The organism is Streptomyces sp. P9-A4, assembly GCF_036634195.1.
In the GTDB taxonomy this organism is placed as follows: domain Bacteria; phylum Actinomycetota; class Actinomycetes; order Streptomycetales; family Streptomycetaceae; genus Streptomyces.
The window spans coordinates 3,106,377-3,161,486 of record NZ_JAZIFY010000001.1 but is presented as its reverse complement, the minus strand read 5'-3'; the positions used below and the strand labels follow the sequence as shown (position 1 = coordinate 3,161,486).

The 55,110-nt window shown below is 72.0% G+C and carries 54 protein-coding genes (1 of these 54 cut by a window edge); 31 read left to right on the top strand and 23 right to left on the bottom strand.

Going from position 1 to position 55,110, the window contains the following annotated elements; genetic code table 11:
- Positions 1–56: 56 nt before the first annotated feature.
- The gene (locus V4Y03_RS14115) at positions 57–509 is read right to left on the bottom strand and encodes a nucleoside deaminase (protein ID WP_332435153.1); all 453 of its coding nucleotides are present in this window, start codon (positions 507–509) and stop codon (positions 57–59) included.
- Positions 510–646: 137 nt separating this feature from the next.
- On the opposite strand from V4Y03_RS14115, the gene V4Y03_RS14110 reads away from it, so the two are divergent.
- The gene (locus V4Y03_RS14110; protein ID WP_317875428.1) at positions 647–997 is read left to right on the top strand and encodes a hypothetical protein; all 351 of its coding nucleotides are present in this window, start codon (positions 647–649) and stop codon (positions 995–997) included.
- A gap of 131 nt (positions 998–1,128) precedes the next feature.
- Here V4Y03_RS14110 and V4Y03_RS14105 read toward each other — a convergent pair whose 3' ends face one another.
- Entirely contained in the window at positions 1,129–1,743 is a 615-nt protein-coding gene (locus V4Y03_RS14105; RefSeq protein WP_332435152.1) for a flavodoxin family protein, read from the bottom strand.
- A gap of 150 nt (positions 1,744–1,893) precedes the next feature.
- Between V4Y03_RS14105 and V4Y03_RS14100 the strand changes: the two genes are divergently transcribed.
- Positions 1,894–2,886 (top strand): DMT family transporter, encoded by a 993-nt coding sequence (locus V4Y03_RS14100; protein WP_332435151.1) that lies wholly within the window; start codon positions 1,894–1,896, stop codon positions 2,884–2,886.
- Here the strand turns inward: V4Y03_RS14100 and V4Y03_RS14095 are convergent.
- Positions 2,783–3,673 carry a LysR family transcriptional regulator gene (locus V4Y03_RS14095; protein ID WP_317875431.1) on the bottom strand — a complete coding sequence of 297 codons (891 nt, stop codon included), beginning with the start codon at positions 3,671–3,673 and terminating at the stop codon, positions 2,783–2,785. The genes V4Y03_RS14100 and V4Y03_RS14095 overlap by 104 nt on opposite strands.
- A gap of 73 nt (positions 3,674–3,746) precedes the next feature.
- Positions 3,747–4,136, bottom strand: coding sequence for a PLD nuclease N-terminal domain-containing protein (locus tag V4Y03_RS14090; RefSeq protein WP_317875432.1), 390 nt, complete (start codon positions 4,134–4,136; stop codon positions 3,747–3,749).
- A gap of 89 nt (positions 4,137–4,225) precedes the next feature.
- Here V4Y03_RS14090 and V4Y03_RS14085 point away from each other — a divergent pair, with 89 nt between their 5' ends.
- From V4Y03_RS14085 to V4Y03_RS14075, 3 genes are read left to right on the top strand one after another with little or no spacing between them, the layout of a single operon-like run.
- Entirely contained in the window at positions 4,226–5,683 is a 1,458-nt protein-coding gene (locus V4Y03_RS14085; RefSeq protein ID WP_317875433.1) for a menaquinone biosynthesis decarboxylase, read from the top strand.
- On the top strand, positions 5,680–6,582 hold the full coding sequence (gene mqnP, locus V4Y03_RS14080; protein WP_317875434.1) for a menaquinone biosynthesis prenyltransferase MqnP: 903 nt from the start codon (positions 5,680–5,682) through the stop codon (positions 6,580–6,582). The genes V4Y03_RS14085 and mqnP overlap by 4 nt, the downstream gene beginning before the upstream one ends.
- A 32-nt stretch (positions 6,583–6,614) precedes the next feature.
- Positions 6,615–7,292 (top strand): UbiX family flavin prenyltransferase, encoded by a 678-nt coding sequence (locus tag V4Y03_RS14075; protein WP_332435150.1) that lies wholly within the window; start codon positions 6,615–6,617, stop codon positions 7,290–7,292.
- Here the strand turns inward: V4Y03_RS14075 and V4Y03_RS14070 are convergent.
- Positions 7,289–7,426: a hypothetical protein gene (locus V4Y03_RS14070; protein WP_199863461.1), complete on the bottom strand. Its 138-nt coding sequence runs from the start codon at positions 7,424–7,426 to the stop codon at positions 7,289–7,291. The genes V4Y03_RS14075 and V4Y03_RS14070 overlap by 4 nt on opposite strands.
- Positions 7,427–7,538: 112 nt before the next feature.
- On the opposite strand from V4Y03_RS14070, the gene V4Y03_RS14065 reads away from it, so the two are divergent.
- Both V4Y03_RS14065 and mqnE read left to right on the top strand, forming a co-directional pair.
- Positions 7,539–7,994, top strand: a complete 456-nt coding sequence (locus V4Y03_RS14065) for an Lrp/AsnC family transcriptional regulator (protein ID WP_266893047.1) — start codon at positions 7,539–7,541, stop codon at positions 7,992–7,994.
- A gap of 88 nt (positions 7,995–8,082) precedes the next feature.
- Entirely contained in the window at positions 8,083–9,246 is a 1,164-nt protein-coding gene (mqnE, locus tag V4Y03_RS14060; RefSeq protein WP_317875436.1) for an aminofutalosine synthase MqnE, read from the top strand.
- Between the two features lie 121 nt (positions 9,247–9,367).
- Here mqnE and V4Y03_RS14055 read toward each other — a convergent pair whose 3' ends face one another.
- Positions 9,368–10,234, bottom strand: coding sequence for an AraC family transcriptional regulator (locus tag V4Y03_RS14055; RefSeq protein WP_332435149.1), 867 nt, complete (start codon positions 10,232–10,234; stop codon positions 9,368–9,370).
- Between the two features lie 104 nt (positions 10,235–10,338).
- Positions 10,339–10,872, bottom strand: a complete 534-nt coding sequence (locus tag V4Y03_RS14050) for a GNAT family N-acetyltransferase (protein WP_332435148.1) — start codon at positions 10,870–10,872, stop codon at positions 10,339–10,341.
- Between the two features lie 248 nt (positions 10,873–11,120).
- On the opposite strand from V4Y03_RS14050, the gene V4Y03_RS14045 reads away from it, so the two are divergent.
- The 5 genes from V4Y03_RS14045 (at position 11,121) to V4Y03_RS14025 (ending at position 16,625) form a co-directional block, all read left to right on the top strand.
- Positions 11,121–11,681, top strand: a complete 561-nt coding sequence (locus V4Y03_RS14045) for a hypothetical protein (protein ID WP_332435147.1) — start codon at positions 11,121–11,123, stop codon at positions 11,679–11,681.
- A gap of 172 nt (positions 11,682–11,853) precedes the next feature.
- The gene (locus V4Y03_RS14040; RefSeq protein WP_317875440.1) at positions 11,854–12,120 is read left to right on the top strand and encodes a DUF4229 domain-containing protein; all 267 of its coding nucleotides are present in this window, start codon (positions 11,854–11,856) and stop codon (positions 12,118–12,120) included.
- A 368-nt stretch (positions 12,121–12,488) separates the two neighbouring features.
- On the top strand, positions 12,489–13,805 hold the full coding sequence (locus V4Y03_RS14035; RefSeq protein WP_332435146.1) for a dicarboxylate/amino acid:cation symporter: 1,317 nt from the start codon (positions 12,489–12,491) through the stop codon (positions 13,803–13,805).
- 192 nt (positions 13,806–13,997) lie between these two features.
- Complete coding sequence (locus tag V4Y03_RS14030; RefSeq protein WP_317875443.1) at positions 13,998–14,642, top strand: TetR/AcrR family transcriptional regulator; 645 nt, start codon at positions 13,998–14,000, stop codon at positions 14,640–14,642.
- 99 nt (positions 14,643–14,741) lie between these two features.
- Positions 14,742–16,625, top strand: coding sequence for an AMP-dependent synthetase/ligase (locus tag V4Y03_RS14025; protein WP_332435145.1), 1,884 nt, complete (start codon positions 14,742–14,744; stop codon positions 16,623–16,625).
- Between the two features lie 42 nt (positions 16,626–16,667).
- Here the strand turns inward: V4Y03_RS14025 and V4Y03_RS14020 are convergent, their stop codons facing one another.
- The 4 genes from V4Y03_RS14020 to V4Y03_RS14005 form a co-directional block, all read right to left on the bottom strand.
- Positions 16,668–16,916, bottom strand: a complete 249-nt coding sequence (locus V4Y03_RS14020) for an SCO4226 family nickel-binding protein (protein WP_317878278.1) — start codon at positions 16,914–16,916, stop codon at positions 16,668–16,670.
- A gap of 30 nt (positions 16,917–16,946) precedes the next feature.
- On the bottom strand, positions 16,947–17,609 hold the full coding sequence (locus V4Y03_RS14015) for a pyridoxine/pyridoxamine 5'-phosphate oxidase (RefSeq protein WP_317878277.1): 663 nt from the start codon (positions 17,607–17,609) through the stop codon (positions 16,947–16,949).
- Entirely contained in the window at positions 17,606–18,937 is a 1,332-nt protein-coding gene (locus tag V4Y03_RS14010) for an FAD-dependent monooxygenase (protein WP_332435144.1), read from the bottom strand. Before V4Y03_RS14010 ends, V4Y03_RS14015 begins: the two co-directional genes overlap by 4 nt.
- Before the next feature lie 104 nt (positions 18,938–19,041).
- Positions 19,042–20,223, bottom strand: coding sequence for a thiolase C-terminal domain-containing protein (locus V4Y03_RS14005; protein WP_332435143.1), 1,182 nt, complete (start codon positions 20,221–20,223; stop codon positions 19,042–19,044).
- 105 nt (positions 20,224–20,328) lie between these two features.
- On the opposite strand from V4Y03_RS14005, the gene V4Y03_RS14000 reads away from it, so the two are divergent.
- Positions 20,329–21,564 carry an acyl-CoA dehydrogenase family protein gene (locus V4Y03_RS14000; RefSeq protein WP_332435142.1) on the top strand — a complete coding sequence of 412 codons (1,236 nt, stop codon included), beginning with the start codon at positions 20,329–20,331 and terminating at the stop codon, positions 21,562–21,564.
- Entirely contained in the window at positions 21,565–22,062 is a 498-nt protein-coding gene (locus tag V4Y03_RS13995) for a nitroreductase family deazaflavin-dependent oxidoreductase (protein WP_317877482.1), read from the top strand.
- A gap of 38 nt (positions 22,063–22,100) precedes the next feature.
- Here V4Y03_RS13995 and V4Y03_RS13990 read toward each other — a convergent pair whose 3' ends face one another.
- Positions 22,101–22,940, bottom strand: a complete 840-nt coding sequence (locus V4Y03_RS13990; RefSeq protein ID WP_443079784.1) for a helix-turn-helix domain-containing protein — start codon at positions 22,938–22,940, stop codon at positions 22,101–22,103.
- Between the two features lie 222 nt (positions 22,941–23,162).
- Here V4Y03_RS13990 and V4Y03_RS13985 point away from each other — a divergent pair, with 222 nt between their 5' ends.
- The 3 genes from V4Y03_RS13985 to V4Y03_RS13975 are packed head-to-tail and all read left to right on the top strand — an operon-like array spanning position 23,163 to position 25,622.
- Positions 23,163–23,834 carry a DUF4097 family beta strand repeat-containing protein gene (locus tag V4Y03_RS13985; protein WP_332435141.1) on the top strand — a complete coding sequence of 224 codons (672 nt, stop codon included), beginning with the start codon at positions 23,163–23,165 and terminating at the stop codon, positions 23,832–23,834.
- A 37-nt stretch (positions 23,835–23,871) separates the two neighbouring features.
- Complete coding sequence (locus tag V4Y03_RS13980; protein WP_317877479.1) at positions 23,872–24,834, top strand: ATP-binding cassette domain-containing protein; 963 nt, start codon at positions 23,872–23,874, stop codon at positions 24,832–24,834.
- Complete coding sequence (locus V4Y03_RS13975; RefSeq protein WP_317877478.1) at positions 24,831–25,622, top strand: ABC transporter permease; 792 nt, start codon at positions 24,831–24,833, stop codon at positions 25,620–25,622. The genes V4Y03_RS13980 and V4Y03_RS13975 overlap by 4 nt, the downstream gene beginning before the upstream one ends.
- A gap of 273 nt (positions 25,623–25,895) precedes the next feature.
- Here the strand turns inward: V4Y03_RS13975 and V4Y03_RS13970 are convergent, their stop codons facing one another.
- A complete protein-coding gene (locus V4Y03_RS13970; RefSeq protein ID WP_332435140.1) occupies positions 25,896–26,543 on the bottom strand; it encodes a TetR family transcriptional regulator in 648 nt (215 codons plus the stop codon).
- Between the two features lie 319 nt (positions 26,544–26,862).
- Here V4Y03_RS13970 and V4Y03_RS13965 point away from each other — a divergent pair, with 319 nt between their 5' ends.
- Together V4Y03_RS13965 and V4Y03_RS13960 are read left to right on the top strand one after the other, a co-directional pair.
- On the top strand, positions 26,863–27,648 hold the full coding sequence (locus V4Y03_RS13965; protein WP_332435139.1) for a VOC family protein: 786 nt from the start codon (positions 26,863–26,865) through the stop codon (positions 27,646–27,648).
- 160 nt (positions 27,649–27,808) lie between these two features.
- On the top strand, positions 27,809–30,241 hold the full coding sequence (locus tag V4Y03_RS13960) for an outer membrane protein assembly factor BamB family protein (RefSeq protein ID WP_332435138.1): 2,433 nt from the start codon (positions 27,809–27,811) through the stop codon (positions 30,239–30,241).
- A 29-nt stretch (positions 30,242–30,270) separates the two neighbouring features.
- On the opposite strand, the gene V4Y03_RS13955 is transcribed toward V4Y03_RS13960, so the two are convergent.
- Positions 30,271–30,921: a hypothetical protein gene (locus V4Y03_RS13955; protein WP_332435137.1), complete on the bottom strand. Its 651-nt coding sequence runs from the start codon at positions 30,919–30,921 to the stop codon at positions 30,271–30,273.
- 126 nt (positions 30,922–31,047) lie between these two features.
- On the opposite strand from V4Y03_RS13955, the gene V4Y03_RS13950 reads away from it, so the two are divergent.
- Complete coding sequence (locus V4Y03_RS13950) at positions 31,048–31,605, top strand: hypothetical protein (RefSeq protein WP_332435136.1); 558 nt, start codon at positions 31,048–31,050, stop codon at positions 31,603–31,605.
- Between the two features lie 15 nt (positions 31,606–31,620).
- Here V4Y03_RS13950 and V4Y03_RS13945 read toward each other — a convergent pair whose 3' ends face one another.
- The 3 genes from V4Y03_RS13945 to V4Y03_RS13935 are packed head-to-tail and all read right to left on the bottom strand — an operon-like array spanning position 31,621 to position 33,968.
- The gene (locus tag V4Y03_RS13945) at positions 31,621–32,397 is read right to left on the bottom strand and encodes an enoyl-CoA hydratase/isomerase family protein (RefSeq protein WP_332435135.1); all 777 of its coding nucleotides are present in this window, start codon (positions 32,395–32,397) and stop codon (positions 31,621–31,623) included.
- Positions 32,394–32,819 carry a Zn-ribbon domain-containing OB-fold protein gene (locus V4Y03_RS13940; protein WP_317874529.1) on the bottom strand — a complete coding sequence of 142 codons (426 nt, stop codon included), beginning with the start codon at positions 32,817–32,819 and terminating at the stop codon, positions 32,394–32,396. The genes V4Y03_RS13945 and V4Y03_RS13940 overlap by 4 nt, the downstream gene beginning before the upstream one ends.
- Positions 32,820–32,825: 6 nt before the next feature.
- Positions 32,826–33,968, bottom strand: a complete 1,143-nt coding sequence (locus tag V4Y03_RS13935; protein WP_332435134.1) for a lipid-transfer protein — start codon at positions 33,966–33,968, stop codon at positions 32,826–32,828.
- A gap of 89 nt (positions 33,969–34,057) precedes the next feature.
- Between V4Y03_RS13935 and V4Y03_RS13930 the strand changes: the two genes are divergently transcribed.
- Complete coding sequence (locus tag V4Y03_RS13930) at positions 34,058–35,626, top strand: FadD3 family acyl-CoA ligase (RefSeq protein WP_332435133.1); 1,569 nt, start codon at positions 34,058–34,060, stop codon at positions 35,624–35,626.
- A gap of 220 nt (positions 35,627–35,846) precedes the next feature.
- Here the strand turns inward: V4Y03_RS13930 and V4Y03_RS13925 are convergent, their stop codons facing one another.
- Together V4Y03_RS13925 and V4Y03_RS13920 are read right to left on the bottom strand one after the other, a co-directional pair.
- On the bottom strand, positions 35,847–36,074 hold the full coding sequence (locus tag V4Y03_RS13925) for a hypothetical protein (protein ID WP_317874532.1): 228 nt from the start codon (positions 36,072–36,074) through the stop codon (positions 35,847–35,849).
- A gap of 223 nt (positions 36,075–36,297) precedes the next feature.
- Positions 36,298–39,234: an AfsR/SARP family transcriptional regulator gene (locus V4Y03_RS13920; RefSeq protein WP_332437174.1), complete on the bottom strand. Its 2,937-nt coding sequence runs from the start codon at positions 39,232–39,234 to the stop codon at positions 36,298–36,300.
- A gap of 270 nt (positions 39,235–39,504) precedes the next feature.
- Between V4Y03_RS13920 and V4Y03_RS13915 the strand changes: the two genes are divergently transcribed.
- The 7 genes from V4Y03_RS13915 (at position 39,505) to V4Y03_RS13885 (ending at position 49,057) form a co-directional block, all read left to right on the top strand.
- Entirely contained in the window at positions 39,505–40,749 is a 1,245-nt protein-coding gene (locus V4Y03_RS13915; RefSeq protein ID WP_317874533.1) for an amidohydrolase family protein, read from the top strand.
- 117 nt (positions 40,750–40,866) lie between these two features.
- A complete protein-coding gene (locus tag V4Y03_RS13910; RefSeq protein WP_332435132.1) occupies positions 40,867–41,784 on the top strand; it encodes an LLM class F420-dependent oxidoreductase in 918 nt (305 codons plus the stop codon).
- An 11-nt stretch (positions 41,785–41,795) separates the two neighbouring features.
- On the top strand, positions 41,796–42,557 hold the full coding sequence (locus V4Y03_RS13905) for an SDR family NAD(P)-dependent oxidoreductase (protein WP_332435131.1): 762 nt from the start codon (positions 41,796–41,798) through the stop codon (positions 42,555–42,557).
- Positions 42,558–42,704: 147 nt separating this feature from the next.
- Positions 42,705–43,829 carry an LLM class flavin-dependent oxidoreductase gene (locus V4Y03_RS13900; RefSeq protein WP_317874536.1) on the top strand — a complete coding sequence of 375 codons (1,125 nt, stop codon included), beginning with the start codon at positions 42,705–42,707 and terminating at the stop codon, positions 43,827–43,829.
- 200 nt (positions 43,830–44,029) lie between these two features.
- On the top strand, positions 44,030–45,769 hold the full coding sequence (locus V4Y03_RS13895; protein WP_332435130.1) for an N-acyl-D-amino-acid deacylase family protein: 1,740 nt from the start codon (positions 44,030–44,032) through the stop codon (positions 45,767–45,769).
- Positions 45,766–47,232 carry an aldehyde dehydrogenase family protein gene (locus V4Y03_RS13890; RefSeq protein WP_317874538.1) on the top strand — a complete coding sequence of 489 codons (1,467 nt, stop codon included), beginning with the start codon at positions 45,766–45,768 and terminating at the stop codon, positions 47,230–47,232. The genes V4Y03_RS13895 and V4Y03_RS13890 overlap by 4 nt, the downstream gene beginning before the upstream one ends.
- Before the next feature lie 259 nt (positions 47,233–47,491).
- Positions 47,492–49,057 (top strand): APC family permease, encoded by a 1,566-nt coding sequence (locus tag V4Y03_RS13885; protein WP_332435129.1) that lies wholly within the window; start codon positions 47,492–47,494, stop codon positions 49,055–49,057.
- Positions 49,058–49,149: 92 nt separating this feature from the next.
- Here V4Y03_RS13885 and V4Y03_RS13880 read toward each other — a convergent pair whose 3' ends face one another.
- On the bottom strand, positions 49,150–49,365 hold the full coding sequence (locus tag V4Y03_RS13880) for a hypothetical protein (protein WP_332435128.1): 216 nt from the start codon (positions 49,363–49,365) through the stop codon (positions 49,150–49,152).
- A gap of 109 nt (positions 49,366–49,474) precedes the next feature.
- On the opposite strand from V4Y03_RS13880, the gene V4Y03_RS13875 reads away from it, so the two are divergent.
- The gene (locus V4Y03_RS13875; protein ID WP_332435127.1) at positions 49,475–49,981 is read left to right on the top strand and encodes a GNAT family N-acetyltransferase; all 507 of its coding nucleotides are present in this window, start codon (positions 49,475–49,477) and stop codon (positions 49,979–49,981) included.
- Here V4Y03_RS13875 and V4Y03_RS13870 read toward each other — a convergent pair.
- The 3 genes from V4Y03_RS13870 to V4Y03_RS13860 form a co-directional block, all read right to left on the bottom strand.
- Positions 49,947–50,414 carry a carboxymuconolactone decarboxylase family protein gene (locus V4Y03_RS13870; protein WP_317874542.1) on the bottom strand — a complete coding sequence of 156 codons (468 nt, stop codon included), beginning with the start codon at positions 50,412–50,414 and terminating at the stop codon, positions 49,947–49,949. The genes V4Y03_RS13875 and V4Y03_RS13870 overlap by 35 nt on opposite strands.
- Positions 50,415–50,513: 99 nt before the next feature.
- Positions 50,514–51,566, bottom strand: coding sequence for a HEAT repeat domain-containing protein (locus tag V4Y03_RS13865; RefSeq protein WP_332435126.1), 1,053 nt, complete (start codon positions 51,564–51,566; stop codon positions 50,514–50,516).
- Positions 51,567–51,569: 3 nt separating this feature from the next.
- Positions 51,570–52,241 carry a HEAT repeat domain-containing protein gene (locus tag V4Y03_RS13860; RefSeq protein ID WP_332435125.1) on the bottom strand — a complete coding sequence of 224 codons (672 nt, stop codon included), beginning with the start codon at positions 52,239–52,241 and terminating at the stop codon, positions 51,570–51,572.
- A 159-nt stretch (positions 52,242–52,400) separates the two neighbouring features.
- Between V4Y03_RS13860 and V4Y03_RS13855 the strand changes: the two genes are divergently transcribed.
- Together V4Y03_RS13855 and V4Y03_RS13850 are read left to right on the top strand one after the other, a co-directional pair.
- Positions 52,401–53,231, top strand: coding sequence for a TIGR03619 family F420-dependent LLM class oxidoreductase (locus V4Y03_RS13855; RefSeq protein ID WP_332435124.1), 831 nt, complete (start codon positions 52,401–52,403; stop codon positions 53,229–53,231).
- Positions 53,232–53,305: 74 nt separating this feature from the next.
- Positions 53,306–55,110, top strand: the 5' portion of a protein-coding gene (locus tag V4Y03_RS13850) for a bifunctional FO biosynthesis protein CofGH (RefSeq protein WP_332435123.1). The gene runs 805 nt beyond the window's last position; only the first 1,805 of its 2,610 coding nucleotides appear in the window; its start codon is at positions 53,306–53,308; its stop codon lies beyond the right edge, outside the window.

Below are 55,110 nucleotides of genomic sequence, written 5' to 3'. Positions count from 1 at the left end.
CGGCCGGCAGCTGCGGGGCGGGGTCGCGGGCGAGGTCATTCATCGGCAGGCTCGCTTCACTCATCGCCGATGTCCTCGTTCCACAGGGCCGGGTGGGCGGCGATGAACTCCCGCATCAGGGACACGCATTCGGGATCGTCGAGCACGATCACCTCGACCCCGTGCCCGGCCAGCCAGTCCTGCCCGCCGCGGAAGGTCTCGGCCTCCCCGACGACCACCCGGGAGATGCCGAACTGCCGCACGAGCCCGGAGCAGTACCAGCAGGGCGAGAGGGTGGTCACCATCGTCGTACCCCGGTACGAGCGCTGCCGTCCGGCGGCCCGAAAGGCCTCGGTCTCGGCATGCGCGGACGGGTCCCCGTCCTGCACCCGCCGGTTGCGCCCGCGCCCGAGCAGGACGCCGTCGGGGCCGTAGAGGGCGGCGCCGATCGGAATCCCACCCTCGGCGAGCCCGGCACGGGCTTCGGAAAGAGCGATGGCGAGCCACCGCCGGGCTTGATCCTGGTCCATGGACGTGACTCTTCCCCGGCGGAGCGTCGGTATCACGCCTGCTCGGCTCCGCGCGTGGCGCTTCACGGTCGGTGTGCGACCGGCACAGGTCTCGCTCCGGCTGGATACGCTGGCTGGGGCACCCCTTGGAGGACATGGTGACGACACAGCCTGACCACACCGGAGAACTCATCCCGCGACCCGAGCGGAATCCCGCCGCTCTGCGGGCCGCCCTCGCAGTCGTCGCTCCCGAGCGGTTGCCCGAGATGGACGCCAGTCAGCGCGAGGCCGTGACGGAGGCCATCGAGCAGAGCGGCATCACGCCTCTGCGCATGTTCCTGATCCAGTGGGCCGCGGTCATCGAGATCGAGCGATTCCCCGACACCGCCCGCGAACTGCGCCGCGCCGAATATCTGGCCCAGATCTCCGAGGACCCGGAAGAGCGCCGCCGGTACGTACGGACGGCCGGGGACATCATCCGCGCCGCACACAAGGCGGTAGGCGGGTGAGCTCGTCTTCCTTCTCGTCCCGCGCTACGCATGCGGATACGTCCTCCAGGTGACCTACCTCTGAGAGCGGGCGAGCCTCACTCCCCGGCGGGTGTGACGGTGGTCCGGAGGAACCGCGACCGGCAGGGTTCCTACGCGGCGGCCTCCTCCTCATAGGGGAAGCGCGCGAGCGGAGTGGCGCCGGCGAAGAAGGTCTTGGCTCGGAGGAGGGACTGTTCGTCGGCGTGGATGCGGCCCGGTCGGGAGGCCGTGCCCGTCAGTACGCCGCCGAAGTTCATGCCCAGGTAGGCCGCCGAGTGGTGCAGGGCCGTCCTCAGGCCTTCCGCCACCTCGTGTTCCTCGTGGGCCATCGCCGTCACGCCCCACAGCGTCCGGCCCGTCATGCGCTCCTTGAAGTCCGAGTCCGGGACGTTCAGCCAGCCCGACCAGTAGTCGAGGTAGCGCTTCGTCTGGGCCGACAGGGTGTACCAGTACAGGGGCGAGGCGATGACGATGTCCGTCGCCTCCAGCGTCGCCCGGCGCAGCAGTTCCTCGTTCTCGTCGGCCGGCCATCCGGCCGTCTCGTGCCGGCCGTCCTGGAAGTCCGGCAGCGCCAGCCGGTTCAGGTCCACCCAGCGCCGCGGCACCTCGGGCGGCAGCTGCGCCGCGGCCTCGCGGGCCAGGATCTCGGTGTTGCCGTCCGCGCGCGAGCTGCCCAGGACGAAGAGGAACGAGCGGTTCGGGCCGTGCGTGGCGCCTGCGGTCATGTCTGCGCTCCGGTTTCAGGGGTGTTCCGCTGCCAACTCCCCTTCTCCCAGGGCTATTCCCCGGTCCATCGCCTCCGGCTATCGGCCCCATCGGCAGCGCCCCCCACTGGCTCGTGGACCGGCGCCCGCCCCGTTCGTAGCGTCGTTCCCATGAGAAACGAGACCAGGGGAACCGTCGAACTCACCCTCGCCATGGTGCTCTCCGGCACCCTCGGCGTCTTCGTCGTCGAGTCCGGGGCGTCCCCCTTCACCGTGGTGTTCTTCCGGTGCCTCTTCGGGGCCCTCGCGCTCGGGCTCTACAGCCTCGTCCGGGGGTTCTTCACCGGGCACGGGTTCACCCCCCGGACCTTCGGGCTCGCCGCCCTCGGTGGCGTGTTCATCGTCTTCAACTGGGTGTTCCTCTTCGAGGCCTACGAAGCCACCTCCATCTCCCTCGCCACCGTCGTCTACCACACCCAGCCCTTCTTCCTCGTGCTGCTCGGGGCGGTCCTCACCCGGGAGCGGATCTCCGCCGGCAGGCTCGGGTGGCTCGCGCTCGCCTTCGCCGGGCTCGTCCTCGTCTCCGGCGTCCGGCCGGGCGACACCGCCTCCCTCAAGGGGCTCGGGTTCGCCCTCGCCGCCGCCGTGCTCTACGCCCTCGCCACCTTCGTCACCAAGCGGATCACCGGCGTCCGGCCGCATCTCGTCGCCCTCGTCCAGGTGCTCGTCGGGCTGCCCCTGCTGCTGCCCTTCGCCGGCTTCGGCGAGCTGGGCGGCATCGGTGGCGGCTGGGCCTGGCTCGTCGGGCTCGGGGTCATCCACACCGGGCTGATGTACGTGCTCATGTACGCCGCCTACGCCAAGCTGCCCACCGCCAAGATCGCCGTGCTCGCCTTCACCTACCCCGCCGTCGCCATGGGCGTCGACTGGGCCGTGTACGGGCATCACATCGGGCTCGTCCAGGCGCTCGGCGTCCCCCTGATCGTGCTCGCCAGCCTCAGGGTCACCCTGTCGGGGGCACGGAACACCGCCCCCGGAGCCGTACGGGACAACCCCGACCTCAGCCCGTCGGGCTCTGCTCCCGCACCAGCCGCCGCGCCTGCTCCACGAACAGCCGGACATGCGCCGGAAGCCGCTTCCCCCGTCGCCACGCGAGCTGGGTGAACAGGGTGAACGGGGCCTCCCACGCCAGCTCCACCAGCGTCCCCGACGCCAGTTCCTCCGCCACCGTCACCCGGGGCAGCAGCGCCACCCCCAGGCCCCCGGCCACGCCCCGCTTCGTCGCCTCGATCGTGCCGAACTCCATGAACGGCGGCGCCCACTCCCGCAGCGCCTCCTCGAAGAGGTCGCGGTACGGGCAGCCCGGCTCGGTGCCCACCAGCTGCGCTCCGGCCAGGTCCTCGGCGGTCAGGGCCGTACGGCCGGCGAGGGGGTGGTCCGGTCCCGCCACCAGGACCAGGGGTTCGGGGGCCAGGACCTCCGACTCCAGGCCCTCGTGCTCCGTGCCGGGTTCCATCAGGAAGCCGACGTCGTACGTGCCCTGCCGCAGCGCCTGCCGGGTCGCGTCGCCGAGCGTGGGCCGCAGGGTGAGCCGGACGCCCGGGTAGCGGTGGTGGAAGTACTCCAGGAGCGGCGGCAGCCGGTAGGAGGTCAGGGACTCCATGGTGCCGACGGCGATCGTCCCGGAGGGTTCCCCGGTGACCGCGACGGCGGTACGGGCCTCCTCCGCGAGCTCGGCCATCCGGCGGGCGTACGGCAGGAGGCGTTCCCCTGCCTCGGTGAGCCGGATGCGGCTGCCGAGCCGCTCGAACAGCTCCACGCCGAGCGAGGACTCCAGGGACCGGATCTGGCCGGTGACGCTGGACTGGGCGTAGCCGAGGTCGGCGGCGGCCCGGGTGAAGGAGAGGACGTCGGCCACCTTCTCGAAGGTGGCGAGGAGACGCAGCTCCATCAGCTGTCCGTGCCCTGGCCGCGCGGACTCCCGAGGCCCGCGCCCTCGACGCGCTCCCGCTTCCGCGGCTCCATCAGCTCTCCGGGTCCTCGCCGCGCTCGCGCTTCTTGAGTTCTTCCTCGCGGCGGCGGAGGTCCGCCTCCCAGTCCCTCAGGGCCGAGTCGTCCTCGCCGCGCGGTCCGTCCGCCGCCCGCTCGTCCTTCTTCTCGTCCTTGAGGGACTTCAGGAACTCCGGGTTGTCGTCGGGGGCCACCCAGCCGCCCGCGCCGCGCCCGGTCCTCGGCCGCCGCTCCTTGCCCGCGACGATCCAGCCGATCGCGCCGACCACCGAGAACAGCAGGACGACGATGGCCCAGACCGGCTTCGGAAGGTGCTTGACCTCTTCCTCCGGGGTGTTCAGGCAGTCGATGAAGGCGTAGATCATCAGCGCCAGCGGCAGGATGAACAGCAGCGCCCTGAGCATGTGGGACAGCCCCCTGGAAGCGGTGGCGGGGCTCGTTTCGCAGGCCCCGGTGACGGGCCAAGCCTATCGGGTGGCGGATACTTGCCCTCATGGCTTACGACGATCTCCGCTCGCTGCTCAGGGCCCTCGAGCGCGAAGGCGACCTCAAGCGCATCAAGGCCGAAGTCGACCCGTACCTGGAGGTCGGGGAGATCGTCGACCGGGTGAACAAGGCAGGGGGTCCCGCGCTTCTCTTCGAGAACGTCAAGGGCTCCTCGATGCCGCTCGCGATGAACGTCTTCGGTACGGACCGCCGGCTGCTCAAGGCCCTCGGCCTCAAGTCGTACGGCGAGATCAGCGAGAAGATCGGCGGGCTCCTCAAGCCCGAGCTGCCGCACGGTTTCGTCGGCGTCCGCGAGGCCTTCGGCAAGCTGGGCTCGATGGTCCACGTGCCGCCGAAGAAGGTGAAGGCCGGGGACGCGCCCGTGCAGGAGGTCGTCCTCACCGGCGACGACGTCGACCTGGACAAGCTGCCCGCGCTGTTCACCTGGCCCAAGGACGGCGGCTCCTTCTTCAACCTGGGGCTCACCCACACCAAGCACCCCGAGACCGGTGTCCGGAACCTCGGGCTCTACCGCCTCCAGCGGCACGACAAGCGCACCATCGGCATGCACTGGCAGATCCACAAGGACAGCCGGAACCACTACGCCGTCGCGGCGGCGAAGGGTGAGCGGCTGCCGGTCGCCATCGCCTTCGGCTGCCCGCCGGCCGTGACGTACGCCTCGACGGCCCCGCTGCCCGGCGACATCGACGAGTACCTCTTCGCCGGCTTCGTGCAGGGCAAGCGGATCGAGATGGTCGACTGCAAGACCGTCCCGCTCCAGGTCCCGGCGCAGGCCGAGGTCGTCATCGAGGGCTGGCTGGAGCCCGGCGAGATGCTGCCGGAGGGTCCCTTCGGCGACCACACCGGCTTCTACACGCCGCAGGAGCCCTTCCCGGCGTTGAAGATCGACTGTGTGACGATGCGGAAGCGTCCGCTGCTCCAGTCGATCGTCGTCGGCCGGCCGCCGACCGAGGACGGGCCGCTGGGCCGCGCGACGGAGCGTTTCTTCCTGCCGCTCCTCAAGATCATCGTGCCGGACATCGTCGACTACCACCTGCCGGAGTCGGGCGGCTTCCACAACTGCGCGATCGTCTCGATCGACAAGAAGTACCCGAAGCACGCGCAGAAGGTCATGCACGCCATCTGGGGCGCGCACATGATGTCGCTGACCAAGCTGATCATCGTGGTCGACAAGGACTGCGACGTGCACGACCTGCACGAGGTGTCCTGGCGAGCCCTCGGCAACACCGACTACGCCCGCGACCTCACGGTCGTCGAGGGCCCCGTCGATCACCTCGACCACGCCTCCTACCAGCAGTTCTGGGGCGGCAAGGCCGGTATCGACGCAACGAAGAAGCTGCCCGAGGAGGGCTACACCCGGGACGGCGGCTGGCCGGACATGGTGGCGTCGGACCCGGCGACGGCGGCCCTCGTGGACCGCCGCTGGAAGGAGTACGGCCTGTGACCACGGCCGCCGTACCCGGCGCCCAGCCGGGACGTACGAAGGCGTTCCTGCGCCTCGTGATGATCGAGCACTCGGTCTTCGCGCTGCCCTTCGCGTACACCGCCGCGCTCACCGCGATGTACCAGGTGGACAAGAACATCCACTGGTGGACGCTGTTCCTCGTCACCGTCTGCATGGTGGGGCTGCGGACCTTCGCGATGGCCTGCAACCGGATCATCGACCGCGAGATCGACGCGCGTAATCCGCGTACCGCGAGCCGCGAGCTGGTGACCGGCGCGGTGTCGGTGCGCTCGGCGTGGACCGGGGCCGGGATCGCCGTCGTCGTCTTCCTCGGTGCCGCGGCCCTGCTCAACCCGCTCTGTCTGGCGCTCGCGCCGCTCGCCGTCATCCCGATGGTGGTCTATCCGTACGGCAAGCGGTTCACCAACTTCCCGCACGCCATCCTGGGCCTCGCCCAGGCGATCGGGCCGATCGGCGCCTGGCTCGCGGTGACCGGTGAGTGGTCCTGGGACGCGGTGATCCTCGGTCTGGCGGTGGGTGTCTGGATCGGCGGCTTCGACCTGATCTTCGCCTGTCAGGACGTGCGGGCGGACCGGGCGCACGGCGTGATGTCGGTCCCGGCGCGCTTCGGCATCCCGGCCGCGCTGTGGGGCGCCCGCGCCTCGGCGGTCCTCACCACCGGCCTGCTCGTCTGGTACGCCCTGGCGACCGACGCGGGTGTCTTCTTCTGGGTCGGCCTGGTGATCGTGGCGGCCGCCTTCTGTTACGAGCACTCGATCGTGAAGCCGCACGACCTGTCGCGGCTGAACCGGGCGTTCTTCACGGTGAACGGTTTCATCGGGATGGCGCTGTTCGTGTGCGCCCTGCTCGACCTGCTGGTCCGCGGGCTCACCCCGTAGTCCCCGGCCCGATGACGGATAGGCTCGACGGCATGAACGACGGCAAGCGCACCCCCTGGATCGTGGGGGTCTCCGGGGCGTCGGGTACGCCGTACGCGGCGTCCGTGCTGCGCGGGCTGCTCGCCGCGGGGGAGAGCGTCGACCTGGTCGTGTCGCGTGCCTCGCGGCTGACGCTGCTCGACGAGACGGGGATCTCGTTCAGGGACGCGCACTGGCGCGAGGACCTGGCGGCCTGGCTGGCGCGGGGCGCCGACGGGAAGCCGGAGACCTTCGACATGGCGGGGCGTCTTGAGGACGTGCGGTACTGGGCGGCCGGGGACCTGGCCGCGGGGCCGTCCTCGGGTTCGTACCCGGCGAAGGGGATGCTGGTGGTGCCGGCCTCGACCGCGGCGGTGGCGGGAGTGGCACTGGGGCTCTCGAAGGACCTGCTGCAGCGGGTCGCGAGCGTGACGCTGAAGGAACGGCGTCCGCTGGTGGTCGCCGTGCGGGAGACCCCGCTGAACGGACAGACGCTCAAACACATGGTGGCGCTGGACGAGGCGGGCGCAGTGGTGCTGCCCGCCTCTCCGGCGTTCTACGCGGGGGCGACGCACATCCAGGACCTGGTGGACTTCGTCGCCGGGCGGGTGCTCGACGCGGCAGGGGTGCCGCACCGGCTGTACCGCCGTTGGGAGGGAGAGCTCGGCGGAGCGACCCCCCGGTCTGATTAGCGCTTCTTCGCGTGCTTCTTGGCGGCACGCTTCGAGGCGGCGGACTGCTGGTGGGCACGCGAGCGGTTGGCCATTTCCTGCAGCTCGCGCATACGGGCGTAGGCCATCTCGATCGTGTACACGGTGAACACCACTCCTGAAAGATCGTCTTTGATCAGCTGAAAGATTCACAGGGCGTCTTCCCTGTGTACCTTAGATTCTATACCTAAACTCGCGGTATCGCTGGACAATGGAAGGCATCTATCTATGGACGCCGTGGACAGGCAGCTCATCCAGGCTCTGCGTGAGAACGGACGCGCCTCGTACGCCGAGCTCGGCCGGCTCGTCGGGCTCTCAGGCCCCTCCGTCACCGACCGCATCAACCGTCTTGAGGCCGCCGGGGTCATCACCGGCTACCGCGCCACCGTCGACGCCGCCTCGCTCGGCCTCGGCGTGACCGCCCTCATCGGCATCTCGCTCTCGGACGCGGCCGACCACGAGGACGTGGCCCGCCGCCTCAAGGACCTGGCCGAGATCGAGGACTGCTGGTTCATCGCCGGCGACGACTCGTTCATGCTCAAGGTGCGCGTCGGCGACGTCGACGGCCTGGAGAAGACGATCCGCCGCCTCAGCGGCACCAAGGGCGTCTCCCGTACCCGTACGACGATCGTGCTCTCCACGAAGTGGGAGAACCGGGTCGGGGAGCTGCCCGAAGAGGGCTGAAGCGAAGCGGAAGCGGGGGCACCTCCCGCCCGGAGGGCGGGGGAGTACGGTTGGCACGGCTTATTTCGGAGAAAAGGGAGGCGGCCGTATGGACGCGGGGCTCAAGCGGGAGCTGGAGCAGAAGGTCCGGGGCGGTGAGCGGCTGAGCCGTGAGGACGGCATCGCCCTGTACGAGTCCGACGACCTCGCCTGGCTCGGCGGTCTGGCCCACGAGGTCCGGACGCGCAAGAACGGCGACGTGGTGCACTTCAACGTGAACCGTCATCTGAACATGACGAACGTGTGCACCGCCTCCTGCGCCTACTGCTCCTTCCAGCGCAAGCCGGGTGAGAAGGACGCGTACACCATGCGCATCGAGGAGGCCGTGCGCCTCGCGAAGGCGATGGAGAACGAGAACCTCACCGAGCTGCACATCGTCAACGGGCTGCACCCCAACCTGCCCTGGCGGTACTACCCGCGCTCCCTCTCCGAGCTCAAGAAGGCCCTGCCGAACGTCTCCCTCAAGGCGTTCACCGCCACCGAGATCCACCACTTCGAGACGATCTCCGGGCTGTCCGCCTCCGACATCCTCGACGAGCTGATCGAGGCCGGTCTGGAGTCGCTGACCGGCGGCGGCGCCGAGATCTTCGACTGGGAGGTCCGGCAGCACATCGTGGACCACAACACCCACTGGGAGGACTGGTCCCGGATCCACCGGCTCGCCCACGAGAAGGGTCTCAAGACCCCGGCGACCATGCTGTACGGGCACATCGAGGAGCCGCGCCACCGCGTGGACCACGTGCTGCGGCTGCGTGAGCTCCAGGACGAGACCGGCGGCTTCCAGGTCTTCATCCCGCTGCGCTACCAGCACGACTTCGTCGACATGCAGGACGGCAAGGTCCGCAACAAGCTCCAGGCGCGCACCACGATGGCGACCGGTGCCGAGGCGCTGAAGACCTTCGCGGTCTCCCGGCTGCTCTTCGACAACGTGCCGCACGTCAAGGTCTTCTGGGTCATGCACGGCGTGCAGACGGCGCAGCTCGCGCTCCAGCACGGCGCCGACGACATGGACGGCTCGGTCGTCGAGTACAAGATCACGCACGACGCCGACAACTACGGCACCCCGAACAAGCTGGGCCGCGAGGACCTGCTCGACCTCATCCGCGACGCGGGTTTCCGGCCGGTCGAGCGGAACACCCGGTACGAGATCATCCGCGAGTACCCGGGCCCGGACGAGAACCGGCGCGAGTCGCCGCAGCCGATGCGGGTCTGACGCCTCAGCAGTCAGGGAGAAGGGCCGGTGGGAGTTCCCACCGGCCCTTCCGCGTACGGCCACGAGGCCGTGCGGGTCCTGCGCCCCCCCGCCGCCGTACGCCCCCGAGGCCGTACGGCCGTCACACCGCCGTGCGCTCCACCGGGATCCACAGCTCCGCCCGCGCCGTCGTCCAGTCCTCCGACGGCCGGACGGCCAGGATCTCGGGGCCGGGCCGGCTCGCGTAGGGGTTCGACGGGAACCACTGGGTGAAGACGTCCCGCCACAGGTACTGGAGCGCCTGCGGGTACGGGCCCTCGCTGTCGAAGACCGCCCAGGTGCCGGCGGGCACGTCGAGCGCCCCGAACTCCTCCGGCACCTCGGCGCCGCTGACGACCCCGTGCCAGTAGTCCAGCTCGGTGCCCTCCTCGCGGCTCTCCGAGAGATGCGTGACCGCCGAGACGACGCCCGCGGGCTCCCCGTCCGAGAGGCCCGCGAGCCGCGCCAGGGCCTCCTGGCCGATGGACCTGATGTGCGCGGCGATCGCCGGGTTCTCACCCTCGTGGACCAGGGGGACGCGGGCCCCGCGCCCGATGACCCGGAAGGCTTCCTTCTCCACGACCCTGTACCGCACGCTGCTCTTCCCTTCGACGACGAGACGGAAGGACATCCGCGGCTGGGCGTGCAGCGCGGCCCCCGTGCGGCGGGCCTCGCCGGGGCCGGTGCCGTGCACCGCGCGGAACGCGCGGGCGAAGGCCTCCCCGGAGCCGTAGCCGTACCGGACCGCGATCTCCAGGAGCGTCCGCTCCCCGGCGAGCACCTCGGCGCCCGCGAGGGTGAGCCGGCGGCGCCGTACGTACTCCGAGAGCGGCATCCCGGCGAGTGCCGAGAAGAGCCGCCGGAAGTGGTACTCCGAGGTCATGGCGATCCGGGCCAGTTCGGCCGGGTCGAGGTCGCCGTCGAGGCGGTCCTCGATGTGGTCGAGTGCCTGGTTGAGCCGCTCCAGCACGTGGTCGGTCCTTCCTTTTCCGTGCCTTCACCGTAGGAAGGGAGGGGCCGCGCGGACCCGACTATCCGTGCCCGGTGCGGTCGGGTCGCGTCAGCCGGTTCCGGTCACGTCAGGGGCAGCAGCATGATGACGTCGTCGCGGTCGTCGCCGGGGGCGACCCGGATCGCGTCGGGGACGCGGCCGACCTCCTTGTAGCCGGACTTGGCGTAGAAGCCGTCGACGCCGGTGCCGCCCCGGCAGGTCAGCCGGATCGCCTCGACGGACTCGAAGCCCTCGGCGGTACGGGCGGTGTGCTCGACGGCCGCCATGAGGTCGCGGCCGTACCCCCTGCCCTGGTGCCTCGGGTGGACCATCACCGTGTAGAGCCACACCCAGTGGCTCATCAGCGGGTGGGTGTTGAAGGTGAAGAAGGCGGTGGCGGCGACCTGGCCGTCCTCGTCGCGGCCGACGAGCAGCCGGGTGCCGCCCTCGGTCATCGCGACGAGGTGCTTGAGGAGGGCGGGGCGGATCGCTTCGGGAGTGACGGGCGGGACGAAGCCGACCGCACCTCCGGCGTTGGAGACGTCGGCCCAGAGGGAGAGCACGCCGTCGCGCAGGGCGGGACCGACCGGCGGGTCCACCTCGAACGTAAGGGCCATGAGTGGAGCTTAGCTATTACGCAGGGGAACGCTCAAGGGGTGTTCCGGGGAACGTCCGGGTGCTCGCGACCTTGGGCCGTCCGGTTCGGGACCTTCGGCGGTGGAGTGGGGGCGGGAGCGGGCGTAGTTTGTGAATGCGTTCACAAGCTCTCGCGAAGCGGCTCCCGAAGTGGCTCCCGGAGCGACTGGCGAGTGACCCGCGAAGTGAATCGCCCGCACGTCGAAGTGATTGGGAAGAAGGTCCTGTCATGGCCGTCCACGCGCCGCAGCGCACCACCCGCCGCGTCACCCTCCCCGGCAGCCAGGACGACGTCCTGGTCCGCTCGGCCGCGACCCGTCGGCTCCTCGCCGTCGCCCGGGTCCTGGTCGGCTTCTACTTCCTCTGGCCGTTCCTCGACAAGGCCTTCGGCCTCGGCAAGGCCACCCCGTCGGCCGGTGCCTGGATCAACGGCGGGCACCCCACCGAGGGCTTCCTGCTCCACGGTACGAGCGGACCCTTCGCCCACATGTTCGACTCTGTCGCCGGGGTCTGGTGGCTCGACACCCTCTTCATGCTCGGCCTCCTCGGCGTCGGCCTCGCGATGATCCTCGGCATCGGCATGCGGATCGCGGCCGGCGCGGGCACCCTGATGATGGCCTTCATGTGGCTCGTCACCCTCTGGCCGGGCGCCAACCCCTTCATGGACGACCACTGGATGATCGCCCTCGTGCTGCTGATCACCGCGGCGACCGGAGCCGGGAGTTACTACGGGCTCGGCGGCCGATGGGCCCGGCTCCCCGTGGTCCGCGACCACCGCTGGCTGATCTGAACCGACGGGACCGCCCCGGACCCGCGAGGCGGCCCACGGGTCCCCGGACCCCAACCCCCGCCCCAACCCCGCTCCCGGCGAGCGCCCCTCCCCGTGCTTCACTGGAGGGGCGCTCGTCCCGTATGGGGTCTTGGGTACTTTTCGGAACGTCGGAACGGAAGAGTGGGCTGACATGCTCCGCTACACGCTGATGCGTCTCGGTATCTTCGCCGGATGCTTCCTCGCCCTGTGGGGTCTCGTCTACGTCGGCGTGCTGCCGCGCGGTCTCGGCGACTCGAACCTGCTCTGGGTCCTGGTGCTCTCCATCGTCATCTCCGCCCCGCTGAGCTTCGTGCTCCTGCGCAAGGTGCGGGACGACGCGAGCGCCGAGGTCGTGGCGAGGGTCGACCGCGCCAAGGGCCGGCTCGCCGCCAACCAGTCCCAGGAGGACGCGCTCTAGGAGCGCCCGCCTGTAAAGGCTGCGTAAGCTTCATCACAGATCATCCGCCCCTGGCGGGAGCTTCCAAGGCTCCTGCCAGGGGCGTTCTGTGTTTCGGAGGCCGAGGACGGGTCCGTCTCACCCAAAGAACGGCTTTGAGTATCTCAAAGTTCAAGTGTTAACGTGTTCGACATGACGACAGTTGTGCGCCCCTCCGATGCCGCGAGCACCCCGCTCGTGGCGCGCCTGCATGTCGATCTCTGCCGCTGTATGTCCGCGGTCTGTTGCCGCGCGCTCTGACCCGGCATCATGCAGCGGCCCGCGTACAGCGCGTGTGTGCCGCACCCCCCGTCCCCGTATTTCCCGATACGCACCTGTGGAGTGTGTCTGTGTCCGCGTCCGCGACCACGCCCGAGAACGAGGCCAAGCCCTCGTCCCGCATACCGAAGGTCCCCTTCTGGGCCCAGATCATCGCCGGTCTGGTCCTCGGCGCCCTGCTCGGCTGGATCGCCCGCAGCCAGGACGTCTCCTGGCTGAAGGAGACCCTCGGCCAGGTCGGCGACATCTTCGTCCAGCTGCTCAAGCTGGCCGTCGCCCCGCTCGTCTTCTTCGCGATCCTGGTCTCGATCACCAACCTGCGGAAGGTGAACAACGCCGCCAGGCTCGCCAGCCGCACCCTGCTCTGGTTCATGATCACCTCGCTCATCGCGGTCGCCATCGGCCTCGCGATCGGCCTGATCACCAACCCGGGCGCCGGCACCGGCCTCACGCCGAAGGACGGCAAGCTCCCCAAGCACGAGGGCTCCTGGATCGACTTCCTGACGGGCATCATCCCGACGGACGTCATCACGCCCTTCACCGAGCTGAACGTCCTGCAGATCGTCTTCATGGCCGCCGTCGCCGGCATCGCCGCCCTCAAGCTCGGCGACCGCGCCAAGCCGATCCTCACCCTCTCCGAGTCGATCCTGGAGCTGCTCCAGAAGGCGCTGTGGTGGGTCATCCGCCTCGCCCCGCTCGGCACCGTCGGCCTCATCGGCTTCGCCATCGCGGACTACGGCTGGGACCTGATCGGCAAGTACGCGACCTTCACCGCCGACGTCTACGTCGGCTGCGCCCTGGTCCTCTTCGGCGTCTACCCGCTGCTCCTCGCGACGGTCGCCAAGGTCAACCCGGTCCAGTTCTACAAGGGCGCCTGGCCGGCCATCCAGCTGGCCTTCGTCTCCCGCTCCTCGGTCGGCACCATGCCGGTCACCCAGAAGGTCACCGAGCGCCTCGGCGTCCCGAAGGAGTACGCCTCCTTCGCCGTCCCGTTCGGCGCGACCACCAAGATGGACGGCTGCGCCGCGATCTACCCGGCGCTCGCCGCGATCTTCATCGCGCAGATCTTCGACGTGCAGCTCGGCATCGGTGACTACCTGCTCATCGCCTTCGTCTCCGTGATCGGCTCGGCGGCCACCGCCGGTCTGACCGGCGCCACGGTCATGCTGACCCTGACCCTCTCCACCCTGGGCCTCCCGCTGGAGGGCGTCGGCCTGCTCATGGCGATCGACCCGATCCTGGACATGGTCAGGACGGCCACCAACGTGGCCGGCCAGGCGCTGGTCCCGGTGATCGTCTCCGCCCGCGAGAAGATCCTCGACCACGACACGTACGACGCTGTGACGGCGTCCCCGGTGGACGAGGCGCAGCCCGTGCTCGCCGCCTGACGGCCCCGCTCGTAGCGCCGCGTGCCCCCACCCGTGATGCGGGTGGGGGCACGCGGCGTTCGGCGGGGATCTACCTGTGCCCTGACGAACGTGCGTACCTGACGCGCGGTTACGGTCGTCCCTGTACAGGCACTTGTCTCGGCGACGCCTTCGCGGGGCATCCAGTGGATCTTGGAAGCAGGGGTGGGCGCCATGGCCGGTGGTGCGAGGGCGCGGCGGCTGCCGCGGGCCGTGCGGGAGCGGCAGATGCTGGACGCGGCCGTGCGGAGCTTCGCGCGGCACGGCTACCAGGCGGCTTCGATGGACGAGATCGCCGAGCTCGCCGGGGTCTCCAAGCCGCTGGTCTACCTGTATCTGAACTCCAAGGAGGAGCTGTTCACCGCCGTGATCCGGCGGGAGGCGCAAGCGCTGCTCGCGGCGGTCGCGGAGGCGGTCGCCGACCGGAGCGCGCCGCCCGACGAGCGGCTGTGGGCGGGACTGCTCGCCTTCTTCACGTACGCCGCGGACCAGCCGGACTCCTGGGCGGTCCTCAGCCGGCAGGCGCGGACGCAGGGGGAGCCGTTCGCGGGGGAGGCGGCCCGGATGCGGGAGGAGATCACCGCCTTCGTGGCGGGGCTGATCGGGGAGGCGGCGCGGGAGGCGCGGGACGCCTCCGCCATCACGGAGCGCGATGTGGCCGCGCTCGCGCAGGCGCTCGTGGGGTCCGCCGAATCGCTGGCGAGCTGGGCCAACGGGACCGCGGGGGTGACGGCGAAGGAGGCCGCCGCGACGCTGATGAACTTCGCCTGGTCCGGGCTCGGGAACCTCATGAAAAACGAGCGCTGGGCTCCCCGTTGAGCGTTACTTCACAGTAAGGTTACCGGCTAGTCAGCCGCTCTTTGGGCACAACGCACCGACGCACGACCTCAGTTCATCGCGAAGACCGAGGAGCCGCCCGTGTCCGTCGTCACCGCCGCATCCGGGAGCGAACCGGTCGCACCGCACAAGACCCTGATCGACGGCGTGGTGCGCGAGGTGTCACTGCCCCCGCTCGTCCCCCTGATCCGCCGCGGCTCCCTCGCCGACCTGCCGTACGACAACGCCCGCCAGGACCCGGAGGCGGTCCTCTTCTCCCGCAAGGGCCCGCAGGGGGAGTGGTACGACGTCACCGCCGCCCGCTTCGCCGCCGAGGTGCACTCCGTCGCCAAGGGCCTGATCGCCCACGGCCTCCGGCCCGGCGACCGGCTCGCCCTCATGGCCCGCACCACCTACGAGTGGACCCTGATCGACTTCGCCGCCTGGGCCGCCGGACTCGTCACCGTCCCCGTGTACCCCACGTCCTCCGCCTTCCAGACCCGCTGGATCCTCCAGGACTCCGGCGCCGCCGCCTGTGTCGTCGAGGACGCCGCCCAGGCCCGGATGATCTCCGCCGAACGCCTGCGGCTGCCCGGCCTCACCCACCTCTGGGTCCTCGACACCGGCGCCGTCGACCAGCTCCGCAGGGCCGGCGCCCGGGTCGCCGACGAGGCCGTCTCCGCCCGCCGAGGCCTCCTCACCCCGGAGACCCTCGCCACCCTCGTCTACACCTCCGGCACCACCGGCCGCCCCAAGGGCTGCGCCCTCACCCACGCCAACTTCTTCGCCGAGGTCGACAACGCCGTCCGGCTGCTGCACCCCGTCTTCGTCTCGGAGAGCAAGGAACCCGCCGCCACCCTGCTGTTCCTGCCGCTCTCCCACGTCTTCGGCCGGATGGTGGCGGTCGGCTGCGTCCGGGCCAGGGTCCGCGTCGGGCACGCCCCCTCGGTCGAGGGCGAGGGACTCCTCACCGACCTCGCCGCCTTCCGCCCCACCTTCCTCCTCGCCATCCCGTACGTCCTGGAGAAGGTCTTCAACAAGGCCCGCGCCACCGCCGAGAGCGGCGGCAAGGGCGCCGCCTTCGACCGCGCCGCCCGGGTCGCCCGCCGGTACGGGCGGACGGCCGCGCCCTCGCTCCCGCTGCGGGCCGCGCGGGCGCTGTACGACCCGCTGGTCTACCGGCGCATCCGGGCCGCGCTCGGCGGCCGGGTCAGATACGTGATCTGCGGCGGCTCCCCGCTCGGCGCCCGGCTCGCCGAGTTCTTCGCGGGCGCGGGCGTCGAGGTCTTCGAGGGGTACGGACTGACGGAGACCACGGCCGCCTCGACGGTCACCCCGCCGCGCCGGCCGCGCACCGGGACCGTCGGCTGGCCGCTGCCGGGCACGGCCGTCCGGATCGCGGGCGACGGCGAGGTCTGGCTCAAGGGCGGCCATGTCTTCGCCGGTTACTGGGACGCCGCGCGCGGCGCCGCCGTGCCGTACACCGACGACGGCTGGTTCCCCACCGGCGATCTGGGCGACCTGGACGCCGACGGCTATCTGCGGATCACCGGCCGCAAGAAGGACATCCTCATCACCTCGGCCGGCAAGAACGTCGCCCCGGGGCCCCTGGAGGACTGGCTGCGCGCCCACCCGCTGGTCGCCCAGTGCGTGGTCGTCGGCGACGACCGCCCGTACGTCACGGCCCTGATCACCCTCGACCACGAGGGCCTGACGCACTGGCGCCGGATGCGGCACAAGGACCATCTGGCGCTCTGGGAGCTGACCCGGGACGAGGAACTGCTCGACGCGGTCCAGCGGGCGGTGGACGACGCCAACCGGCTGGTCTCGCGGGCCGAGTCGATACGGGCCTTCCGGCTCCTGACCGTCGAACTCTCGGAGGCGTCCGGGCACCTGACGCCGTCCCTCAAGCTCCGGCGGCGGGCGGTGCTGCGGGACTTCGCGCGGGAGATCGAGGAGATGTACGGGCAGGGGGAGGAACCGTAGGCCGTATGTCCCGGCCCACGCGCCCCACCCGCCTCGCGCGTCTCACACCGTGATGGGCACCTCGTGGATCTCGTCCGCCGCGTGGCCCGTGCGGGCGTGGACCCGCTGGACGGCCTCGGCGGACGGGCCGTGCGACAGGCAGTAGACGGTTCCCGAATCGGGGTCCGCCCAGGCCCGCTCGAAGTGGACTCCCTCGTCCTTCTCGACGGCGAGGTCGGCCTGGTGGGCCTCGTCCAGCTGCTCGGCCGTGATCCCCTTCATGCCCCGGTGGACGTCCATGTACGTACCCATGGCTCACACCTCCACTTCCATGGTGCGCCCTCAGGGCCAGAGCAGCTCGCGCAGCCAGCCGGTGGGGGCCGAGGGGTCGCGGCGGTAGCGGAGGCGCAGGTGGCGGCGGCGGGCGTCGCCCTGGAAGAACTCGACCTCGGCCGGTTCGACCACATACAGGGTCCAGGTGGCGGAGGGGGTGTCCGGTTCCGCTTCGGCCCGGTGCCAGGCCGCCTCGCTCGCCTTGGCGAGGGTCTCGGGGGAGTCGAGGACCTCGCTCTGCCGGCCCACCAGGGCCGAGGCGAGGGCGCCGGTGGTGCGGGCGTGGAGGTCGGCGTACGCCTCCGCCGGGGTGCCGGTGGTGACATGGCCCCTGACCCGGACCTGGCGGCCCTGGACCGGCCAGTAGAAGCCGAGCGCGGCCTCGGGGCGGGCGGCGAGCTGGCGGCCCTTGGCGCTGGTGGCGTGGGAGGCGAAGTGCCAGCCGCGGGCGTCCGCGTCGTGCAGCATCACCGTACGGACGTCGGGGCGGCCGGTCTCGTCGGCGGTGGCCAGCGAGAGGGTGTGCGGTTCGCTCTGGCCGGCCGCCACCGCCGCCGTGAACCAGTCGTGGAAGAGCGGCAGCGGCTCGGGCGGGGCGCTCGCCGGGTCGAAGGACGGCAGCTCGGTGTCCCAGACCTTCAGGGAGTGCAGGGCGTGGTGGAAGTCGGTCATGCGGTCACGGTAGGGCGTGCGGGGGTGGTGGCGGCGGTGGCGGTGGGGCGCGCGGCGCCGGGGCCGGTGGCGGTCGCGGTCGCGGTGGGGCAGGCGGGGACGGTGTAGTCCTCGATCGGGACCGCGTTCGCCGCCGACTGGATGCCGTCGCGGATCTTCTTCGCGATGAGGTTCTTCCACGGGGTCCTCGGCAGCGTCCGCACCATGAGCATGCGCAGCGCGATCTTCCACCTGGAGCCGACGGTCATCTCCTTGACGAAGCCCTCCGCCATCTTCTGGTTCTGCTCCACGCCGGGCCGCATGCGCCGCTCGTAGCGGTCGAAGGCCGTGGTGTGGTCGCCGCCCGCCCGCGCCAGTTCCCCGGCGAGGACGTAGGCGCCGATGAGGGCGAGACCGGTGCCCTGACCGGAGGCGGGGGAGGAGCAGTGGGCGGCGTCGCCGAGCAGGACCACGCGCCCCTTCGACCAGCTGTCCATCTCGACCAGGGACATCGAGTCGAGGTAGAAGTCCTCGGCCTCGGCCGCGTGTCCGAGGAGGCGGGGGATCTCCCAGCCGTCGCCGGTGAACCTGTCGGTGAGCGCGCGCTTCTGGGCGGCGACGTCCCGGTGGTGGTGGGCGAGTTCCTCGGGCGAGGAGAAGATGAAGAGGTTCTTGGCGTCGCTCTCGCCGGCCGAGCTGTAGACGCAGACCAGCTTGCCGGGCAGCGCGTGGTAGGTCTCCCAGCGGTCCAGCCCGAGGTGGTTGGGGGCGGTGAAGATGGAGATGTACGCGCCGAGGTGGCGCTTGAACCGCTCCTCCGGGCCGAAGACGAGCTTCCGGGTGTGCGAGTGGAGTCCGTCGGCGCCGACGACCAGGTCGAAGCGGCGGACGGTACCGCTCTCGAAGGTGACGGTGACACCGTCCGTGTCTCCGGGGGCGTCCACGATCTCGGCGATCGAGTCGTCGAAGAGGTACTCGACGTCCTCGCGGGTCCGGTCGTAGAGGATGGAGGCGAGTTCGCCGCGCATGATCTCGTCGTCCTCCTCGACGCGCCCGCCGAAGATCTCGGCGGGCAGCTCGCCGATGGTGCGGCCGGCGCCGTCGACGTACGAACCTCCGCGCATGTCGGTGGAGTTGGCGCGGATCTCGTCGAGGACGCCCATCCGGCGGCAGACCTCGATCGCGGTGCCGCGGATGTCCACCTTGTAGCCGCCGGTGCGGAGTCCGGGGGCGCGCTCGACGACGGTGGGGGCGAAGCCGTAGCGGTGCAGCCAGAGGGCGAGGGCGGGGCCGGCGATCGAGGCGCCGGAGATCAGGACGGTCTTGGCGGTGCTGTTCGTGGTGTTCATGGCAGGACTCCTTGTCGGGTGTCTGCGGGCCGTTCCCCCTGCCCGCAGACATGACTATACGGATGTCCTACACGGCTGTCTATGACGCTTGTATAGATGTTCGGTCAGGAGCGGCCGAGCACCACCGTCCCCGAGGAGCAGAACCAGCCGCCCGTCCCCGAGGCCACCGCCAGCTCCGGCAGCGAGCCGTCCGCCCGCCGCACCTGCCGCCCCTCCGCCTCGCCGCGCAACTGCCGTACCGCCTCCACCAGGAGGAACAGGCCCCGCATCCCCGGATGGCAGGCGGACAGGCCGCCGCCGTCCGTGTTCACCGGCAGCCCGCCGCCGCCCACCGTCAGACGCCCCTTCTCGACGAACGGCCCGCCCTCGCCCTTCGCGCAGAAGCCCAGGTCCTCCAGGGTCACCAGGGTCATGTAGGTGAAGGCGTCGTAGATCTCGGCGAGGTCGATGTCGGCGGGCCGCACACCCGCCCGCTCGAAGGCCAGCCGGCCGCTGACCGCCGCCGGCGAGACCGTGAAGTCCTCCCACTCCGACATCGTGGTGTGCGAGGCGTGCTCTCCCGTGCCGAGCACCCAGACCGGGGCGGTACGGCAGTCCTGGACGTACTCCTCGGCGACGAGCAGCACCGCGCAGCCGCCGTCGCTGCGGATGCAGCAGTGCAGCTTGGTGAAGGGGTCCGCGATCATCGGGCCGTCGAGCACCTCGTCGACGGTGATCGGGTCCCGGAACATCGCCTCGGGGTTGAGCGCGGCGTTCGCCCGCGCCTGGACGGCGACCTCGGCGAGCTGCTCCAGGGTGGTCCCGTACTGGTGCATATGGCGGCGGGCGGCCATCGCGTACTTGGAGATCAGGGTGTGCCCGTACGGGGCCTCGAACTGGAGCGGTCCGCGCGAGCCGAAGGAGAGGTTCGAGGTGCGGCGCCTGGCGCGGATGTCGGCGCGCGCGGTGGAGCCGTACACCAGGAGCACCGCGTTCGCGTGGCCCGCGGCGATCGCGTCGGCGGCGTGCGCGGCCATGACCTCCCAGGTGGCGCCGCCGACGGCGGTCGAGTCCACCCAGCGGGGCCGGAGCCCCAGGTACTCGGCGACCTCGACCGGCGCCAGGGTGCCGAGGCCGGCCGAGGCCAGGCCGTCGATCAGCGAGCGGTCGAGGCCGCTGTCCGCGAGGGCGCGCCGGGCGGCCTGGGCGTGCAGGGCGTAGGGGGTGGCCTCGTCGACCCGGCCGCCGTCGGAGAGGGAGACGCCGACGACGGCGACGCGGCGGGAGCTGCGTATGGTGGTGGGCATGAATCTGACGGTACATCAGATTCCTTCGATCGGAACCGGCGCATCTCTGGCAACCAGCCCCGCTCACCCCTAGCATGACGCACCGTCAGATACGGAGGGAGCCACATGGACGCCGCCGACAGCGCAGCGCTCGCCGCCGGAACCGCCTCGCTCGCCGCCCCGCTCACCGACGAGCAGGAGGAGATCCGCCGCACCCTGCGGGACCTGCTCGCCGAACGGGCCGGGCCGTACGAGAACCGCGCGGCCACCGCCACCCCCCAGGGGTACGACCCCGAGCTGTGGGCCCGGATGTCCGGGACCCTCGGCCTCGCCGGGCTCGCCCTCCCCGAGGAGTACGGCGGCGTCGGCTGCGGACCCGCCGAACTCGCCCTCGCCTGCGAGGAGACCGGCCGGGCCCTCGCCCCCTCCCCGCTCCTCGCCACCAGCGTCCTCGCCGCCCCGCTGCTCACCGCCCTCGGCACCCCCGCCCAGCGCGCCGAACTCCTCCCGCGCCTCGCCGACGGGGGCCTCACCTGCGCTCTCGCCGTCCCCGGCAACGCCCTCGCCCTCGCCCTCGGCCTGACCGGCGACAACACCGCCGACGACTGGTCCGGCGGCGGCCGGGCGGGCGGCGTCCAGGCCCGTGCCGCCGACGGCGGCTGGCGGCTCTACGGCGAGGCCGCCCAGGTCGTCGACGGACACAGTGCCGGACTGCTGCTCGTCGCCGCCCACACCGGCGGCTTCGCCCGCAGCCGCACCCTGCTCTTCCTCGTACGGGCGGAGGAGGAGGCGACCCCCGGACTCGTCCGCACCCGGCAGCCCACCCTGGACCTCACCAGGACCCAGGCCACCGTCCAGTTCCGGGACGCCGAGGCCGAACTCCTCGGCGAGGAACCGGCCGACGTGCTCGGCGCCCTCGCCACCACCGGCCGGGCCGCCGCCGTGATGATCGCCGCCGAGGCCGTCGGCGCCGCCCGCGAGGCCCTCGACCGGACCGTCGCCCACGTCGGCTCCCGCGAACAGTTCGGCCGGCCCGTCGGCTCCTTCCAGGCGGTCAAGCACCGCCTCGCCGACCTGTACGTCCAGGTCGAGGCCGCCCGCTCGCTCACCTACTGCGCGGCGCGCGAGCCCGGCCCCGGGCCCGAGAGCGGACCCCTCGCCCTCGCCCACGCCCTGGAAGCACTGCGCGCCACCGCCGGGGAGTCCATCCAGCTGCACGGCGGCATCGGCTTCACCTGGGAGCACGAGGCCCACCTCTACTTCAAACGGGCCGCCTCCGACGAACTGCTCTTCGGCCCCGTGCGACGGCTCCGCGCCCGAGCGGCGGAACGGACCGGACTCTTCGGAGAGGTGGCGGCGTAGATGCCCGTCGGACGCAAGCTCATACAGAAGATGTCCTCGACCCGGACCTTCGCCCGGATCGGCCCGCACGTCGTGCCCGCCATGGACAAGGCCGTGCACCGGCTGACCCGGGGGAAGGTGCTGCTCAGCGCGCGGATGCTGCCCGCGGTCGTGCTCACCGCGCGGGGCGCGAAGAGCGGGCAGCCGCGGGTGACCCCGCTGGCCTGCATGCCCGAGCCCGACGGCGGCTGGCTGCTCGTCGGCTCCAACTTCGGCCGCCCCGGCCACCCGGCGTGGACGGCGAACCTGCTCGCCCACCCGGACGTCGAGGTCAACTGGCGGGGCGCGGACGTGCCCGTACGGGCGGAGCTGCTGACGGGGGAGGCGCGGGCGGAGGCCTGGCGGGCGGCGCTGGAGTTCTGGCCGCCGTACGCCACCTACCAGGCGCGCGTGGAGCGCGAGATCAGACTCTTCCGGCTGACGCGGCGCGAGGGCGGGGCGGCGGCGGGCGGGGTCTGAGGGGGCGGCTCGGGGATTCAGGGGGGGCGACCCAAGGCCTACGCCGTCGGGTCGGCCCCCTCCGTCGTGTCCGGATCCGTGTCCGGATCCGTGCCCGTGTCCGGATCCGTGTCCGGATCGGTGGCAGGTTCCGTGGCTGGTTCCACCGCCGCCCGTTCCACCGCCGCCGGTTCCGTCGTCAGGATCGCGCGGGCCTGTTCCGCCGCCCGGATCGTGCTCTCGGTGACGAAGTCGAGGAAGCGGGCGATGTTCTCCATGCGGGCGCCCGCCGGGGTCGTGGCGCCGAGGACGACGACGCCCTCCCGCGCGGTCTCGACGATCTGGGCGGTGGCCCGGGCGCTGGCCAGCATCGACTGGTACCAGATGTCGTTGTCGACGGTGTAGCGCTCGCGGCGGCGCTCGTCGCGCTCCCGGCGGACCATGCTCTGGGTCTCCAGGAACGCGATCGACTTGGAGACCGACGCCGGGCTGACCTGGAGGTTCCGGACGAGGTCGGCCGCGGTGAGGCTGCCCGAGTCGGTCAGGCAGAGGGAGGCCATCACCCGGGCCGCCATCGGGGGCATGCCCGACTGCAGCATGACGTTCGTGAAGAGGTCCTCGTACGCGCGCACGGACCCGGCGTCCCGCCCGTGGGGCTGCTCCGGCGCGGGCGCCGCCGCCTTCGGCGCGGCCTGCTTGCTCCGGTGGGCGCGGTTCTCGGTGGCGCGGTGGGCCTGGTCGGCGCGGTAGCCGGTGGGGCCGCCGTTGCGCATGACCTCGCGGGTGATCGTCGAGGTGGGACGGTCGAGCCTCCGGGCGATCTCCGCGTAGGCGAGGCCGTCGGTCAGCCCCAGTGCGATCTGCCGCCGTTCCTGCTGGGTGAGTCTGCCGCCCGGCATCGTGGCCTCCTTTGTGGTCCGTGGCGGCCCAGCATAGCGTTCACCTTCAGTTCATTGCAACGAATGGTCGATCTGTCGTTGCGTTAGGTTCAGAGCCGTTGCAATGAATTAGGCCATGCCACCTGCAATTACGGGGTTCTTGCGCATCAAGGGTGTTGCTCGACTTGGAAACGCAACGTAGCTTTTCCCTCATCGGAAACAACGGATCCAAGGAGAGTCACCATGCAGAAGTTCGCCACCGCCGCCCCCGTCACCGCCGTCCTCGACATCCCCGCCGGCCGCATCCGCCTCATCGCCGCCGACCGGGCCGACACCACCGTCGAGGTCCTGCCCGCCGACGCCGGCAAGAGCCGCGACGTGAAGGCGGCCGAGCAGATCCAGGTCGTCTACGGCGACGGCGTCCTGCGGATCGAGGCCCCGGCCCCCAAGAACCGCGTCCTCGGCACCCCCGGTTCCGTCGAGGTGACGGTCCAGCTGCCCGCCGACTCCCGCGTCGAGGCGAAGACGGCCAGCGTCGAACTCCGGGCCGTCGGACGCCTCGGCGACATCGACTTCGAGAGCGCGCAGGCCACGATCAAGATCGACGAGGCCGCGAGCACCCGCCTCACCGTCCAGGCCGGCGACATCGAGGCCGGACGTCTCAACGGCCCCGCGGAGATCACCACCCAGAAGGGCGACATCCGTATCACCGAGGCCGTGCGCGGCGAGGTCACCCTGCGCACCGCCCACGGCGACATCTCGGTCGGCGCCGCCCGCGGGGTCTCCGCCTCGCTGGACGCCGGCACCAGCTACGGCCGGATCCACAACTCGCTCCGGAACAGCGAGGGCGCCACCGCCGCCCTGACCATCCACGCCACCACCGCCTACGGCGACATCACCGCCCGCAGCCTGTGACCCGACCCGACCCGCCCCGTCAGAAGGAGCACCTCTCATGAGCAACCTGGCCATCGCGGCGAACGGGCTGCGCAAGTCCTACGGCGACAAGGTCGTGCTCGACGGCATCGACCTGGCCGTACCGGAAGGCACGGTCTTCGCCCTGCTCGGCCCGAACGGCGCCGGCAAGACCACCGCGGTCAAGATCCTCTCCACCCTCGTCTCCGCCGACGGCGGCGAGCTGCGCGTCGGCGGCCACGACCTCGCCGCCGACCCGCAGGCGGTCCGCGCCTCGATCGGCGTCACCGGGCAGTTCTCCGCCGTCGACGGTCTGATCACCGGCGAGGAGAACATGCTCCTGATGGCGGACCTGCACCACCTGTCCAGGCGGGAGGGGCGGCGGGTCGCCGCCGAACTCCTGGAGCGCTTCGACCTGGTGGAGGCCGCGAAGAAGCCCGCCGCCGGCTACTCCGGCGGCATGAAGCGCCGCCTCGACATCGCGATGACGCTGGTCGGCGACCCGCGGATCATCTTCCTCGACGAGCCGACCACCGGCCTCGACCCGCGCAGCCGCCACACCATGTGGGGGATCATCCGCGAGCTCGTCACCGGCGGCGTCACCGTCTTCCTCACCACCCAGTACCTGGAGGAGGCCGACCAGCTCGCCGACCGCATCGCGGTGCTCCACGACGGCGGGATCGCCGCGGAGGGCACCGCCGAGGAACTGAAGCGGATCGTCCCCGGCGGCCACGTCCGGCTCCGCTTCACCGACCCGGCCGCCTACCGCTCCGCGCTCCTCGCGCTGGGCGAGGGCACCGGGGACGACGAGGCGCTGTCCCTCCAGGTCCCCAGCGGCGGCAGCCAGCGCGAACTGCGCTCCGTCCTCGACCGGCTGGACTCGGCCGGCATCGAGGCGGACGAGCTGACCGTGCACACCCCCGACCTGGACGACGTGTTCTTCGCCCTGACCGGCGCCGACGTGCCGGGCCAGTACAACCCGACCAAGGAGAACGTCCGATGAGCTCCCTCGCCCTCGCCGTCCGCGACTCGTCCACGATGCTGCGCCGCAACCTCCTGCACGCCCGGCGCTACCCGTCGCTGACCCTGAACCTGCTGCTCACCCCGGTCATGCTGCTGCTGCTCTTCGTCTACATCTTCGGCGACGTGATGAGCGCGGGCATCGCGGGCGGCGGCGCCGACCGCTCCGACTACATCGCCTACGTGGTCCCCGGCATCCTGCTGATGACCATCGGCAGCACCGTCATCGGCGCGGCGGTCTCCGTCTCCACCGACATGTCCGAGGGCATCATCGCCCGCTTCCGCACGATGGCGATCCACCGCGCTTCGGTCCTCATCGGTCATGTCGTCGGCAGCGTCCTGCAGTCGATCGCCAGCGTGGTCCTGGTCGGCGCCGTCGCCGTCGCCATCGGCTTCCGGTCCACGGACGCCACGGTCCTGGAGTGGCTGGCCGCGTTCGGTCTGCTGGCGCTCTTCTCCCTGGCGCTCACCTGGATCGCGGTCGGGATGGGCATGGCGAGCCCGAACGCCGAGGCGGCCAGCAACAGCGCGATGCCGCTGATCCTGCTGCCGCTCATCTCCAGCGCGTTCACCCCGATCGACGCGATGCCGGGCTGGTTCCAGCCGATCGCCGAGTACCAGCCGTTCACCCCGGCCATCGAGACCCTGCGCGGTCTGCTGCTCGGCACCGAGATCGGCCACAACGGCTGGCTCGCGGTCGGCTGGTCGATCGCCCTGGCCGCGCTCGGCTACCGCTGGTCGACGGCTTCCTTCAAGCGCGACCCGCAGTAACCGGCATGGGTGCGGGACCTCCCGCGACGCGTACCGCCCGAGGGCGGCGTACTCCGACAAGGGTCGGGGAACGCCGCCCCTTCGGCGTTCGGGGGCCGTCGCGCGACTCTGTATGCGTACGCCCCCGCATGCGTACGACCCCGAGTGCGTACGCCCCTGCGCACGTACGCCTCCGCACACGTACGCCCCCGGACACGGCGACGCCGACGGCGGTCCGTGGGGGCGGGCCGCCGTCGGCGTCGACGACAGGACGGGTGAAGGAGTGGGGCGGGGCTATCTGGTCGGCTTCCTGCCGGTGATGCCGAGGTGCACCAACAGCGCCAGGTTCGGCTTGAGTTCGGCCTGCTTCACGCCCCAGGTCGTGAAGCCCTTCTGGTGGCCGGCGACCGAGGCCAGCATCGCCACCAGGGAGCCCGCCATGGCGGCCGGACTGACCTCCTTGTCGACCTTGCCCTTGGCCTGGAGCTCCTTCACCGCGTCCGTGAGGGAGTTGGTGACCGAGTTCAGGATCTTCATGCGGATCTTGTAGAACCGCTTGTCGCCCTCGGCGGCGCCGAGGTCCACGACCCGGAGGATCGCGTCGTGCTTGCGCCAGAAGTCCAGGAAGCCTTCGACGAGTTCCTCGGAGGTCTGCCATCCGGCCTTGCCGACCCAGGAGCGGCCGGCGACCAGCTCGGTCAACCCGGCGCCCTCCTTGGCCATTTCCTCCGCGATCTCGAGAACCGCGCCCTCGACGTCCGGGAAGTACTGATAGAACGTCGCGGGTGAAGTACCCGCCTTCCGGGCCACATCGATGACCTTGACGTCCCGGTAGGGCGAGGAGCTGAGCATCTCACCGAGGCAGTCGAGCAGCTTCTGCCGCGTCGCCTGGCCGCGTCGTCCGGCCACGCGGCCGTCGACGGTGCGTACTTGTCCTGTCATGCCGTCAGCTTACCGAGGGGGTGTCGGCGCGCGATTCGGCCGACTGCAAATGGGGTGCACCCCCCTGCCAACCGTGTTCTACGAGGTCGGCACGCGTGTCTCGATGGGCTGGGTGACGGCGGGGAGGGGCGGGATCGCGCCAGTCCGGGCGGGCGGTGGAGGCGGCCTCGGGAGCCCCGTACCCGAATAGGCTTATGAACAGCCTGTGGACAACTTCGGTGGACAACCCAAGCGTCCCAAGGGTTGTGCCCTGATAAATCGCCTATGTGTTCGCATGTCGGGGTGTGCGGGCCGGCCTCGGCGGACCTAGCGTGAATCCATGGCCGTACGCATTGAGGGCACCCCCTGCTGGGTGGACGCACAGCTCCCCGACCTGGAAGCGGGCAAGCGCTTCTACGGCGAGCTCTTCGGCTGGACCTTCGACCCCGCCCGCGACGAGGCCCTGCTCCGGGGCCGCCGGGTCGCAGGCCTCCTCCCCAAGCGCGACGGCCGCATGCCCACCACCTGGACGGTCTACCTCGCCACCGGGAACGCGGGCACCCTCGCCAGCCGGATCAGGGCCGCCGGCGGCCAGATGGTCATGGATCCCTACCCCGTCGGCCCCTTCGGCGTCCTGGCGCTCGCCGCCGACCCCGGCGGCGCCGTCTTCGGGATCCGGCAGCAGGGCGACGAGAACGGCTTCGGGACCACGAACGAACCGGGCGCCTTCTGCTGGATGGAGGTGTACACCCGCCGCCCCGACGCCGTCGACACCTTCTACGCCACCGTCTTCGGCTACCTCGGCCGCCAGGTCGACCCCGACGAGGAGGGCAGGGACGCCGGCTTCGACTACCGGGTCTGGTCGCCCCCCGGCTCACGGCCCGGCGACGACAGCGCCTTCGGCGGGCGGGCCGTGATCACCGACGACTTCCCCGCCGAGATGCCCGGCCACGTCCTCGTCTACTTCGCCGTCGACGACTGCGACGAGGCCTGCGCGACCACCACCCGCCTCGGCGGCCGGGTCGCCACCCCGCCCTACGACACCCCCCACGGCCGCATCGCCGTCCTCCACGACAACCAGGGCGCCCGCTTCGCGGTCCTCGCGGAACCCTCCGACGCCGGCTGACGGAGCCCGCCCCCACCGCCTGACGGCACCGTTCGTACCCCCCGTCTGATATGACCTGCGACACCCCGATCCGCCCCCGGGTTCGCAACCGCGCCCTCGGACAGGAAGAATCAGGGCCAGGGCCGTACCCTCATGGCCCGTACGGGGAGGTGGCAGGCAAGTGGAACAGCTGACGCAGCACGACCCGAGACGTATCGGGCCCTTCGAGGTGCTGGGCCGGCTCGGCGCGGGCGGAATGGGCCTGGTCTATCTCGCGCGCTCGGCCTCGGGCCGGCGCGTGGCGATCAAGACCGTGCGCACGGAGCTCGCTGAGGACCAGCTGTTCCGGGTCCGCTTCACCCGGGAGGTGGAGGCCGCGCGGGCGGTCTCCGGCTTCTACACGGCCGCCGTCGTCGACGCCGACCCGCGCGCCGCCGTGCCCTGGCTGGCGACCGCCTACGTCCCCGCGCCCTCGCTCGAAGAGATAGTGAACGAGTGCGGACCGCTCCCGGCCCAGGCCGTGCGCTGGCTGGCCGCCGGCGTCGCCGAGGCCCTGCAGTCCATCCACGGCGCGGGCCTGGTCCACCGCGACCTCAAGCCCTCCAACGTCCTCGTCGTCGAGGACGGCCCCCGGGTGATCGACTTCGGCATCGCGTCGGGCGTCTCCAACACGCGCCTGACCATGACCAACGTCGCCGTCGGCACCCCGGCCTACATGTCGCCCGAGCAGGCCCGCGACTCCCGCAGCGTCACCGGCGCCAGCGATGTCTTCTCGCTCGGCTCGATGCTGGTCTTCGCCGCCACCGGCCACGCGCCCTTCCACGGCGCGAACCCGGTCGAGACCGTCTTCATGCTGCTCCGCGAGGGCCCCGACCTGGAGGGCCTGCCCGAGGAGCTGCGGCCCCTCATCGAGTCCTGCATGCAGATGGACGTCAGCCGCCGGCCCACCCCGGCCGACCTCCAGGCGCAGCTGGCCCCGCATCTCTTCGGCCCCGGCAGCGACGACAGCGGGACGGCCTCGGCCTGGCTGCCGGCGAGCGCCACGGCCATGATCGAGACCCGTAGGGGTGGCCGCCGCCCGGCCCCCGTCGGCGTACCGGTGTCGCGGCGCACGCCCCCGCCGCCGCCCCTGCCGCCCGGCGACCCCCGCTTCCCCGAGCCCGCGCCCGTCGGCGGCGGCGCTCCGGGCGGCGGCCGGCACGCCGGACCGGCCGAGAGCGCCGGGGGACCCGTACGCCTGGGCGGCGCGACCGTCCCGATCGGCCCCGGCCCCCGGGTCGCCGACACCCGCGCCGCGCTCGCCGTCGGCCGGGGCGCCGACGCGGGCCCGGCCACCGGCTGGATCCGGCCGCCCGGCGGCGGCCCGCACGGCGCGGACCACGGCTCGTACGCCGGGGAGCCCGGCCCCCCGCCCGGCTCCCGCCCGGTCGGAGTCCCCGCACAGGGCGCCGACCACACCGCCTCCCCGGAGCCCGGCCCCTGGCGGCCCTGGCGCTTCCGCATGTCGAACGACGTGTGGGGTACCCCGGTGGTGGAGGGGGACCTGCTGTACGTGACCTCTTTCGAGGTACACGCCCTGGACACCGGCAGCGGCCGGCGTCAGTTCAAGACCCGGGACGTGGCCTGGTCGATGGCCGTCGCCTCGGGCCGTATCCACGCCTCCGACGGACCCACGCTGTACGCCCTCGACGCCACCGACGGCGGCGAGCGGTGGCGGCTGCGCACCGACGCCTGGGTGTACTCGCTCCAGGTCGACCGGGGCACGGTCGTCACCGGTACGCGCGGCGGCGGGGTACAGGGCTGGGAGGCCTCCAACGGCGCCAAGCTGTGGGAGATCACCGGCGCGCAGACCGACTTCGAGACCCCGGAGGCGGGGCCCGCCGTGCACGGCGACACCGTGTACGTGTGGCGGGAGGCCCGGCTCCAGGCGCTCGACGCCCGGACGGGCGTGGAGCGCTGGTCGTACCCGATCGGCGACGCCGCCTCCTGCGCCGGCGTGCCCGTCAGGGTGGCCCCGGCCGAGGACGGCTGCGTGTACGTGTCCGCCGGGACGCGGGTCCTGTCGATCGACATCGCCGCGGGTCACGTCCGCTGGCACTTCGAGGCGCCGGCCGTCTTCGTCTCGCCGCCCGCGTTCGCGCCGGGCCCGGCGGTCACGGGCGGCGGGGTGTACCTCTCGGACCACCTCGGCACGGTGTACGCGCTCGACGCCACCACCGGCCAGGACCGCTGGCGGATCGCGACCGAGCCGCGCCAGTCGACCGAGCCGGTGCTCGTCGCCGACGGCAATGTGCACGTCGGCAGCGGCAGCGCGCTGTACACGCTCGACGCGGTCACCGGCACCCCCCGCTGGCGGTTCGCGGCGGGCGGCGAGCTGGTCGGCTCCCCGGTCGTCGCCGACGGCCGGGTGCACTTCGGCTCGGCCGACCACGTCCTCTACACCCTGGACGCGACGGGCGGTCAGCTCCGCTGGAAGCTCGCGACCGGCGGCGAGATCACTGGTTCGCCGGTGGCCAGGGGCGGGGTCGTGTACGCGTGCAGCAAGGACCGCTGCGTGTACGCGCTGGACGCGGTGAAGGGCACGGCCACGGGGCGGGGTTCGGCGGGGCGCTGAGCCGTACGGGTACCCGGCCGTACGGGTACCTACTGGCGCTGCTCGGGCGGCTGGTCCGGCTGGTCGGGCGCCCGGTCGGCCTGCTCGGGCGGCCGCTGCGGCTCCGGCTGCCCGTAAGGCTCGGGTTGCCCGTAGGGGTCGGGTTGCCCGTAGGGGTCGGGCTGACCGTATGTCTGCGTCGAGGGCGCGTCCGGCGTGCTCTCCGGTGGCGGGCCGTCCGGTGTCGGGTGGGTGGGCCGGGGTGCCCGGTCCACCCGGTGCGACGCGTGGGACCTGCCCGACATGACGAGCGCGCCGAGCAGCAGCAGAACCCCGCCGCCGAGGGCGTTCGCGACCCCGTCGCCGAGGCCCGTACCGTCGCCGCCCACCGTGAGCTGCCCCTCGGCCTGCCCGACCCGCACCATCCACAGGATCGTGAAGCCGAGGACGACGACCCCGGCGAGGGCGACGAGCAGGCGGGAGCGGAGCACCACCCCGAGCACGGTCAGGAGGGCGGCGAAGAGGAAGGGCGCCAGGATCGAGCCGATCACGTCGGCCTTGGCGTCGGTGATGCCGGTGAACAGCTCGTCGATCGCGTAGTCGCGGCCGTGACGGCCGTCGTACCAGGCACGGAAGGGGCTCCAGACGGCGGCCGTCGCTCCGGCGAGAGCCAGTACCGCACCGGCCACGTTGCGGATCATCGATGCGGCCTCCTTGACGCTCCGGCTCTCGTTCCCGACGCTACGCCGGGTGTGGGGGGCCCGCCAGGCGGCGCCGGAGCGGCGCTAGGGTGGCGCGGACACGACAGACGGGACGGGGGAGCGGCGATGGTACGGACACGCCTGAAGCTCGCGGCGACGCTCACGGTGGTGGTGCTGGCGCTGACCGGATTCCACACCGGCAGCCACGGCAGCAGCAGTGGTGGCGGCAGCGGGAAGAGCAAGAGCGGCAAGAGCAAGAGCCGCGGCCACTCGGACGACGACGACTCGGGCGGCGGCTGCTCCAGCGACGAGAAGAGCAACGACGACTACGACGGCTCGGGCGGCTCGGGCGCGACGGTCACCGCGAGCCCGTCCCCCACGTCGGCCCGGGTCGAGGTCGTGGTCGTGGACTGTGTGAAGCCCGCGCAGAAGAAGCGCAAGGGGAAGCCGGCCCGTAAGGCGGACACCACGGCGACCCTGAGGATCACCTCGGACGAGGCGACCGAGGGGACCTACCGGGTCACCCTGGAGTTCAAGGGCGCCACGGGCTCGGCGGTGGACTCGGCCGAGGCGGTCGTCACCGTCGGGAGCTACGCCTCGAAGACCTTCGAGGTCGCGATGAAGACCCCGAAGACCGTCGGCCAGGTGAAGAACTGCTGGGTGTACGACGTGCGCGAGCAGTAGTGCGCGCCCGGTCCGCTACCGCGTCCTGAACCCCGCCCCCCGCCGGACGAACAGCTCCGACTGCCGGTCCGCCGGCAGGTTCCCGAGGGTGACCAGGTGCGGCGCGTGCGCCAGCGCCTGCGCCCTGGCCGCCTCCTGCACCGACCACAGCGCCCGGACCGTCCCCTGGACGGCCTCCGTCGGGTAGGAGGCGATGACGGCGGCGGCCGTACGGGCGGCCTCCAGCGCCCCACCGGGCTCGGTCAGCTCGGAGACGAGCCCCGTCTCGTACGCCCGCCGGGCGGAGATCCGCTCCGCGTTGCCCATCAGCGCCATCCGGGCGATCTCCCCGCGGGGCATCCGCAGCGCCATGTGGACGGTCTCGAAGGCGCTGACCATCCCGTAGGTGGTGTGCGGGTCGAAGAAGGCGGCGTCCTCGGCGGCGACCAGGAACTCGGCCTCCCCGAGCAGATAGAAGGCGCCGCCGCAGGCCATGCCCTCGACCGCGGCGATCACCGGCTTCCACAGGTCGTTCGCCTTGGGGCCGATCGCGAGGAGGGGGTCGTCGATCGTGTACGGGGACGAGGGCTGCGGCACGTTCCCGGCGGCGTCCCGGTCGATCCCCGTGCAGAAGGCCCGCCCGCCGGCCCCGGTGACGACGATCGCGCGGACCTCGTCCTCGTACCGGAACCCCCGCCAGACGGCCGAGAGTTCGCGGGCCATCTCCAGGGTGACGGAGTTGTGCTTCTCCGGCCGGTCGAGGGTGACGACGGCGACCCCGGTCTCCTTGTCGCGCTCGACCCGGATGCTCATCCGCGCTCCAGGATCCAGCGGGGGACGGCGAGGCCGCCGGTCTCGGTGAAGGCGACCTTCACGGCGGCGCCGATCCGGAGCCGGGCCGGGTCGACCGAGTTCAGGGGGGCGTGCGGGGAGGCGACGACATTGCCGACGAGCCGGATGTGCGGGGCGTCGGCGAGTTCGACGAGCACCGCGTTGTACGGGGCCTGGGCCGCGTACTCGGGCAGGAGGGGCGGGTGGGGCAGGACGTACGACCAGATCCGGCCGCGTCCGGACATCAGGCGCCACTCGCTCGCGAAGGAGCGGCAGTGCGGGCAGCAGGGCCGGGGCGGGAAGCGCAGCTCGCCGCAGTCGGCGCAGCTCTGGACGCGTAGTTCGCCCCGTGCGGTGTACTCCCAGAAGGGGGCGCCGTCCTCGTCAATGACCGGTGTGAGCATCTGGATTCAGCTCCTGAGCAGGATGGCCGATGTGGGGACGCCCTCGCCCGCCGTGACCAGGCAGGTGGCGGCGTCGGGGACCTGGGCGGTGGAGGTGCCGCGCAGCTGCTTCACGCCCTCGTTGATGAGGTTGAAGCCGTGGACGTACGCCTCGCTCAGTCCGCCGCCGCCGGTGTTGAGGGGCAGTCGGCCGCCGATCTCCAGGGCGCCGCCCTCGGTGAACGCGGCGCCCTCGCCCCGGCCGCAGAAGCCGTAGCCCTCCAGGGAGAGCGGGACGAGCGGGGTGAAGGCGTCGTAGATCTGGGCGACGTCGACGTCCTGGGGGCCGAAGTCGGCCTGTTTCCACAGGTGTCGGGCGGCGGTCCAGGCGGGGCCGGAGAGCGGGTCGTCGTTCCAGTAGTTGACCATGCCGTGGTGCTGGGAGGGCAGGCCCTGGGCGGCGGAGTGCACATACACGGGCTTCTGGCGGCAGTCGCGGGCCCGCTCGGCGGAGACGATCACGCACGCCAGGGCGCCGTCGGTCTCCAGGCAGTTGTCGAAGAGGCAGAGGGGTTCGCTGATCCAGCGGGAGGTCATGTACATCTCGCGGGTCAGCGGACGTTCGTACATGATCGCGGCGGGGTTCTGGTTGGCGCGGTTGCGGCAGGCGAGGGCGACGTTGAACAGGTGGTCGCGGGTGGCGCCGTACTCGTGCATGTAGCGGCGGGCGAGCATGCCGATCTCGTCGGCGGGGCGGAGCAGCCCGAAGGGGCGGGTCCACTGGCCGGGGGTGGGCAGCTGGACGGCGGTGTTCTTCCAGGGCCGGGGGCCCGAGCCCCGCTTCCTGGACCGCCAGGCGACGCCGACGCTCGCCTGACCGGTGGCGACGGCGGCGGCGAGGTGGCCGACGGTGGCGCAGGAGCCGCCGCCGCCGTAGCCGACCTTGGAGAAGAAGGTGACGTCGCCGGCGCCGATGGCCTTGGCGACCTCGACCTCGTCGGTCTCCTCCATCGTGTAGGAAGCGAAACCGTCGACCTCGGAAGGGTCGATCCCGGCGTCGTCGAGAGCGGCGAGGATCGCCCGGCAGGCGAGCGCCTTCTCGGTCTCGGGAAGCTGTTTCGCGAAGGCGGTCTGTCCGATCCCGACGATGGCCGTGGCGTCCTTGAGCACCGAACCTCCTCATGGGGCAGCACTGCTGACAGCGCGTCAGGTTACAACTAATCTGACGGATAGTCAGCTACCGGAGGTGGGGCATGGACATGGACCCGGCTGGGGACCCGCGCGGCGACCTGGAATGGGGCACGATCCCCGGGCTCGTCCGGGCGGCGGCCGAACGCTACGGGCAGCGGGAGGCCGTCGTCGACGGCCGCGTCCGCGTCAGCTACGCCGAACTCGGCGAACGCGTCGAGCGGGCCGCCGCCGGCTGCATCGCCACCGGCGTACGGCCCGGGGACCGGGTCGCGGTCTGGGCCCCCAACACCCTCGACTGGATCGTCTCCGCCCTCGGCGCGGTCACCGCCGGCGCGGTCCTCGTCCCCCTCAACACCCGCTTCAAGGGCACCGAGGCCGCCCAGATCCTCCAGCGCTCCCGGGCCAGGCTGCTCTTCGTCACCGGCACCTTCCTCGGCACCTCGTACGTGGCCTCCCTGCGCCGCTCGGGCATCGAGCTCCCCGACCTGGAACGCATGGTGGTCCTCGGCGACACCGCCCCCGACGAGGCGGGCTGGACGACACTGAAGGCCTTCCTCGCGGAGGGCGACGCCGTCCCGGGCGACCGCGTCCGCGCCCGCGCCGACGGCATCGACCCCGCGGCCCCCTCCGACATCATCTACACCTCCGGCACCACCGGCCGCCCCAAGGGCGCCGTCATCAGCCACGCCCAGAGCCTGCGCTGCTACGCGATCTGGTCCGAGCTGGCCGGGCTCCGGGAGGGCGACCGCTACCTCGTGGTCAACCCCTTCTTCCACACCTTCGGCTACAAGGCCGGCATCCTCGCCTGCCTGATGCGGGGCGCGGTGATCGTCCCGCAGTCCGTCTTCACCGTCGACACCGTCCTCGCCAACATCGCCGCCGAACGCATCACCGTCCTGCCCGGCCCGCCCACCCTCCACCAGTCCCTCCTGGACCACCCGGCCCGCGCCGCCCACGGGCTCTCCACCCTCCGCCTGGTCGTGACGGGCGCGGCCGTGGTCCCGCTCCGCCTCGTCGAACGCCTCCGCTCCGAGATGGGCGTCGGCACCGTCCTCACGGCGTACGGGCTCTCCGAGGCGAGCGGCATCGTCACCATGTGCCGCCGCGACGACCCGGACGAGACGATCGCCTCGACCTCCGGCCGCCCGATTCCCGGCACCGAACTCCGCCTCTCCGGCACCGGCGAGGTCCTGGTCCGCGGCCACCACGTGATGAGGGGCTACTTCGAGGACGAGGCGGCGACGGCGGCGGCGATCGACGAGGACGGCTGGCTGAGCACGGGAGACATCGGCGTCCTCGACGAGACCGGCAGCCTCCGCATCACCGACCGCCTCAAGGACATGTTCATCGTCGGCGGCTTCAACGCCTACCCGGCGGAGATCGAACAACTCCTCGGCCTCCACCCCGACATCGCGGACATCGCGGTCATCGGCATCCCGGACCCCCGCCTGGGCGAGGTGGGCAAGGCCTTCGCGGTCCGCCGCCCCGGCTCCCGCGTCACGGCGGACGACCTGATCGCCTGGTCCCGCCGGGAGATGGCCAACTACAAGGTCCCGAGAGAGGTCGAGTTCGTCACGGAACTCCCGAGGAACGCGAGCGGGAAGGTGGTGAAGGGGGAGCTGAGGACGGGGGCGTGAGGCAGGGACGGCGCACGCCGAAGGGGCCGGGCGGGTGCCCGGCCCCTTCTGTGTGCGGTGGTCCGATCGCGTTGCGCACGGGCCCTGCCGGGTGGATTCCCCCCTGGATCCCTCCCGGCGTCCCCCGGGCCCGTGTGCTCCCCCGTCGACCGGTCCTCCGCGGTCGGCCCCGGCGGCTCCCCCGAAGTCGCCGCCGTGACCGTTCCCCGTCGGGTGTGGCTTAGTTGGCCGGCTCGGTGGTGATGTGGATGTTGCCTTCCGGAGCCTTGGTGGCGTCGGCGGTGGCGGCGGGCGCCTCGCCCTCGCCCGTGACGTGGATGCCGATCTTCTCGGCTATCGCGGCGCCGTCCTCACCGTCGGTGATGTGGATGTTCTTGGTGGACACATCAGTGGTCTCGCCACCGGTGATGTGGATGTTGGTGGGGCTGACGGTTCGCTCGTCACTCACTGTGTGCAACCTCTCGAAGAATCGGGTGAGTCGGTGCCGAGGGGCCCGTCCGGCTGTTCCCCCGTGGACTGCCGGTCGGGCCCCTTCTGCCGGGCCGCTCACCCTAATGCGTCCGAGTGAGGGCCTTCTGCGCGACCCGTCTGCCCCCCCGACGCGGCGGATCGACTGGTACAGAGCATGTCGGACCGCGATAAACGAACGATGAACGACCAGGCCAGGAGGATCAGGCGACCGCCGCCGGATTGAGCAGCCTCCGTACGGCCTCGGCCTCCGGGGACCCCAGGGCGTCGAAGACCTCCAGCGCGTCGCGCCAGCAGACTTCGGCGCGACCCGTCTGGCCGATGCCGCTGAGGGCCCGGCCGAGCACCGTGAGGACGTTGCCCCGCCGCCACTCGCCTCCGATGCCGCGCAGCACGGTCAGGGCCATCTCCGCGTTCGACGCGGCCTGTGCGTACCGGCCTTCCGTGACCTCGGCCTCGGCGAGCCGGTACAGCGTCATGCCCTCCCAGAGCCGCTGGCGGCTGTCGCGGAAGACGGCCAGGGCCTCCCTGAGACGTTCGGCGGCGGCACCGAACTGACCGCTCTGCGCCAGGGCCATGCCCAGCGCGTAGCGGCCGTTGGCGCCCTTCAGGGCGTGTCCGAGGGCGTCGTACATGTCCGTGCCCTGATGGGCGAGGCGTACCGCGCTGTCCGTGCGGCCGGTGATCAGGTAGATGCGCGACAGGTTGCACAGGGCGCTGGCCTCGCCGGCCAGGTCCTCGCAACTGCGGAAGTACTCGATGGCACGGGTGAAGTGCCCTTCCGCCTCGGTGTGGTTGTTCTGGTAGAACGCCATGACGCCCAGGATGTTGGGCGCCCAGCACAGCGGCAGTGTGTCGCCCACCGAGGTGGCCAGCCGCATGGCGATCCGGGCTTCCTCGTCGGCCTGGGTGAAACGGCCCGAGACGTGGTGCCCGTAGGCGAGGGTGATCGAGGCCCGGCACTCCGCCCGGACGTCGCCGCCCCTGCCCGCCGCCCCCCGCAGCACCGTCGCCACCGCCTCGTACTCCTTCGAGTTCGCGCCCGACTCCGCCAGGTCCAGCGACGCCCACAGCAGGTCCACCGCGCGGCGGAGGGTGCCCGGGGACGAGGCCGACCGGCGGACCGTGGCCAGGAGGCAGTTCGCCTCGGCGTACAGCCAGTCCTGGGCCTCGTGGCGGTCGGTGAAGGCGAGGCCCTCGTACGCCGTGGGTTCCAGGTGGTCGACCAGCCGGTCGCCGGGGCGCTCGATCGCGTACACCCGCGCCGCCGTCGAGAGGTAGAAGTCCAGGAGCCGGGAGAGCGCCGCCTCCTTCTCCGACGGGGGCTGCTCGTCGCGGTCGGCGCACGCGCGCGCGTAGAGGCGGACCAGGTCGTGGTACCGGTACCGGCCCGGCGCCGCCGACTCCAGGAGGGACGTGTCCACCAGGGCTTCCAGGAGGTCTTCCGTGTCCCACTGCGGCAGGTCCAGGACCGCCGCCGCCGCCGCGAGCGAGATGTCCGGGCCGTCGGCCAGGCCGAGCAGCCGGAACGCGCGCGCCTGGGCCGGTTCCAGTTGCCCGTAGCCGAGTTCGAAGGTCGCCTTGACCGCCAGGTCACCCGCCTGGAGCTCGTCGAGCCGCCGGCGCTCGTCCGCCAGCTTCGCCGCGAGCACCGAGACCGTCCAGGTGCGGCGGGCCGCCAGCCGGGACGCCGCGATGCGGATCGCGAGCGGGAGGAAACCGCAGGCCGCGACCACGTCGAGGGCCGCCTCGCGCTCCGACCGCACCCGCTCCTCGCCCACGATCCGGGTGAACAGCTGGAGTGCCTCGTCCGGGGACATCACGTCCAGGTCCACCAGGTGCGCGCCCGCCAGGTCGACCATCCGGATCCGGCTGGTGACGAGCGCCGCGCAGCCCGCCGTGCCGGGCAGCAGTGGCCGGATCTGGGCGGCGTCGCGGGCGTTGTCCAGGAGGACCAGGACCCGGCGGCCGTCGAGCGTCGAGCGGTACAGCGCCGCCCGGTCGTCGAGGGAGTCCGGGATGGCCGAATCCGGGGTGCCGAGCGCCCGGAGGAACGAGCCGAGGACCGTCTCCGGCGCGGCGGCCCGCGAGCCCGCGCCCTGGAGGTCCACGTACAGCTGCCCGTCCGGGAAGTGCGGCCGGGCCTCGTGCGCCACGTGCACCGCGAGCGTCGTCTTGCCGACGCCGCCGATGCCCGCGAGCGCCGAGACCGCCATGACATGGCCCTCGGCGGTGGCCAGCCGGGCGCCGAGTTCCCGTACGCACGAGACCCGGCCCGTGAAGTCCGGCACCGTCGCCGGGAGTTGGGCCGGGCGGGCGACGGGAGCCGCCGCCGGGGCGGCCTCCTCGACCGGCCGGGCCAGTTCGGCGTCGGCCTGGAGGATGCGCTGCTGGAGCCGGGAGAGTTCGGGAGTGGGGTCGACGCCCAGCTCGTCGGCGAGGAGCCGGCGGGTGTCGGCGTACACGGCGAGCGCCTCCGCCTGCCGTCCGCTGCGGTAGAGCGCCAGCATGAGGAGTTCGCGCAGGCGCTCCCGCAGCGGGTGCGCGGCGGTGAGCGCGGTCAGCTCGGACACGGCCTCCGCGTGCGCGCCGATCTCCAGGTCGATGTCCAGACGGGTTTCGAGGAGCGTGAGCCGCCATTCCTCCAGGCGGGTCCGCTGCGTCTCGGCGTACGGCCCCGGTACGGAGGCCAGCACCTCGCCGTCCCACAGGTCGAGCGCCTCCGCGAGCCGCGCGCGGGCGGCCGTCCGGTCCCCGGCGGCGCGCAGCTTCTCGGCCTCCGCGGCCAGTTCCTGGGCGGCGGTCAGGTCGAGCGCGGCGGCGGAGGTCCGCAGGGCGTAGCCGCCGGACTCGCTGACCAGGACCTTCGGGTCGAGGGCCTTGCGGAGCCGGGAGGCGTACGTACGGACCGCCGCGAGCGCCTGCGAGGGGGGTTCCTCGCCCCAGAGCGCGTCGATCAGCTCGTGCGCGGTGGCGGTCCGCCCGCCGCGCAGGAGCAGGGCGGCGAGCAGTGCGCGCTGCTGAGGGGAGCCGGTGGGGACGGGGGCGCCGTCGCGCCAGGCACGGACGGGGCCGAGCACGCCGAAACGCAGCTCGGCGCCGGAGCCGTCGGCCACGCCGGAACCCGCGCCCGTACCCATGTCGGGACCCGTGTCCGCGCCCGTACTCACGTCGGAACCCGACCCCGCGCCCTTCCTCGGAGCCCGCTGCACCGGAACGCGCGGCCCGTCTTCACGCTCCATAGCTCCCCCTGCCCTTACCGCTGGTTTCGCCCAGGACAGTCTGCCTTGTCCGGAGGGAGTCCGTCAGCATCGGGTGGGACCCGGGGCAGGGCCGGTACGAGGCCGTTGCGCGACCGTTGTACGGCACGACAGCTGACGGACCGTCAGATCAACGCTACCGTGAAAGCCATGGAGAGCATGGAGAGCACGGAGAGCACCGAGACGTTCCCGAGGATCATCTCGGTGGACGACCACACCGTGGAGCCCCCGCACGTCTGGCGGGACCGGCTTCCGTCCCGGTACCACGACACCGGTCCCCGGATCGTCCGCGCCCCGCTGAAGGAGATGACCTTCCTCGGCGGGAAGTTCGCCCCGGTCATGGGGGCCAAGGGCGACGAGGGCCCGGTCGGCGACTGGTGGGTCTACGAGGACCTGCACCGGCCCCTCACCCGGCTCGACACCGCCGTCGGCTACGACCGGGACGAGATACGCCTCGAAGTCATCACGTACGAGCAGATGCGGCCGGGTTCGCACTCGGTGCCCGACCGGCTGGCCGACATGGACGTCAACCACGTCCAGTCCGCGCTCTGCTTCCCCACCTTCCCCCGCTTCTGCGGGCAGACCTTCACCGAGGCGAGCGATCGAGAGCTGGGGCTGCTCTGCGTCCGCGCGTACAACGACTGGATGGTGGAGGAGTGGTGCGGGCCCGAGGCCCACGGGCGGCTGATCCCGCTCACGCTCATCCCGCTCTGGGACCCGGAGCTGGCCGCCGCCGAGGTGCGCCGCAACGCCGCGCGCGGGGTGCGGGCCGTGGCGTTCTCGGAGATCCCGCCGCACCTCGGGCTCCCCTCGGTCCACACCGACCACTGGGACCCCTTCTTCCGGGCCTGCGACGAGACCGGCACGGTCATCGCCATGCACATCGGCTCGTCCAGCCGGATGCCGTCCACCTCGGCCGACGCCCCGCCGGCCGTCGGCTCCACGATCACCTTCGCCAACTGCTGTTTCTCGATGGTCGACTGGCTGATGAGCGGCAAGTTCGAGCGCTTCCCCAACCTGAAGATCATGTACGCGGAGGGGCAGATCGGCTGGATCCCGTACATCCTGGAGCGCGCGGACGTCGTCTGGGAGGAGAACCGGGGCTGGGGCGGGGTCGCGGACAAGGTGCTGCGCCCGCCGTCGGAGCTGTTCGCCGGGCATGTCTTCGGCTGCTTCTTCGACGACGCGTTCGGGCTGCGGAACCTCGACGCGATCGGGGCGGGGAACGTCCTGTACGAGACGGACTACCCGCACTCGGACTCGACCTGGCCCAAGTCGCGGGAGGTCGGTGAGGCGCAGATGGGCCACCTGGCCCCGGACGTCGTCGACCGCATCGTCCGAGGCAACGCGATCGACCTCCTGGGTCTCACGAAGGACGGCCTCTGGGCCCCCTGACCCGACGGGCGCCCGGCCGGGTCGCCCCCACCCCTTGCCTGATGGACCGTCAGATACGAGCATGGGCCCCGCCCATTGAAGTGACGGTCCGTCAGGCGGCGGTGTCGAGGAGGTCCCATGGTGGTCTACGGGATGCAGTTGCCCGTTCAGTCGCAGTCCGTGCTCTACGCCGAGCCCTGGGAGGCGGACGCCGGGCCCGGTGATCTGCTGGCCGTCGCGCGGGCCGCCGAGGAGTACGGCTTCGACTACCTCGCGAGCTGCGACCACGTCGCCATCCCGCGCCGGCTCGCCGAGGCCATGAGCACCGTCTGGTACGACCCGGTCGCCACGCTCTCCTTCCTCGCCGCCGCCACCCGGCGGGTCCGGCTCCTCTCGCACGTCGCCGTCGTCGGGCTGCGCCACCCGCTCGTCACCGCCAAGGCGTACGCGACGCTCGACCACCTCTCCGGCGGCCGGCTGGTCCTCGGGGTCGGCGCCGGGCACGTCCAGGAGGAGTTCGAGGCGCTCGGCGTGGACTTCGCGCGCCGGGGCGCCGTGCTCGACGAGACCGTCGACGCGCTGCGGGCCGCGCTCGGTCCCGAGGAGTACCCGGAGCACCTGGGGGAGCGGTTCGCCTTCAAGGACCTGGGCCAGCGGCCCCGGCCCGCGCAGGTGCGGGTCCCGCTCTGGGTGGGAGGCTCCTCCCCGGCCGCCGTGCGCCGCGCCGCGCTCAAGGGCGACGGCTGGCTTCCGCAGGGCGACCCGCGCGAGCAGCTCGCCGAGCGGATCCAGAAGCTGCTGAGGCTCCGCGCCGAGGCCGGGATCGCCGAGCCGATCACCGTCGGCGCCATCGCCGAGCCGCTCTACGTCGGCACGCCCGCCTGGCGGGTCGGCCGGCGCACCCTGACCGGCGCGCCGGAGGAGATCGCCGCCTCCCTGCGCGCGTACGGGGAGATGGGCGTGCACCAGATCCAGGTCCGGTTCCGCTCCCGGAGCCGTACCGAACTCATCGACCAGATGGCGGCCTTCGGCACGGAGGTCGCCCCTCACCTGTAGGGAGTACGGACATGGGCAAACTCGACGGGCGGGTCGTCCTCGTCACCGGAGCGGCGCGCGGGCAGGGCGAGCAGGAGGCGCGGCTGTTCGCCGCCGAAGGGGCCCGGGTCGTCCTCGCGGACGTCCTCGACGAGGCCGGTGAGGCGCTGGCCGAGGAGCTGGGGAAGGAGCGGGCCGGGTACGTCCGTCTGGACGTGACGAAGGAGGCCGACTGGGCCGCCGCCGTGGCCTTCGCCAAGGAGCGGTTCGGGAAGATCGACGGGCTGGTCAACAACGCCGGCATCCTCCGCTTCAACGAACTGCTCTCCACCCCGCTGGAGGAGTTCCAGGCGATTGTCTCCGTCAACCAGACCGGCTGCTTCCTGGGCATCCGGACGGTCGCGCCCGAGATCGCGGCGGCCGGCGGCGGCACGATCGTCAACACCTCCTCGTACACGGGGCTCACGGGGATGGCCGGGGTCGGCGCCTACGCGGCCTCCAAGCACGCCGTCCTCGGGCTGACCAGGGTCGCGGCCCTGGAGCTCGCCGCGAAGGGGATCCGGGTGAACGCGGTCTGCCCGGGGGCGATCGACACCGCCATGAGCAACCCGGAGGGCGTGGACCCGGCGGCCACGGCCGAGCTGTACCGGAAGCTCGTGCCGCTGGGGCGGATCGGGCGCCCGGACGAGGTGGCGGCCCTCGCGCTCTTCCTGACCGGGGAGGAGTCGGCGTACATCACGGGCCAGCCGTTCGTGATCGACGGCGGCTGGCTGGCCGGGGTCAGTCTCTTCTGAACCGGTGGCCGAGCCGGTGGCCGAACCAGTAGCTGACGGCTCATCAGGTATTGACGCACCTGCCGCACGGTGCGACAGTCGGGCACATCACGAATCTGACGGCTCGTCAGAAACTCCGTCAGACACTCACGAGGACGGTGAACCCCCTTGGAATTCGGGATCTTCGTACAGGGATACGTCGGCAAGCGAGCCGAGACCGATCCCGAAGCCGAGCACAAGGCGCTCATGGAGGAGACCGAGTACGTCATCCAGGCGGACAAGTCCGGGTTCAAGTACGCCTGGGCGTCCGAGCACCACTTCCTGGACGAGTACTCGCACATCTCCGCCAACGACGTCTACCTGGGCTACCTCGCCCACGCCACCGAGCGCATCCACCTCGGCTCCGGCATCTTCAACCCCCTCGCCCCGGTCAACCACCCGGTGAAGGTGGCCGAGAAGGTCGCCATGCTCGACCACCTCTCCGGCGGACGCTTCGAGTTCGGCTCCGGCCGCGGCGCGGGCTCCCACGAGATCCTCGGGTTCATGCCGGGCATCACCGACATGAACCACACGAAGGAGATCTGGGAGGAGACGATCGCCGAGTTCCCCAAGATGTGGCTCCAGGAGGAGTACGTCGGCTTCCAGGGCAAGCACTGGTCGCTGCCGCCCCGCAAGATCCTCCCCAAGCCGTACGGGAAGTCGCACCCGGCCATGTGGTACGCGGCCGGCTCCCCCTCCTCGTACGCGATGGCCGCCAAGAAGGGCCTCGGTGTCCTCGGCTTCAGCGTGCAGAAGGTCTCCGACATGGAGTGGGTCGTCGACTCCTACAAGACCGCGATCAAGGAGGCCAAGGCGGTCGGCGACTTCGTCAACGACAACGTCATGGTCACCTCGACCGCGATCTGCGCGGAGACCCACGACAAGGCCGTCGAGATCGCCGTCTCCGGCGGACTCAACTACCTCCAGTCGCTGCTCTTCCGCTACCACGACACCTTCCCCCGGCCCGAGGGCATCCCCGAGTGGCCCGAGCTGCTCCCGGAGTACTCGGCCGAGATCATCGAACTCCTCATCCAGGAGGAGCTGATGATCTGCGGCGACCCCTCGGAGGTGCTCGCCCAGTGCAAGCGCTGGGAGGCGGCCGGCGCCGACCAGCTCTCCTTCGGCATCCCGATCGGGATCTCGTACGAGGACACGATGAACTCGATCAAGCTGATCGGCGAGCACGTGATCCCCGAGATCGACACGGACCCCGTCCACCGCACCACCCGCTTCCGGCAGGCGGCGGGGGAGTAGCGGATCCTCCCCCACGCTCTTCGACCAGGGGGGTACCCCCACGTGGGCGGCGTCTTCCCGGACCGCCGCCCGCAGATGCCCCGACCGCGGCGGCCCGCGGCCGGGGCACGCCCGCGTCCGGGCACGTCAGGGCGCGGGCAGGCCCGCACCCCGCGCGGAAACGCACCCCCGCGTCCAGCGCAGAAGTGAAAGGGACCGTCATGCTCGACCACCTCATCACGGGCGCCACCGTCGTGGACGGCACCGGCGCCCCCGCCTTCACCGCCGACGTCGGCATCCGTGACGGGCGCATCGCCCTCGTCGCCGAACCCGGCACGACGAAGGAGCGCGCCCGGACCACCGAGGACGCCACCGGCCTGATCCTCACCCCCGGCTTCGTCGACCCGCACACCCACTACGACGCCCAGCTGTTCTGGGACCCGTACGCCACCCCCTCCATGAACCACGGCGTCACCACCGTCGCCGGCGGCAACTGCGGCTTCACCCTCGCCCCGCTCCACCCGGACCGGCCCGAGGACGCCGACTACACCCGCCGGATGATGTCCAAGGTGGAGGGCATGGCCCTCAAGGCCCTGGAGGAGGGCGTCGACTGGGGCTGGTCGTCCTTCGCCGAGTACCTGGACGCCCTCGACGGGCGGATCGCCGTCAACGCCGGCTTCATGGTCGGCCACTGCGCCCTGCGCCGGTACGTGATGGGCGCCGACGCCGTCGGCGGGCAGCCGACGCCCGAGCAGCTGGACGCCATGGTCGCCCTGCTCAAGGCGGCCATGGAGGCCGGTGCCTGGGGCCTGTCCACCACCCAGTCCTCCACCCACTCCGACGGCGACGGCGCCCCCGTCGCCTCCCGGCACGCGGGCCCCGAGGAGCTGATCGCCCTCTCCCGGGCGGTCGGCGAGCACGAGGGCACCCAGCTGGAGGCGATCCTCGCGGGCTGCCTCGACCAGTTCTCCGACGACGAGATCGACCTCTTCGTCGAGATGACGGCGGCGGCGGGCAGGCCGCTCAACTGGAACGTCCTCACCATCGACGCCGCCGTCCCCGAACGCGTCCCGCGCCAGCTCACCGCCTCCGAGCGGGCCCGCGAGTCCGGCGGCCGGATCGTCGCGCTCACCATGCCGATCCTCACCCCCATGAACATGTCCCTCGGCACCTTCTGCGCGCTCAACCTCATCCCCGGCTGGGGCGAGATCCTCGCTCTCCCCGTCCCCGAGCGGATCGCGAAGCTCCGCGACCCCGGCGTGCGGGCCGAGATGCTGCGGCGCGCCGACTCCAAGGAGGCCGGCGTCTTCCGGCGCCTCGCCCACTTCGGCCGGTACGTCATCGGGGACACGTACAGCCCCGAGAACGACGGCCTGACCGGCCGGGTCGTGAAGGACATCGCGGCCGAACGCGGCCAGGACGCCTTCCAGTGCCTGGTCGAGATCTGCGCCAACGACGAGCTCAGGACGATCCTGTGGCCGATGCCCAGCGACAACGACCCCGCCTCCTGGGAGCTGCGCCGTGAGACCTGGGACCACGAGGACGTGATGCTCGGCGGCTCCGACGCCGGCGCGCACCTGGACCGGATGTGCGGGGCGCCGTACACGACCCGCTTCATCGGCGACTGTCTGCGCGGCCGGAAGCTGGTGCCGCTGGAGCTGGCGGTACGGATGCTGACCGACGACCCGGCCCGGCTCTTCGGGCTCCGCGAGCGCGGCCGGATCACCGAGGGCTTCCACGCCGACCTGGTCCTCTTCGACCCGGAGCGGATCGACGCGGGCCCGGCGACCCTCGTGCACGACCTGCCGGGGGACAGCCCGCGGCTCGACTCGCGGGCGGTCGGGATCGTGTCGGTGCGGGTCAACGGCGTGGAGACGGTACGGGACGACGAGGTGACCGGAGCGGTCCCGGGGAAGGTGCTGCGCTCCGGCCGCGACACGAGGACGGTGGCGACGCGATGACCGGCGACGTGAGAACCGAGAAGCTCTTCATCGGCGGGGAGTGGGTCGAGCCCGAGGGCGGGCACTACGAGGTGATCGACCCCTCCACCGAGGAGGTCGTGGGCCTCGCGCCGGAGGCCTCCCGGGCCCAGGTGTACGAGGCCGCCGCCGCCGCCCGGGAGGCCTTCGCCTCCTGGTCCCGCACGAAGCCGGAGGAGCGGGCGGCGATCCTCGACCGGGCCGCCGACCTGATGGCCAGGGACGCCGACGCGAACACCCTGCTGGCGCGCGCCGAGACGGGCGCGACGACCGGGACCGCGCGCGGGATGCAGGTCGCGGTCGGCGCCTCCCGCTTCCGGCGGTACGCGCGAGGGGCCATGGAACCGGTCGAGCAGGCGCTGCCCCCGCAGATCAACGAGGCGGGCCCGATGGGGAAGGCCGGGGTGTTCGGCGCGGTGGCGGTACGGCGCCCGGTCGGCGTGGTCACCTGCATCACCTCGTACAACAACCCCTGGGCGAACCCGGCGGGCAAGATCGCCCCGGCGCTCGCCATGGGCAACACGGTGCTGGTGAAGCCTGCCCCGCAGGACCCGCTCTCGGTGTACGCGATGACCCGGGCGCTCGCCGAGGCCGGGGTCCCGGCGGGCGTGGTCAACGTGGTCACCGGGTCCTCGGTGGAGTCCGGGCAGGCGGCCGTGGACTCCCCGGACGTCGACATGGTGTCGTTCACCGGCTCCACGGCGGTCGGCCAGGCGATCGGCGAGGTCTGCGGGCGCTCGCTCAAGCGGCAGCTGATGGAGCTGGGCGGCAAGGGGGCCGCGCTCGTCTTCGACGACGCCGACCTGGACTCGGCGGTGATGGGGATCGGGACGACCTTCGCCTTCTACAGCGGACAGATCTGCACCGCCCCGACCCGGGTGCTCGCGCAGCGCGGGATCTATGAGCGACTGATCGAGAAGCTCACCGGCTATCTGGCCTTCATGAAGGTGGGCGACCCGGCGCAGAAGGGCACGGTGGTCGGCCCGGTGATCTCGGCGGCCCACCGCGACCGGGTGGAGTCGTACGTCGAGCTCGGCCGCAAGGAGGGGGCGCGGGTCGTGGTGGGCGGCGAGCGCCCCGACTTCGACCGGGGCTTCTACGTGGCCCCGACGCTGCTCGCCGACTGCACCAACGAGATGCGGGTGGTCCGGGAGGAGATCTTCGGTCCGGTCGTGGTGGTCGTCCCCTTCGACGAGGAGGAGGAGGGGATCGCGCTCGCCAACGACAGCGACTACGGCCTGATCGACTACGTGTGGTCGGGCGACGTGGCCCGCGCCTTCCGCGTCGCGGCCCGGCTGCGGGCCGGCGGGGTGGGCGTGAACACGATCGGCCGGAACATGGAGGCGCCGTTCGGCGGCTTCAAGAAGAGCGGTGTCGGGCGGGACGTGGGCTCGTACGCGCTGCACGCCTACAGCGAGCTGCAGGCGGTGGTGTGGCCGGGCTGAGCCCGGTGCCGAGGGGGCCGGGGAAGCCTTCGGAAAATTCCTCGGGAAAATTTGGAAACGGACATTTGGGGCAGAGCTACGGTTCCCGCATATCGGACACTCGGCGACCGACCTACCAGTTGGTCGGTCGTCGTGGTGGTCGATCTTTCAATCATTGGTCGATGGCTGGATTTCGCCTCATAATGCAAGGCGATGATCGATCAAGTGAGCGGACTCTGATCCTCCGGATGTGGAAACCGCAGCATTTAACGTCCTGTTCATGACTCAGGTGGAAGCCCGGCCCCAGGCCGGAGACACGGTAAGGGGCGTCAAGGCCCCGAGCGACGCCAACGGCGTGCGCACCAAGGGCCTCGGCGGGAACTCCGTCGGCCTCCTCGGCAGCGCCGTCATCGGCATCTCGACCGTCGCCCCCGTCTACTGCCTGACCTCGACGCTCGGCTCCACCGCGGGCGAGGTCGGACTGCAGATGCCCGCCGTCTTCCTCGCGGGCTTCCTCCCCATGCTCCTCGTCGCCTTCGCGTACCGGGAGCTCAACAAGGTCATGCCGGACTGCGGCACCTCGTTCACCTGGACCGTGAAGGCCTTCGGGCCGAAGATCGGCTGGATGTGCGGCTGGGGCCTCGTCATCGCGACGATCATCGTGCTGTCCAACCTGGCCGGCGTCGCGACCTCCTACTTCTGGCTCCTCGCGGGCGAGATCAGCGGCAGCGACTCCATCGGCGCCCTGGACGACAACAAGGCTGTCCACATCGTCACCTGCCTGGCGCTCATCGCCGCGGCCACCGCGATCAGCTACCGGGGCATGACCGCCACCAAGGGCGTCCAGTACACCCTCGTCGGCCTCCAGCTCGTCGTCCTCGCCGTCTTCGTCGGCATGGCCCTGTCGAAGGCCGGCGACTTCGAGACCTCGGTCGACTTCTCCTGGTCCTGGATGAACCCGTTCGCGGTCCAGTCCTTCGCCGCCTTCACCGCCGGTCTCTCCCTCTCGATCTTCATGTACTGGGGCTGGGACGCCTGCATGGCGACCAACGAGGAGACCACCGGCAGCGCCAGGACCCCCGGCCGCGCCGCGCTCATCGCGATGGTCGTCCTGGTCGGCTCCTACCTGGCCACCGGCATCGCCGCCCAGATGGTCGTCGGCTCCGGCGACAAGGGCCTCGGCCTCGCCAACCCGGAGACCTCCGACAACGTCTTCGCCGCCCTGGCGGGACCGGTCATGGGCCCGACGCTCGGCATCCTGCTCTTCGTCGCGGTCCTCGCCTCGGCCGCCGCCAGCCTCCAGACCACGTTCATCCCGGTCGCCCGTACGGTGCTCGCGATGTCCACGTACGAGGCCCTGCCGAAGTCCTTCACCAAGGTCCACCCGATCTTCAAGACCCCCGGCAAGGCCACCGTCGTCGCCGGCGTCGCCACCGGCGCGTTCTACACGGTGATGACCCTGGTCAGTGAGCACGTCCTGGTCGACACGATCTACGCGCTCGGCCTGATGATCTGCTTCTACTACGCGCTCACGGCGTTCGCCTGCGTCTGGTACTTCCGCGGCGAGCTGTTCCGCACCGCCCGCGACTTCGCCTTCAAGGGCCTCCTCCCGGCGCTCGGCGGGCTCATGCTCACCGCCGTCTTCGGCAAGACGCTCTACGACATGTGGGACCCGGCGTACGGCTCCGGCTCCGCCGTCTTCGGCGTCGGCTCGGTGTTCGTCATCGGTGTCGGACTGCTGCTGCTCGGCGTGGTGATCATGCTGGTCATGCAGCGCAGGAGCCCCGCGTTCTTCCGCGGCGAGGTCCTGACGAAGGAGACTCCGTCGCTGGTCGTCGCCGACTGAGGCGATCCGGACGAGTGAGTTCCTGAGTCACAGAAACGCGAAGGCGGCGGCCCGTGGGGGGTCCGCCGCCTTCGTCATTCCCCGCGTACGGCTCAGCGCCCGGGAAGCAGGCGCTCCACCGCCGCGTTGGCGGGCGGCAGCTGGGGCGTGCCGGCCGCGGGCTTGGCCTTGGGGGTCAGGACGCCGCTGAGCGGCACCACCGAGGGCAGGTTCACACCCCCGGTGTCGGCGGCGGCCGTACCGGCGACGGAGAGACCGCCGGCAGCGGCGAAACAGGTCAGGGCGACTGCGGTGAGCATCTTCTTCATGCCCGCACCAACGCGGACGGAGCGGATCCGGTTACGACCGGCGGACCGCGCCCCCGCATTCGTCCGGGCGGGGCGAAGCCGCCCGAGGGGGTCTCCCTAGGATGCGCGCATGCACGGTGAAACGAACCGGGCGCTGCGCCCCGCCCGCGCCGCCGACCTCGACGCCCTGGCGGAGCTGCGGGCCGAGGTCATGCGAGAGGACCTGGTGCGCCTCGGCCGCTACGACGAGCACCGGGTGCGCCAGAGGCTCCGGGACGGCTTCTCACCGGCGCACACCTCGGTGATCGAACAGGACGGCGCTCTCGCGGGCTGCGTCACGGTCCGCCCGTACGAGAACGGCGAAGGGCTCTGCCTGGAGCACTTCTACCTCGCCCCCGGGACCCAGGGCCGGGGCCTCGGGACGGCCGTGCTGCGGGAACTCCTGGCACGGGCCGACGAGGAGGGACTCCCCGTCCGGCTGACCGTGCTCCGGGGGAGCCCCGCCCGCCGTCTCTACGAGCGGGAGGGGTTCACCCCGGAGTCCGAGGACCCGGTGGACGTACGGATGGTGCGCGAGGCCCGTACGGTCCCGGGCCCCGCGGTCACAGGGCCACGCCGGCCGGCTGGCGCACGGTGACGTTGAGCCGGTTGAACAGGTTGGTCACGGCGACCATCAGGACGATCGCGGCGAGCTGCTTCTCGTCGTAGTGGTCGGCCGCCGCGTCCCAGATGTCGTCCGGCACCGCGTCCGAGGTGTCGGCGAGCCGGGTCGCCGCCTCGGCCAGCGCGAGGGCCGCGCGCTCCTCGTCGGAGAAGTACGGGGCCTCGCGCCAGGCGGCGACGGCGAACAGCTTCTCGTCGCTCACACCGCTCTTGCGGGCGCTCTTCGCGCCGTAGTCCACGCAGAAGCCGCAGCTGTTGATCTGGCTGGCCCGCAGGTGCACCAGCTCCAGGGTCGATTCCGGCACCCCGCCCTGGCGGGTGGCCTTGACCAGGCTCTGGATCGCGGGGCCGGCCTCGGGAAGGACATAGGCGGGGTTGGTCATCCGGGCCTTGGGCTCGTGCGCCATGGTGATCGCTCCTCGGTGTCGTTCGGTGTCGTTCGTGCGTTGCTTTCACTGCACTGACGGAGCGCGCGCGGAAGGTGTGACAGGTCCCGGGAAGTTTTTTCAGACGCCCGGACCGGGGCCGTCCTCGGTGGCGGGTCCGGCAGCCGGCGGGCGTCGCAGGGTGAGGACGTACGCAGCGGTCAGCGCGACCGCGCGGTCCTCGTCCCCGGCCAGCTCCGCCAGGGCCCGGGACGCCGTCGGCCCAGGGATCTCCGCGAGCGCCTGGGCCAGCCGGCGGCGTACGGACGGCTCCGTGACCGCGCGGGCGAGCCGGCCGGCCAGCCCGGCGGCGATCTCCTCCGCCAGCCCCGGATCGGCCGCCAGCGTGCCCAGCGCCTCCGCCGCGTCGGAGTCGTTCCGCTCCGCGACGACCAGGTCGAGGAGCGCCGGGACCGCCTCGGCCACCCCCCGCGCCCCGAGCGCCGGGGCCGCGTGCCCCCGGACCACCGCGTCGGGGTGGTCGAGGGCCTCCCTCAGCAGCGCGGTCGCCCCCTCGCCGGGGATCTCGACGAGGGACAGCACGGCACGCTCGCGCACCGCGGCCACGGGCGAGCCGAGACCCTCCGCGAGCAGCGCGGGCACGTCACCGCCCGACCGGGCCAGCGCCCAGCGCAGGGCCCCCGCGACGATCGGGTCCGACTCGGCGAGCACCGCCTCGACCAGCGCCTCCGCCGGTACGGGCACGGGCACGTCCCCGGCCGTGGACAGGGCCGCCCGCTGCCGCGCCCCCGGGCTCGCCGACCCCAGCCCCCGCAGGAGCGCGACCGTCCGGAGCACGTCCTCCCAGCCTGCGGGCTCCGAGGCGTCGATCCGGCGCAGCCGGGTCAGCAGCTCCGTCTCCGCCGCGATGCGCTCCCGCGTACGGCGGACGAGGCCGTCGACGAGCCGCGCCGGCGCGAACCCGGGGTCGTCGAGCGCGCGCCCCACCTCGTGCAGGGAGAGCCCCAGCGACCGCAGGCTCTCGATGTGGAAGACGCGCCGGATGTTCTCCTCGGAGTACTCCCGGTAGCCGGATCCCGTACGACCCGTCGGCCGCACCAGGCCGAGCCGCTCGTAGTGCCGGAGCATGCGGGCGCTCACCCCGGACCGCCGTGCGACCTCACCGATCAGCACCGCCTACCGTCCTTCCCCGCCGCCCCCGCCGAGGGCCACGATCCGCTTCGCCTCCTCGACCGCGCTCTCGAACCCGGCGTCCGGATCGTGCCACAGCCGGTCCGTGGCGAGCGCGTGCGCGCGCACGCCGGGGTCGGGGGCGTCCGCCGCGGCGGCCAGCGCCGGCAACATCGCCTCGCCGAGCGCGATCAGCGCCCGGCTGAGGCTCAGCCGGGTGGCGCGGGGGCCGCGCCCGAGCTGGGACGCCAGGACCAGCGCCAGCGCGTACTCCTCACCCTCGGGTACGAGGACCACCGCCGCCCGCCAGGCGCACCGGGCCACCTCGTCGTCGGCGTCGGACAGCAGCTCCGGCGTGATCACCGGCCACGCGCTGCGGTCCCCGATCTTGGACAGGGTGTGCAGGGCCTGACCGCGTGCCTGCGCCCGCTCCGAGCGGACCTCGTCGACGAGCACGGGGACCGTCGCCGCCGCCGGGTGACGGGTGAGCGCCCAGGTCAGCATCTCCCGCACGGAGAAGTCGGGCTCGACCGCGCACCGCTCGACGAGCCCGCCGACGAACGCCGGATCGGGGCTCGTGCCGACCGCCAGCGCGGCCCGCAGCCGCACCGACGCGCTCTCGTCCGCCAGGCCCCGGAGCGCCCGCGCCCCGGTCGTGTCCTCTGCTCGCATGCTCATCGGGAGCACCTCCTCGGCCCCCAGCGAAGACCTTGTCACCGTGTCAAGGTCAAGCACGGTGTGCGGGGCGGCGGGCGCCGGGGCGCGCCCCTCGGCTCGCGGGGGGCCTCTCGTGTCGCACCCCTCGGAAATCCGGGCCGTACGCCCTACCGTGCCGTCATGCGGATCTCGACCACGATCTTCCTGACCGACGAGACCATCACCCCCGTGCGGCTCGCGCGCGAGCTGGAACAGCGCGGATTCGGCGGGCTCTACCTCCCCGAGCACACCCACATCCCCGTCTCCCGGGAGACGACCTACCCGGCGGGCGGTGAGCTGCCCCGGGAGTACGGCCGCACCCTCGACCCCTTCGTGGCCCTCGGCCAGGCCGCCGCCGTCACCGAACGCCTCCTGCTCGGCACCGGCGTCACGCTGCTCGCCCAGCACGACCCGATCGCCCTCGCCAAGCGAATCGCCACCCTCGACCACCTGTCCGGGGGCCGCTTCACCCTCGGCGTCGGCTTCGGCTGGAACCGTGAGGAGGCCGCCGACCACGGCGTCGACTGGCCGGCCCGCCGGGAGCTCGGCCGCGACCGGCTCGATCTGATGAAGGCCCTGTGGGCGCCGGAGCCGACGGCGTACGAGGGGGAGCACGGCGACTCCGTACGCGCCTCGGAGGCCTGGCCGAAGCCGACCGGCGGCGCGCCCCGGATCCTCCTGGGCGGCGCGGCGGGCCCGAAGCTCTTCGCGCAGATCGCGGCGCAGACGGACGGCTGGATGCCGATCGGCGGCCGAGGCCTGACGGAATCGCTCCCGGTCCTGCGCGACACCTGGGAGGCGGCGGGCCGCGACCCGAAGACCCTCCAACTGGTCCCGTACGCGGTCCTGCCGACCCCCGGCAAGCTGGCGCACTACGCCGAACTGGGCTGCGAGGAGATCGTCCTCCAACTGCCGCCGGGGGGCGAGACGGAGGTGCTGGGGGTGCTGGACGCGTACGCGCGCCACCTCTGAGCGATGACTCGCCGTACGTTCCGGTGGGTACGGCACCTGTCCCTCCTCGGGTTACCCGCTCGTATGCTCGTTTCATGACGGATCACCAGGAAGCCCGCCCCACCGCGAACGCCATGCGCCGTGCCCTCAGGCGGGCCCGGGACGGGGTCGCGCTCGACGTCGGCGAGGCCGCCGTGCTGTTGCGGGCGCGTGGGGAGGACCTGGCCGATCTGGTCGCGTCCGCCGGGCGGGTGCGCGACGCAGGGCTCGCGGCGGCCGGGCGGCCCGGGGTCATCACGTACTCGAAGAGCGTGTTCATACCCCTCACCCGGCTCTGCCGCGACAAGTGTCACTACTGCACCTTCGTGACCGTCCCCGGCAAGCTGCGCCGGGACGGGCACGGGATGTTCATGTCGCCCGACGAGGTGCTCGACATCGCCCGGCGCGGCGCCGAGCTGGGCTGCAAGGAAGCGCTCATCACCCTCGGCGACAAGCCCGAGGACCGCTGGCCCGAGGCCCGCGAGTGGCTCGACGCGCACGGCTACGACGACACCCTCGCGTACGTACGGGCCATGGCGATCCGCATTCTGGAGGAGACCGGCCTCCTGCCCCACCTCAACCCCGGCGTGCTGTCCTGGACCGACTTCCAGCGCCTCAAGCCCGTCGCGCCCTCCATGGGCATGATGCTGGAGACCACCGCCACCCGCCTCTGGTCGGAGCCCGGCGGCCCCCACTACGGGTCCCCCGACAAGGAACCGGCCGTCCGCCTCAGGGTCCTCGAGGACGCCGGCCGGTCCTCCGTCCCCTTCACCTCGGGGCTGCTGCTCGGCATCGGCGAGACCCTGGAGGAGCGGGCCGAGTCCCTCTTCGCGCTCCGGCGGGTGTCCAGGGCGTACCACTCCGTCCAGGAGCTGATCATCCAGAACTTCCGCGCCAAGCCGGACACGGCCATGCGCGGGATGCCGGACGCCGAACTGGACGACCTCGTCGCCACCGTCGCCGTGGCCCGCCACATCATGGGCCCCTCCGCCTGCCTCCAGGCCCCGCCGAACCTCGTCGACGCCGAGTACGAGCGGCTGATCGCCGCCGGCATCGACGACTGGGGCGGCGTCTCCCCGCTCACCATCGACCACGTCAACCCCGAGCGGCCCTGGCCGCGGATCGAGGAGCTGGCCGAGCGGTCCCGCGCCGCAGGCTTCGAGCTGCGCGAACGGCTCTGCGTCTACCCCGAGTTCGTCACCCGGGGCGAACCCTGGCTCGACCCCCGCCTCCTCCCGCACGTCCGCGCCCTCGCCGACCCCGAGACCGGCCTCGCGAACCCCGACGCGCCCGTGCGCGGGCTGCCCTGGCAGGAGCCCGACGAGGCGTTCACCGCCGCCGGCCGCACCGATCTGCACCGCACCATCGACACCACCGGCCGCACCCACGACCGGCGTGACGACTTCGACGAGGTCTACGGCGACTGGGAGTCGCTGCGCGAGGCCGCCGCGCCCGGCATGGTCCCCGAGCGGGTCGACACCGACGTCCGTGAGGCGCTGAGCACGGCCGCCGACGACCCGACGAAGCTCACCGACGCCCAGGCGCTCGCCCTGCTGCACGCCGACGGCCCCGCCCTCGACGCGCTCACCCGGATCGCGGACGACGTCCGCAAGTCGGTGTCCGGCGAGGACGTCACCTACATCGTCACGCGGAACATCAACTTCACCAACGTCTGCTACACCGGCTGCCGCTTCTGCGCCTTCGCCCAGCGCCGTACCGACGCCGACGCCTACACCCTCTCCCTCGACCAGGTCGCGGACCGCGCCGAACAGGCCTGGGAGGTCGGCGCCGTCGAGGTCTGCATGCAGGGCGGCATCCACCCCGACCTGCCCGGCACCGCCTACTTCGACATCGCCCGCGC

Excerpts from the sequence above, each read along its gene's own strand:
- V4Y03_RS14115 (WP_332435153.1), bottom strand. The coding sequence starts at position 509 with ATGGACCAGGATCAAGCCCGGCGGTGGCTCGCCATCGCTCTTTCCGAA.
- V4Y03_RS14105 (WP_332435152.1), bottom strand. The coding sequence starts at position 1,743 with ATGACCGCAGGCGCCACGCACGGCCCGAACCGCTCGTTCCTCTTCGTC.
- V4Y03_RS14100 (WP_332435151.1), top strand. The coding sequence starts at position 1,894 with ATGAGAAACGAGACCAGGGGAACCGTCGAACTCACCCTCGCCATGGTG.
- V4Y03_RS14095 (WP_317875431.1), bottom strand. The coding sequence starts at position 3,673 with ATGGAGCTGCGTCTCCTCGCCACCTTCGAGAAGGTGGCCGACGTCCTC.
- V4Y03_RS14090 (WP_317875432.1), bottom strand. The coding sequence starts at position 4,136 with ATGCTCAGGGCGCTGCTGTTCATCCTGCCGCTGGCGCTGATGATCTAC.
- V4Y03_RS14085 (WP_317875433.1), top strand. The coding sequence starts at position 4,226 with ATGGCTTACGACGATCTCCGCTCGCTGCTCAGGGCCCTCGAGCGCGAA.
- V4Y03_RS14075 (WP_332435150.1), top strand. The coding sequence starts at position 6,615 with ATGAACGACGGCAAGCGCACCCCCTGGATCGTGGGGGTCTCCGGGGCG.
- V4Y03_RS14065 (WP_266893047.1), top strand. The coding sequence starts at position 7,539 with ATGGACGCCGTGGACAGGCAGCTCATCCAGGCTCTGCGTGAGAACGGA.
- mqnE (WP_317875436.1), top strand. The coding sequence starts at position 8,083 with ATGGACGCGGGGCTCAAGCGGGAGCTGGAGCAGAAGGTCCGGGGCGGT.
- V4Y03_RS14050 (WP_332435148.1), bottom strand. The coding sequence starts at position 10,872 with ATGGCCCTTACGTTCGAGGTGGACCCGCCGGTCGGTCCCGCCCTGCGC.
- V4Y03_RS14045 (WP_332435147.1), top strand. The coding sequence starts at position 11,121 with ATGGCCGTCCACGCGCCGCAGCGCACCACCCGCCGCGTCACCCTCCCC.
- V4Y03_RS14040 (WP_317875440.1), top strand. The coding sequence starts at position 11,854 with ATGCTCCGCTACACGCTGATGCGTCTCGGTATCTTCGCCGGATGCTTC.
- V4Y03_RS14030 (WP_317875443.1), top strand. The coding sequence starts at position 13,998 with ATGGCCGGTGGTGCGAGGGCGCGGCGGCTGCCGCGGGCCGTGCGGGAG.
- V4Y03_RS14020 (WP_317878278.1), bottom strand. The coding sequence starts at position 16,916 with ATGGGTACGTACATGGACGTCCACCGGGGCATGAAGGGGATCACGGCC.
- V4Y03_RS14015 (WP_317878277.1), bottom strand. The coding sequence starts at position 17,609 with ATGACCGACTTCCACCACGCCCTGCACTCCCTGAAGGTCTGGGACACC.
- V4Y03_RS14010 (WP_332435144.1), bottom strand. The coding sequence starts at position 18,937 with ATGAACACCACGAACAGCACCGCCAAGACCGTCCTGATCTCCGGCGCC.
- V4Y03_RS14005 (WP_332435143.1), bottom strand. The coding sequence starts at position 20,223 with ATGCCCACCACCATACGCAGCTCCCGCCGCGTCGCCGTCGTCGGCGTC.
- V4Y03_RS14000 (WP_332435142.1), top strand. The coding sequence starts at position 20,329 with ATGGACGCCGCCGACAGCGCAGCGCTCGCCGCCGGAACCGCCTCGCTC.
- V4Y03_RS13995 (WP_317877482.1), top strand. The coding sequence starts at position 21,565 with ATGCCCGTCGGACGCAAGCTCATACAGAAGATGTCCTCGACCCGGACC.
- V4Y03_RS13990 (WP_443079784.1), bottom strand. The coding sequence starts at position 22,940 with ATGCCGGGCGGCAGACTCACCCAGCAGGAACGGCGGCAGATCGCACTG.
- V4Y03_RS13985 (WP_332435141.1), top strand. The coding sequence starts at position 23,163 with ATGCAGAAGTTCGCCACCGCCGCCCCCGTCACCGCCGTCCTCGACATC.
- V4Y03_RS13980 (WP_317877479.1), top strand. The coding sequence starts at position 23,872 with ATGAGCAACCTGGCCATCGCGGCGAACGGGCTGCGCAAGTCCTACGGC.
- V4Y03_RS13975 (WP_317877478.1), top strand. The coding sequence starts at position 24,831 with ATGAGCTCCCTCGCCCTCGCCGTCCGCGACTCGTCCACGATGCTGCGC.
- V4Y03_RS13970 (WP_332435140.1), bottom strand. The coding sequence starts at position 26,543 with ATGACAGGACAAGTACGCACCGTCGACGGCCGCGTGGCCGGACGACGC.
- V4Y03_RS13965 (WP_332435139.1), top strand. The coding sequence starts at position 26,863 with ATGGCCGTACGCATTGAGGGCACCCCCTGCTGGGTGGACGCACAGCTC.
- V4Y03_RS13955 (WP_332435137.1), bottom strand. The coding sequence starts at position 30,921 with ATGATCCGCAACGTGGCCGGTGCGGTACTGGCTCTCGCCGGAGCGACG.
- V4Y03_RS13950 (WP_332435136.1), top strand. The coding sequence starts at position 31,048 with ATGGTACGGACACGCCTGAAGCTCGCGGCGACGCTCACGGTGGTGGTG.
- V4Y03_RS13945 (WP_332435135.1), bottom strand. The coding sequence starts at position 32,397 with ATGAGCATCCGGGTCGAGCGCGACAAGGAGACCGGGGTCGCCGTCGTC.
- V4Y03_RS13940 (WP_317874529.1), bottom strand. The coding sequence starts at position 32,819 with ATGCTCACACCGGTCATTGACGAGGACGGCGCCCCCTTCTGGGAGTAC.
- V4Y03_RS13930 (WP_332435133.1), top strand. The coding sequence starts at position 34,058 with ATGGACCCGGCTGGGGACCCGCGCGGCGACCTGGAATGGGGCACGATC.
- V4Y03_RS13920 (WP_332437174.1), bottom strand. The coding sequence starts at position 39,234 with ATGGGTACGGGCGCGGGTTCCGGCGTGGCCGACGGCTCCGGCGCCGAG.
- V4Y03_RS13915 (WP_317874533.1), top strand. The coding sequence starts at position 39,505 with ATGGAGAGCATGGAGAGCACGGAGAGCACCGAGACGTTCCCGAGGATC.
- V4Y03_RS13910 (WP_332435132.1), top strand. The coding sequence starts at position 40,867 with ATGGTGGTCTACGGGATGCAGTTGCCCGTTCAGTCGCAGTCCGTGCTC.
- V4Y03_RS13905 (WP_332435131.1), top strand. The coding sequence starts at position 41,796 with ATGGGCAAACTCGACGGGCGGGTCGTCCTCGTCACCGGAGCGGCGCGC.
- V4Y03_RS13895 (WP_332435130.1), top strand. The coding sequence starts at position 44,030 with ATGCTCGACCACCTCATCACGGGCGCCACCGTCGTGGACGGCACCGGC.
- V4Y03_RS13890 (WP_317874538.1), top strand. The coding sequence starts at position 45,766 with ATGACCGGCGACGTGAGAACCGAGAAGCTCTTCATCGGCGGGGAGTGG.
- V4Y03_RS13885 (WP_332435129.1), top strand. The coding sequence starts at position 47,492 with ATGACTCAGGTGGAAGCCCGGCCCCAGGCCGGAGACACGGTAAGGGGC.
- V4Y03_RS13880 (WP_332435128.1), bottom strand. The coding sequence starts at position 49,365 with ATGAAGAAGATGCTCACCGCAGTCGCCCTGACCTGTTTCGCCGCTGCC.
- V4Y03_RS13875 (WP_332435127.1), top strand. The coding sequence starts at position 49,475 with ATGCACGGTGAAACGAACCGGGCGCTGCGCCCCGCCCGCGCCGCCGAC.
- V4Y03_RS13870 (WP_317874542.1), bottom strand. The coding sequence starts at position 50,414 with ATGGCGCACGAGCCCAAGGCCCGGATGACCAACCCCGCCTATGTCCTT.
- V4Y03_RS13860 (WP_332435125.1), bottom strand. The coding sequence starts at position 52,241 with ATGAGCATGCGAGCAGAGGACACGACCGGGGCGCGGGCGCTCCGGGGC.
- V4Y03_RS13855 (WP_332435124.1), top strand. The coding sequence starts at position 52,401 with ATGCGGATCTCGACCACGATCTTCCTGACCGACGAGACCATCACCCCC.